This is a genomic window from Micromonospora sp. NPDC000316, assembly GCF_042898885.1.
GTDB lineage: Bacteria > Actinomycetota > Actinomycetes > Mycobacteriales > Micromonosporaceae > Micromonospora.
Window position 1 is genome coordinate 1 of sequence record NZ_JBIAZG010000024.1, and the last position, 41,701, is coordinate 41,701.

Annotated in this window: 40 protein-coding genes and 2 pseudogenes; 29 read left to right on the forward strand and 13 right to left on the reverse strand. The window is 69.6% G+C overall.

Going from position 1 to position 41,701, the window contains the following annotated elements; all coding sequences use genetic code 11:
* Positions 1-448: 448 nt before the first annotated feature.
* Positions 449-688, reverse strand: a complete 240-nt coding sequence (locus ACFY2Q_RS27985) for a GntR family transcriptional regulator (RefSeq protein WP_124773732.1) — start codon at positions 686-688, stop codon at positions 449-451.
* Between the two features lie 424 nt (positions 689-1,112).
* On the opposite strand from ACFY2Q_RS27985, the gene ACFY2Q_RS27990 reads away from it, so the two are divergent.
* The 3 genes from ACFY2Q_RS27990 to ACFY2Q_RS28000 all read left to right on the forward strand — a co-directional run bounded on the left by ACFY2Q_RS27990 (position 1,113) and on the right by ACFY2Q_RS28000 (position 2,876).
* Positions 1,113-1,331 carry a flavin reductase gene (locus ACFY2Q_RS27990; RefSeq protein ID WP_387135347.1) on the forward strand — a complete coding sequence of 73 codons (219 nt, stop codon included), beginning with the start codon at positions 1,113-1,115 and terminating at the stop codon, positions 1,329-1,331.
* Positions 1,328-1,513 carry a hypothetical protein gene (locus ACFY2Q_RS27995; RefSeq protein WP_387135350.1) on the forward strand — a complete coding sequence of 62 codons (186 nt, stop codon included), beginning with the start codon at positions 1,328-1,330 and terminating at the stop codon, positions 1,511-1,513. The genes ACFY2Q_RS27990 and ACFY2Q_RS27995 overlap by 4 nt, the downstream gene beginning before the upstream one ends.
* A 328-nt stretch (positions 1,514-1,841) precedes the next feature.
* A complete protein-coding gene (locus tag ACFY2Q_RS28000; protein ID WP_387135353.1) occupies positions 1,842-2,876 on the forward strand; it encodes a DUF808 domain-containing protein in 1,035 nt (344 codons plus the stop codon).
* 78 nt (positions 2,877-2,954) lie between these two features.
* On the opposite strand, the gene ACFY2Q_RS28005 is transcribed toward ACFY2Q_RS28000, so the two are convergent.
* On the reverse strand, positions 2,955-3,302 hold the full coding sequence (locus ACFY2Q_RS28005) for a pentapeptide repeat-containing protein (RefSeq protein ID WP_387135355.1): 348 nt from the start codon (positions 3,300-3,302) through the stop codon (positions 2,955-2,957).
* 346 nt (positions 3,303-3,648) lie between these two features.
* Positions 3,649-4,383 (reverse strand): hypothetical protein, encoded by a 735-nt coding sequence (locus ACFY2Q_RS28010; protein WP_387135357.1) that lies wholly within the window; start codon positions 4,381-4,383, stop codon positions 3,649-3,651.
* A 79-nt stretch (positions 4,384-4,462) separates the two neighbouring features.
* On the opposite strand from ACFY2Q_RS28010, the pseudogene ACFY2Q_RS28015 reads away from it, so the two are divergent.
* From ACFY2Q_RS28015 to ACFY2Q_RS28040, 6 genes and pseudogenes are all read left to right on the forward strand, one after another.
* Positions 4,463-4,584 (forward strand): annotated as a pseudogene (locus ACFY2Q_RS28015) (NUDIX hydrolase); the annotation flags it as partial.
* A gap of 63 nt (positions 4,585-4,647) precedes the next feature.
* On the forward strand, positions 4,648-5,172 hold the full coding sequence (locus ACFY2Q_RS28020; protein WP_387135441.1) for an SRPBCC family protein: 525 nt from the start codon (positions 4,648-4,650) through the stop codon (positions 5,170-5,172).
* A gap of 160 nt (positions 5,173-5,332) precedes the next feature.
* Positions 5,333-6,184 (forward strand): ATP-grasp domain-containing protein, encoded by an 852-nt coding sequence (locus tag ACFY2Q_RS28025; protein ID WP_387135359.1) that lies wholly within the window; start codon positions 5,333-5,335, stop codon positions 6,182-6,184.
* Between the two features lie 191 nt (positions 6,185-6,375).
* Positions 6,376-6,630 carry a hypothetical protein gene (locus ACFY2Q_RS28030; protein ID WP_387135362.1) on the forward strand — a complete coding sequence of 85 codons (255 nt, stop codon included), beginning with the start codon at positions 6,376-6,378 and terminating at the stop codon, positions 6,628-6,630.
* A 116-nt stretch (positions 6,631-6,746) separates the two neighbouring features.
* Positions 6,747-7,301, forward strand: coding sequence for a dihydrofolate reductase family protein (locus ACFY2Q_RS28035; RefSeq protein WP_387135364.1), 555 nt, complete (start codon positions 6,747-6,749; stop codon positions 7,299-7,301).
* A gap of 61 nt (positions 7,302-7,362) precedes the next feature.
* The gene (locus ACFY2Q_RS28040; RefSeq protein WP_387135367.1) at positions 7,363-7,608 is read left to right on the forward strand and encodes a hypothetical protein; all 246 of its coding nucleotides are present in this window, start codon (positions 7,363-7,365) and stop codon (positions 7,606-7,608) included.
* A gap of 49 nt (positions 7,609-7,657) precedes the next feature.
* On the opposite strand, the gene ACFY2Q_RS28045 is transcribed toward ACFY2Q_RS28040, so the two are convergent.
* The 3 genes and pseudogenes from ACFY2Q_RS28045 to ACFY2Q_RS28055 form a co-directional block, all read right to left on the reverse strand.
* Positions 7,658-8,272, reverse strand: a complete 615-nt coding sequence (locus ACFY2Q_RS28045; protein ID WP_387135370.1) for a DUF1697 domain-containing protein — start codon at positions 8,270-8,272, stop codon at positions 7,658-7,660.
* Between the two features lie 56 nt (positions 8,273-8,328).
* Positions 8,329-8,769 (reverse strand): annotated as a pseudogene (locus tag ACFY2Q_RS28050) (prolyl oligopeptidase family serine peptidase); the annotation flags it as partial.
* A 55-nt stretch (positions 8,770-8,824) separates the two neighbouring features.
* Complete coding sequence (locus ACFY2Q_RS28055; protein ID WP_387135372.1) at positions 8,825-9,772, reverse strand: SDR family NAD(P)-dependent oxidoreductase; 948 nt, start codon at positions 9,770-9,772, stop codon at positions 8,825-8,827.
* A 109-nt stretch (positions 9,773-9,881) separates the two neighbouring features.
* On the opposite strand from ACFY2Q_RS28055, the gene ACFY2Q_RS28060 reads away from it, so the two are divergent.
* From ACFY2Q_RS28060 to ACFY2Q_RS28075, 4 genes are all read left to right on the forward strand, one after another.
* Complete coding sequence (locus tag ACFY2Q_RS28060) at positions 9,882-10,544, forward strand: TetR/AcrR family transcriptional regulator (RefSeq protein ID WP_387135375.1); 663 nt, start codon at positions 9,882-9,884, stop codon at positions 10,542-10,544.
* 84 nt (positions 10,545-10,628) lie between these two features.
* On the forward strand, positions 10,629-10,832 hold the full coding sequence (locus ACFY2Q_RS28065; protein WP_387135377.1) for a helix-hairpin-helix domain-containing protein: 204 nt from the start codon (positions 10,629-10,631) through the stop codon (positions 10,830-10,832).
* Between the two features lie 96 nt (positions 10,833-10,928).
* Positions 10,929-11,363 carry a glutaredoxin domain-containing protein gene (locus ACFY2Q_RS28070; protein ID WP_387135380.1) on the forward strand — a complete coding sequence of 145 codons (435 nt, stop codon included), beginning with the start codon at positions 10,929-10,931 and terminating at the stop codon, positions 11,361-11,363.
* A gap of 295 nt (positions 11,364-11,658) precedes the next feature.
* On the forward strand, positions 11,659-12,948 hold the full coding sequence (locus ACFY2Q_RS28075; protein WP_387135383.1) for a cellulose-binding domain-containing protein: 1,290 nt from the start codon (positions 11,659-11,661) through the stop codon (positions 12,946-12,948).
* Positions 12,949-13,054: 106 nt separating this feature from the next.
* On the opposite strand, the gene ACFY2Q_RS28080 is transcribed toward ACFY2Q_RS28075, so the two are convergent.
* From ACFY2Q_RS28080 to ACFY2Q_RS28095, 4 genes are all read right to left on the reverse strand, one after another.
* Entirely contained in the window at positions 13,055-13,759 is a 705-nt protein-coding gene (locus tag ACFY2Q_RS28080) for a DUF4386 domain-containing protein (protein ID WP_387135385.1), read from the reverse strand.
* A gap of 203 nt (positions 13,760-13,962) precedes the next feature.
* Positions 13,963-15,054: a hypothetical protein gene (locus ACFY2Q_RS28085; RefSeq protein ID WP_387135388.1), complete on the reverse strand. Its 1,092-nt coding sequence runs from the start codon at positions 15,052-15,054 to the stop codon at positions 13,963-13,965.
* Positions 15,055-15,097: 43 nt separating this feature from the next.
* Entirely contained in the window at positions 15,098-16,237 is a 1,140-nt protein-coding gene (locus tag ACFY2Q_RS28090; protein ID WP_387135391.1) for an SPFH domain-containing protein, read from the reverse strand.
* Positions 16,238-16,578: 341 nt separating this feature from the next.
* On the reverse strand, positions 16,579-17,898 hold the full coding sequence (locus tag ACFY2Q_RS28095) for a cellulose binding domain-containing protein (RefSeq protein ID WP_387135393.1): 1,320 nt from the start codon (positions 17,896-17,898) through the stop codon (positions 16,579-16,581).
* A gap of 731 nt (positions 17,899-18,629) precedes the next feature.
* Between ACFY2Q_RS28095 and ACFY2Q_RS28100 the strand changes: the two genes are divergently transcribed.
* From ACFY2Q_RS28100 to ACFY2Q_RS28160, 13 genes are read left to right on the forward strand one after another with little or no spacing between them, the layout of a single operon-like run.
* Complete coding sequence (locus ACFY2Q_RS28100; protein ID WP_387135395.1) at positions 18,630-20,285, forward strand: ABC transporter substrate-binding protein; 1,656 nt, start codon at positions 18,630-18,632, stop codon at positions 20,283-20,285.
* A gap of 15 nt (positions 20,286-20,300) precedes the next feature.
* Complete coding sequence (locus ACFY2Q_RS28105) at positions 20,301-21,311, forward strand: ABC transporter permease (protein WP_387135397.1); 1,011 nt, start codon at positions 20,301-20,303, stop codon at positions 21,309-21,311.
* Positions 21,311-22,198, forward strand: coding sequence for an ABC transporter permease (locus ACFY2Q_RS28110; RefSeq protein ID WP_387135400.1), 888 nt, complete (start codon positions 21,311-21,313; stop codon positions 22,196-22,198). The genes ACFY2Q_RS28105 and ACFY2Q_RS28110 overlap by 1 nt, the downstream gene beginning before the upstream one ends.
* Positions 22,199-22,200: 2 nt before the next feature.
* Positions 22,201-24,237 carry a dipeptide ABC transporter ATP-binding protein gene (locus tag ACFY2Q_RS28115; protein WP_387135444.1) on the forward strand — a complete coding sequence of 679 codons (2,037 nt, stop codon included), beginning with the start codon at positions 22,201-22,203 and terminating at the stop codon, positions 24,235-24,237.
* Positions 24,234-26,285 carry a hydantoinase/oxoprolinase family protein gene (locus ACFY2Q_RS28120; protein WP_387135403.1) on the forward strand — a complete coding sequence of 684 codons (2,052 nt, stop codon included), beginning with the start codon at positions 24,234-24,236 and terminating at the stop codon, positions 26,283-26,285. Before ACFY2Q_RS28115 ends, ACFY2Q_RS28120 begins: the two co-directional genes overlap by 4 nt.
* Positions 26,282-27,970, forward strand: coding sequence for a hydantoinase B/oxoprolinase family protein (locus ACFY2Q_RS28125; protein ID WP_387135406.1), 1,689 nt, complete (start codon positions 26,282-26,284; stop codon positions 27,968-27,970). The genes ACFY2Q_RS28120 and ACFY2Q_RS28125 overlap by 4 nt, the downstream gene beginning before the upstream one ends.
* On the forward strand, positions 27,963-29,633 hold the full coding sequence (locus ACFY2Q_RS28130; protein WP_387135408.1) for a hydantoinase B/oxoprolinase family protein: 1,671 nt from the start codon (positions 27,963-27,965) through the stop codon (positions 29,631-29,633). The genes ACFY2Q_RS28125 and ACFY2Q_RS28130 overlap by 8 nt, the downstream gene beginning before the upstream one ends.
* Complete coding sequence (locus ACFY2Q_RS28135; RefSeq protein WP_387135410.1) at positions 29,630-30,895, forward strand: amidohydrolase family protein; 1,266 nt, start codon at positions 29,630-29,632, stop codon at positions 30,893-30,895. The genes ACFY2Q_RS28130 and ACFY2Q_RS28135 overlap by 4 nt, the downstream gene beginning before the upstream one ends.
* Positions 30,892-31,305 (forward strand): nuclear transport factor 2 family protein, encoded by a 414-nt coding sequence (locus ACFY2Q_RS28140; RefSeq protein ID WP_387135413.1) that lies wholly within the window; start codon positions 30,892-30,894, stop codon positions 31,303-31,305. Before ACFY2Q_RS28135 ends, ACFY2Q_RS28140 begins: the two co-directional genes overlap by 4 nt.
* On the forward strand, positions 31,302-32,306 hold the full coding sequence (locus ACFY2Q_RS28145; RefSeq protein ID WP_387135415.1) for a zinc-binding dehydrogenase: 1,005 nt from the start codon (positions 31,302-31,304) through the stop codon (positions 32,304-32,306). Before ACFY2Q_RS28140 ends, ACFY2Q_RS28145 begins: the two co-directional genes overlap by 4 nt.
* Positions 32,303-32,632: a TIGR04076 family protein gene (locus ACFY2Q_RS28150; RefSeq protein WP_387135418.1), complete on the forward strand. Its 330-nt coding sequence runs from the start codon at positions 32,303-32,305 to the stop codon at positions 32,630-32,632. The genes ACFY2Q_RS28145 and ACFY2Q_RS28150 overlap by 4 nt, the downstream gene beginning before the upstream one ends.
* Positions 32,629-33,627 (forward strand): LLM class flavin-dependent oxidoreductase, encoded by a 999-nt coding sequence (locus ACFY2Q_RS28155; RefSeq protein ID WP_387135420.1) that lies wholly within the window; start codon positions 32,629-32,631, stop codon positions 33,625-33,627. Before ACFY2Q_RS28150 ends, ACFY2Q_RS28155 begins: the two co-directional genes overlap by 4 nt.
* Before the next feature lie 14 nt (positions 33,628-33,641).
* A complete protein-coding gene (locus ACFY2Q_RS28160) occupies positions 33,642-34,736 on the forward strand; it encodes an alpha/beta hydrolase (RefSeq protein ID WP_387135423.1) in 1,095 nt (364 codons plus the stop codon).
* Positions 34,737-34,824: 88 nt separating this feature from the next.
* Here the strand turns inward: ACFY2Q_RS28160 and ACFY2Q_RS28165 are convergent, their stop codons facing one another.
* Both ACFY2Q_RS28165 and ACFY2Q_RS28170 read right to left on the reverse strand, forming a co-directional pair.
* Entirely contained in the window at positions 34,825-35,469 is a 645-nt protein-coding gene (locus tag ACFY2Q_RS28165; protein WP_387135426.1) for a helix-turn-helix domain-containing protein, read from the reverse strand.
* Between the two features lie 225 nt (positions 35,470-35,694).
* Positions 35,695-37,728, reverse strand: coding sequence for a nuclear transport factor 2 family protein (locus tag ACFY2Q_RS28170; RefSeq protein WP_387135429.1), 2,034 nt, complete (start codon positions 37,726-37,728; stop codon positions 35,695-35,697).
* Positions 37,729-38,110: 382 nt separating this feature from the next.
* On the opposite strand from ACFY2Q_RS28170, the gene ACFY2Q_RS28175 reads away from it, so the two are divergent.
* Complete coding sequence (locus tag ACFY2Q_RS28175; RefSeq protein WP_387135431.1) at positions 38,111-39,055, forward strand: acyltransferase domain-containing protein; 945 nt, start codon at positions 38,111-38,113, stop codon at positions 39,053-39,055.
* A gap of 142 nt (positions 39,056-39,197) precedes the next feature.
* The gene (locus ACFY2Q_RS28180) at positions 39,198-39,590 is read left to right on the forward strand and encodes a YybH family protein (protein WP_387135433.1); all 393 of its coding nucleotides are present in this window, start codon (positions 39,198-39,200) and stop codon (positions 39,588-39,590) included.
* A 73-nt stretch (positions 39,591-39,663) separates the two neighbouring features.
* Here ACFY2Q_RS28180 and ACFY2Q_RS28185 read toward each other — a convergent pair whose 3' ends face one another.
* Positions 39,664-39,993 (reverse strand): TraR/DksA family transcriptional regulator, encoded by a 330-nt coding sequence (locus tag ACFY2Q_RS28185; protein ID WP_387135436.1) that lies wholly within the window; start codon positions 39,991-39,993, stop codon positions 39,664-39,666.
* Between the two features lie 833 nt (positions 39,994-40,826).
* Between ACFY2Q_RS28185 and ACFY2Q_RS28190 the strand changes: the two genes are divergently transcribed.
* A partial coding sequence (locus tag ACFY2Q_RS28190; protein WP_387135438.1) for a non-reducing end alpha-L-arabinofuranosidase family hydrolase occupies positions 40,827-41,701 on the forward strand: 875 nt, incomplete at its 3' end.

A 41,701-nucleotide genomic window follows, 5' to 3' on the forward strand; every position in this document is an offset into this window, starting at 1 on the left:
TTCCGGCATCGCCAACCTCCACAACATCATCCTCGCCGGCTGACCACCGAGCCGGCTCCGGGCAACGCCTTCAACCAGTTACGAGACGTCCCTTAGGCGGGGGCGAGGCACGGACGCCAGCGGAATGGCTGTCGACAGCAGCGCTGACAGCAACCGCGCCGGACGGCGGCACGCTGACATAGTCTGCCGTGGACGAGGCACCGAGCGTGCGGCCGTTCTCGGACGAGGGCGGACGCGGTGCGCAGAGCTTGTAAGTGGCGGTGGCAACAGTGCTGGACGCCCGCTGTCGCCGGCTCTGACAGCAATGATCCCGCACAGCGATGTCGAGACGGGCGCGGAGAAGGCGCTGCTACGAGTGCAAATCCACTCGCAGACGAGCGCGGACGCGTGGTGCACAGAGCTTCCAAGCGAGGGATCGCGGTTGCGGCGGCTGGCTCTCCGGAGGGATCTACTCGGCGACGAAGACGCCAACGCCGGGAAGCGTTTCGGTCATCCCTTTGATCCGTAGTACCTGCATGGCGCGGTCGATCACCGGCTCGGTGACCCCGTAGTGCTCGATCAATTCTCGCCGGCTGGGCAGCTTGGAGCCGGGCTGAAACTCGCCGGACTTGATGCGTTCGGCGAGGTCGTCGGCAATCTGCTCGTAGCGGTAACGCGGCGGCACGTGGTTCTCCTCGGTTGGCAACACGAGTAGACCACCTATGTCAGCCCTTGACTACCCAACGGTACCTATGGGAGGTTGCCGAGGAGGTCGATTCCCTCGGTTGGCGCTGTGGGCCGTCCTCGCCGGCGTGGATGTTCGGCGCGTCCCCCGCGTCCGGGCATCCACGCCTCCAGATTGCTGCGGCACGAGGAGGCGGCAGTGCTCCCTTCGACTTGGGCAGCACGGCAGACCATGGCGCGAGCGCGAGCGGGAGCGGCGAGCTAGTGAAGCGAGTCTCGTACGACGAGTACGTGCTGGCGGTGGCGCTGACCCTGGCTCGCCGGCACCGGCCCGTCTGGTCCTGGCGACACTGGCGGCGCGTCTGCCGCTGCGGAGGCGACCTGCCATGCCGAAGCCGCCACCGCATCCCGATCAACCGCGGCCACTGGCCCAGCCAGGACGGCCCGCAATGACCACTCATCACCCGGTCAAGCCGGCCTGGACGTGCGGCGGCTGTGCGGGGGAGTGGCCATGCCAGACCCGGCGCCGAGAGCTGCGAGCCGAGTACGACCGCGCCCCGGTGTCACTGGCCCTCTACCTGGCCGCCCAGCTCGTCGACGCTGCCCAAGACCTGGCCCACGTTCCCGCCGGCCACTTGCATTACCGCTTCCTCGGCTGGACCCGATGAGCATCCTGCGATCCGGTGACGAGAAGTTCCACTACAGCGACGGCTCGCACAGGTGGATCCCGCCGGACCCGGACTACGACCAGGAGGTCTGGGACGAACAGGTCCGCCAACACAAGCAAGGACACCTGAGAAACGAGCGTCCGAAGGTCCGCATCAAGCGCCCGGTCTGGACGACCTGGTAGGGCTCGTCGGTCGGCGGGAGCATTCCGAAGTCGGCCCTGTCCAGGCGGCCGGCGTGCGCCTTCAGGCCGCAAAGACAAAAATCAAGACACCTCGAAGAACATGCATCCGGTCATGGTGAGTCACCACCGGTGATAACCGGTCACCGACACGAACCCACACCTGGCGCCAGGTGATGACCCGGGCGCGGTGGTGGCGGTCGGCCGAGCGCGATAGCCGCTCACCTCGAGCTCTCGCCCGATATACGACCGGGCGGTGGCGTGCCGCGCGCAGGGACCTGAGCGAGAATGGGCCAGTTCGAACTCTGCGCAACTCTGGAAGGACCCTCCCTTGGCCGGTGGACTCGTAGCCCTGCTGGATGACGTGGCGGTGCTGGCCCGGGCCGCTGCCGCGTCGATCGATGACATCGGGGCGGCTGCCGCGAAGGCCGGCGTCAAGGCTGCGGGCGTCGTCGTCGACGATGCTGCCGTCACGCCGCAGTACGTGCGGAGCCTGGCGGCCGAGCGCGAGTTGCCGATTATCAAGCGCATTGCCGTGGGGTCGCTGCGCAACAAGTTCTTCATCGTCCTGCCGGCGGTGCTGCTGCTCAGTCAGTTCGTGCCTTGGCTGCTCACTCCGATCCTCATGCTCGGCGGCGCCTACCTCTGTTATGAAGGCGCGGAAAAGGTGTGGGCCAAGATCGCCCATCACGGTGCCTCCGGCGCGGGCGAGGAGAAGGTGCAGGACGAGACGACACTGGTGTCTGGGGCGGTACGAACCGACCTGATCCTCTCGGCAGAGATCATGGTCATCAGCCTTAACGAGGTGATCGATGAGGCGTTCTGGTCCCGCCTGGCGATCCTGGCTGTCGTCGCCGTCGTCATAACCGTCCTGGTGTACGGCGTGGTGGCCCTGATCGTAAAGATGGACGACGCCGGGCTGCGCCTGTCGCAACGTTCCGGCGCCGTCGCCACGTTCGGCCGCGGTCTGGTGAGGGCGATGCCTGTGGTCCTCAGCGTGCTGACGGTAGTCGGCACCGCGGCGATGCTGTGGGTGGGCGGCCACATCCTGCTGCTAGGCACGAACGAGCTGAACCTGCACTTCCTGTACGAGGCCGTGCACCACGTGGAGGTCGCTGCCCACGACGCCACGGGTGTTCTCGGCGGGCTCGTCGGCTGGCTCGTCAACACGGTGGCCAGTGCGATCCTCGGGCTGATCGTCGGAGCGTTGGTCGTGCTGGTCATGACTCTCACGCTCCACCGCCGCAAATCCAAGCCTGCGGCTGCGACTGCGGCCACGACTCGTGCTGACGGCACCATCCCCGCGCAGCCCAGCCGTGCAGTTCAGCGTCGCGACGCTCCTGCGGACCGAGCGCCGCGCGGTTGACCGCACAAAATCATCGCACTCGAAGGCCGCGCTGGCGTGCGCGGTGGGCGCGCTAGAGGAGCACCGGGTTCCGACACGTCAACCCGAGGCAGTGCCGGAGTCTGAGTGGCCGTGCGGCCATCCAATGACGCGTTCGGCGGTAACGCGTCGAAGGTTGGCCCCGTCCCACCGGGCCCCGGTAACGTCTGTGCGTCCGTACTCCGGATCGTGAGTCCTCACGTAGCTGAACCGCGCGTAGGACAGATCCGCGTCGCGCAGGTCGGCATTCCGCAGGTCGCAGCCCGCGAAGCTGGCACCCCGGAGGGACGCACCCCGGAGGTCGGCGCCACGGAAATCACAGAACTTGAAGGAGTGTCTATCCAGGGTGCGATGCCGAAGATCGCGGCCTACGAACGACTGCCTCGTCGCGCCGGGCAGGATGCTCATCCGCGAACCGTAGCCGACCGCCCATTGCCGAACCACAGGCTTTCCACGCGCTCAGATGCGACGCGTCAAGCGGCGCAGGACGGCCGCCCGCCGCATGTGCGGGAAGACGTTCTGTACGTCTTCAAGGCGGCACTGAACGGGCGGCACGCGCCGCTGCCTGCGCGCGCGTCCGTCGCTTCGCTGGCACTTCGACTCCGGCCACGAAACACGCTCGGCGGCTGGCGCGAGAGCGGTACGAGCCGTCAAGGTCCGCTTGACCTGGCGGGCCGCGCGGCAGCCCGCTCTCCAGGAGGGCGGGTTGACGGCACACGTGATGAGAAGGCCGTTATGCACTCGCCGCGCCGTCTCACCCGGTGATTAGCCGCCAAGCCGTATAGGCAAACCCGATGAGTACCGCGGCCGCCAGCGAGAGCCGGAACATCGACAGAGTTCCCGTCAACTCGCTGCTCAGCGACTCCACGGTGCCGGGCAGTTCCGGTATCGAAGACGGTCGGAAAATCAGCGCGCCGACACGCCCCTCTGGTACGGGTATGGAGTTGCGGACCCGCCGCCCCAGATTTCCGTTGCGGCGCGGCACCCAGACCACGACATCGACGGACCCGGCTGGGACAGCGATGTCGTACGGACCCCAACCTGGCAACCCATACTCGACGTCCTCAACGGCGACGACCGGCGCGGCGTCGTCGGCATAGGAGTCGTCGAGCCACCACTCGGGCTTGAACGGAATGACTCTTAAGACGCCTTGCCCTGACGCAATCGGAACCGTGACGGCGGCAGCCTCCGTCGCAACCAGGTCGCGCACCACGTCCGGGGTGAGCACCTTGTTGCGCACGAAGAACAGCTTCGTGGCTAGGTTCGGCCCCAACACGCCTATAGGCAAGAGCAGTGTGACGACCAGCGCGCCGCCGGCCGCGAGATAGAACCCGATCATGGCCACCAACCGGCCGACAAGCCAGGTGTCACGTAAGTACTCGGCAAGCAGAAGGAGGCCGACCGCCGAACCACCGAGGACGACGACGGCGGCCAGCATGACAATTGCGGTGCTGCCGAGAACCCTCAGATGGCTCCGGACGGCTTCCACACCTCCGACCCTAACGAAGGTCAGCAATGCGGCCCACGACCAGCTCGCTGCCCGGTACGCATCGGACCCGCGCCACCTGGTGAGGCTCGGTGCGGATACTGGGTGGAGGCGGAGATGCAGGCGACGGAGTTGACCCGGTGGACGATCCACGGCGAGCGGGTCGTGGACGACATCCGCCGGGCGCGGCTGAGCATAGTGGATTGCCTGGGGTCCAAGTGCTCATCCTGCTGCGCTCGTAGCGCGACCAGGGCCTACGGTGGCTGCGTGCCGCGCATCGAGCTGACTACGGACGTTCAGGCAGCCCCGGAAACCGTCTTCGACGCTTGCCTCGATGTTGATACGCACACCGAGTCCATGGGAAGTAGTGCCGAACGTGCAGTCGGCGGCATAACGACCGGCCGCTTGAAGGCCGGCGATGCCGTCACGTGGGAGGCCAGGCACTTCGGCCTGCCCTGGCGGATGACCGTTCGGATCACTGGTTACCGGCGGCCGCACAGCTTCACGGACGAGCAGATCAGCGGCCCTTTCGGCCGATGGCACCACGAGCACAGCTTCACGCCGAACCCGGCTGACTCCTCGGCAACCCTCATGCGCGATGTCATCGACTTTTCTGCGCCGATGGGACCCGTCGGTCGCATCATGGCCAGCCTCATCCTGCGGCCGTACCTGCAACGCCTCATCGCACGCCGCAACACCTACCTTGCTGCCACATTGGCAGAGCTTCCTCGCTCAGCATCGAGGGGAGCGCAAGATCCGGACCATGCGCGGAATGATCAAGATTGCCGCTGATGGAGCATCGGGCGTATGTCCTGGTAGGGGATCGGCGCTCCGGGCGAACTCAACTGCCTTCCACGTCGATCACCACAATGACCATCCGGAGATGGTGACAGACCTGGTTCGATCGGAATAAGAGTTCGAGATCGGGGACGGGGGCGGGCAGGATGTGGGCGTGATCCTGTTGGTTCCTGCGGACCCTCTGCGGCCGCGTCGCCCGGATGAGCATTTCGCGGCGGAGGCACGTGCTGCACGTGCTGTCGGGCTGGACGTGGTGGTGGTCGACCACGACGCGTTGGCGCGGGGCGAAGATGCGCGGCGGGCGGTCGCATCAGTCTCGGGCAGTGGTTTGGCTGTATACCGCGGCTGGATGCTGGGTAGCGAGCAGTACGCCAGGTTCGCAGAGGCCTTGGCCGAGCGTGGTGTGGTGTTGAGGACTGATGGTGAGCAGTACCGGCGGGCACATGAGCTGCCTGGCTGGTATGCCGCTCTGGCCGCGGTCACCCCGCGGTCGGTTTGGACCACCGGGTCGGAGCGGGCCGACTTCGACCGCGTGCGTGTGGGACTGGGCGCGGGGCCGGCGGTGTTGCGTGACTACAGCAAGTCCATGAAGCACTACTGGGACGAGGCCGCGTTCATACCGGACCTCGAGGATGGTGCGGCTGCGTGGCGCGTAGCGAGCCGATTCCGGGAGTTGCGCGAGGACGACTTCGCGGGCGGGTTCGTGCTGCGACGCTTCGAGCAGTTCGCTTCCGCCGAAGTGCGCACATGGTGGGTCGACGGCGTCTGCGAACTGATAGGACCGCATCCTGACAGCCCGAACGATTCGGCGCCGGTGGCGGTTGACCTGGACCTGGTCGCGCCGTTGATTGTCGGGCTCGGTCTGCCCTTTGTCGCCGTGGATCTCGCTCTGCGCGCGGACGGTGTGTGGCGGGTCATCGAACTCGGTGACGGGCAGGTTAGCGACCGACCGACCACCATCGAACCGCAGGCGATGATGAACGCCCTGCTTGCTCATGCCCGCTGATCGGCAGGAGCTACCGTGCCCTGACGGGGCATGTTCTCGTGCCGGGCCTGGCTGCGGCCGTACTCCGACAATCGGGCATGCCCGAGCACCCGCATGGCGACTCTGGGGTAAACGTCGACATCGGTCGGCAGCGTGGCACAAGTGCGCCTGGCGCCTTGGACGGTGATCGGCGGTGCGCGGACAATGAGGGTATGAAGCGAGACGTACACCTGATGCGGTTGACTGGGACGCGCGCCACCGGCGCGGTGGCGACGGGCGCGGCGGCTACCGGCGCGCGGGCTGCGGGGGCGGCGTCTCTCGGTGCCCTGGCTGTCGGGGCGCTGGCTGTCGGGGCGCTCGTCATCGGACGGCTCGCCATCCGCCGGGCGGTCGTTCGGGAGTTGCGCGTGGGCCGGTTGGAGATCGACGAACTGGTGGTTCACCGCCGACCGGGCGCCGAGGGATAACCCGCTCCGCAGTCGACGTCAGCAGCATGGCGGGCTCTCAGGCCTTCACGACGGTAGGCGATGTCGTTTACTGATGGTGCGGCCCCGATGCCTTAGCGGCACTAGACTCCCCGGCCATGGGATTGCTCACTTTCAGCTTCAACGTCACTGTGGATGGTTGCGTCGACCACCAGGAGGGGATCGCCGACGACGAGACGCACGCCTTCTATACCCGCTTGCTGAACGAGAGCGGGGCGATGCTGTGGGGTCGCGTCACCTACGAGATGATGGAGAGCTACTGGCCCGCCGTCGCCCGCGGTGACGTGGAGGCGCCGCCGGCCATGCGTGATTGGGCGGTCAAGCTGGAGGCTCAACCCAAGTACGTGGTGTCGTCGACGCGGACGGACTTCCCGTGGACCAACAGCCACCACATCACCGGCGATCTGCGCGAGGGTGTGCAGAAGCTCAAGGACGCGACCCCGGCCGGGGTCCTGGTCGGAAGCGGCAAGCTCGCGACCGAACTCGACCGGCTGGACCTGATCGACGAGTACAGGCTGCTTGTTCATCCCATGATCGCAGGCCACGGTCCGACGTTGTATCAGGGCGGGCTGCCCGCCACCCGCCGACTCGAGCTGCTCTCGGCCGAGCCGCTGAGCAACGGCGTGATGTCCATGCACTACCGCCGCGCGTGATTGCTTCGGTGCGACGGCAAGGGCACAGATCGGTGATACGTGGCAGGTAGATTCTCGCGTCGTGGTCTGTCTACAGACGCCTGAGGTCTTCGAACGCCGTGAGCCGGTTCTGTTCGTCAGCCACGACGCGGACGACGGAGTCTGGCAATTGATAGGAGACACCGACGCGGGCGGCAGCAACGGCAAAATCGGGCACCTGCATCATGCCATCGACGCGGACCCCAGCCTGATCGACGTTCTCGGCCTGCCGCCCGGAGGCAGCGCGGTACGCGCCGGTGTCGGAAAACCGTGGACCGGCGACGTCTAATCCCGTTCGGCCACTGAACGATGCCCGACGGTCCGGCTGGCCGGAGCTGTCACTGCATCATGGCGAGAAGCTTCTCCACTGTGTTCCAGTTGCGGACGGTGGCCGACGGGCCACCCTTGATCTTGCCCAGGGCTTTCATGAGCGAACTGTCCCGCAGACCGCCCGGGCACCAGATGTACATCTCACTGCCGTCCACGGCATACCGCTCCGCACCGAAGTCGGCGGCGGCCAGGTCGTCGTCGATCGGCCGGTCGAGCGGCCGCGCCAGGAACGACACGACGTACTTCGAGCCGTCGTTGGCCACGTCGGCGAGCGGATTCTTCGCCACCACGCGGGCCAGTTCGTCGCGGCTGCGCAGGATCACCTCCACGGGGATCCCGAACCGTTTCTCAATCGCCTGCTCGATCGCAGGGCCCAGCTTGGCCGGCGGCAGGTCGGCGTCCAGCACGACGTTGCCGCTCTGCAGCAGCGTGGCGACGTTGGCGTACCCCTCCTCGGTGAGCAGTGCCCGCAGATCGGCCATGGCGACCCGGCGGGCCTTGCCCACGTTGATGCCACGGAGAAGGACCGCGTAGCGGGCCACGTCACCCCTTTCGCGCCGCCGGTCCGGCACGAGCCATCCGGCTTCCCGGCCCAAACTGCCCGAGCCGGTGGGACGTGTCAAGCAGCCGCCCCGGCAGGGCCCGGGCGAAGTCGAGGCGGTGGCTCGGTGTCGGCGGATCAGCGACGACGGCGGGCCATCCACTGCCAGATGTGGGTGCCGTTGTGGCTCGGGTCGTTGCGGGCCACGTAGATCCAGGACCAGTGCCCGGGGAACTGGTAGCCGTTCCAGACGACGTGGTCGTACAGGGTGATCAGTGATCCCGGGATGAGGTCGTGGGCGTGGACCGTGTTGGTCTCGGCTGGCACTGTGTCGTCGTCGCGCGAGGTGACAAGCCAGGTCGGGGTGCGGATCCCCGCCAACTCCGCGTCGGTGATCAGCGGCGGGCCGCCCTCGCCGAGCGGCTCGACGACGCCGCAGATCGGCACCGACGCGGCGAACAGGTCGGGATAGGCGACTGTCATCTCCAGGGACATGTAGCCGCCGTTGCTGCAACCGGCCACGTAGATCCGGTCGGGGTCGACACGCTTGCGGTGTACGAGGTCCTGGACCGATCTGGAAGTGCCGCCGCCGCCCGGTGGCGCAGGCGGCGGCGTCCAGGTCTGCCGGCGCGGGTTAGCTCGTGATTCTCGATCCGGAGGAGACCGGGTTTCGCGGGGACTGACCGACGGGGAACTTCACCCCGGTGAGGTCTTCGGACACGGCCCACAGCCGCTGCTGGACGGCCACGTCGTGCGACTTCGGGCTGGAGGCGACCAGGCGCGGGTGGCCCTTGAGCTCGCGGCGTCCGCCGGGACCGTAGTACTGGCCGCCGAGTGCGGCCGGATCGGTGGCGGCGCGCAGCGTCGGAAGCGCGCCCATCGCCGGCTTCTGGCCGACCAGCGGCGCGAGCCAGGTCAGCGGAAGACGGAGGGTTGCGGGGGCGTTGCGGGTGAGTTCGGTGCTGGAGATGCCGGGGTGCGCGGCCAGGGCGACAGTGGTGCGGTGCGCGACGAGCCGGCGCTGCAACTCGTAGGTGAACATCAGGTTGGCCAGCTTGGACTGACCGTAGGCGGCGGCTGGGCCGTACGACCGCTCCCACTGGAGGTCGTCGAAGTGGATCGCGGCCCGGATGCGGTGGCCGGTGCTGCTGACTGTCACCACGCGCGAGCCGGGCGCCGGGAGCATCAGGTCCAGCAGAAGCCCGGTGAGCGCGAAGTGGCCGAGGTGGTTGGTGCCGAACTGCATCTCGAAGCCGTCCCGGGTGGTCTGCTTCGGGGTGTACATCACGCCGGCGTTGTTGATCAGCAGGTCGATCCGGTCGAGCCGGGACCGCAGCGCCGCCGCCGCGCTCCGGACGGAGTCGAGCGAGGTCAGGTCCAGCGCCTGCACCGTCACGTCGCCGGACATGCGGGCCGCGGCCTGCTTGCCCTTCTCGACGTTGCGCACGGCGAGCACCACTGACGCGCCGCGCTCGGCGAGCGCCTTGGCGGTCTCGTACCCCAGGCCGGTGTTGGCGCCGGTCACCACTGCCACCCGCCCGCGCTGGTTCGGAATGTTCGCCGTCGTCCACTTTTCGCTCATGTGAAGCTCCCTACTGTCTAACGTACCGGAGGTATCTTGTGCTGTCGACGTTAAAGTACTCTCGGTACGTTGTCAACGTACCGGAGGTACCTAAGTTAGGCTGGCGAGCGTGACATTCCAGCGGGCGCGAACCGAGGAGCAGCGGGAGATCCGCCGACGGGCGATCCTGGACGCGGCGTCGACGATGCTCGACGAGATGCCCGTGGCCGCAGTCACCCTCAACGAGCTCAGCCGCCGGGTAGGCCTGGCGAAGCCGAACGTGCTGCGCTACTTCGAGTCTCGCGAGGCGGTGCTGCTGGAACTGCTTGACCACTTCCTGCGCGAGTGGCTGACGGAACTGGCAGACGAGTTGGCCGACGGCGTCGACGAAGATCTGCCCATGGCCGAGCGGGCGACAGCGGTGGCCGAGATCCTCAGCCGCTCACTCTCCGGCCGCTTGGTGATGTGCGACCTCTTCGGCGCGCAGGGCAGCGTCCTGGAACACAACGTCTCCGTCGAGGTCGTGGCGCGCTACAAGCGCGCCTCCCTGGAGCGCCTGACAACCATGACCGCCCTGATCGAGAAGTACCTGCCGGAGTTGGGCGACAAAGCCGTGCTGTTCAGCCTGCAAACAATGGTCATGGCTGGGGCGCTGTCGGCGTATAGCACACCCCCGCCCAGCCTGCAGGCGGCCTACCAGGCCGAGCCCGACCTGGCCCGCTTCCACCTGGAGCTGGACGACTACCTGCGGCAGGCATTGACCGCGACCCTCCTGGGCGTGCTGCCCCGCTGACCCGCGTCGCACCGGGTCGGCCGAGTCTCGCGGCCGGTCTCGACCCGCAAACGGTCGGCGTTGGCGACGGTCGACGGCGCTACGATGAGCGCCGTGAGTGCTGACCTCGACACCCTGCCGAAGATCGGTGCGCCAGCGACACGGGCCCTCCACGATGCCGGCTATTCGGCGCTTCGCGATCTTGCGGGGGTGCCACGCGCCGAGTTGGCCAAGCTGCATGGCATGGGGCCGAAAGCGCTCGTGATCATTGAGAGCGCGCTGGAGCAGCACAATCTGAGCCTGGGGTAGGGCTCCGTGCAGCGCGAGGTGCCGCGGCGGCACGCGCATCGGGCCGCGGACCTGAGCGACGACAGCGCATCGGCCTGCCGGGTGTAGGTTCCCGGGGTGGTGCGGCGGTGGAGTCTGGCGATCATGATGGCGGCGTGCGGCGTGCTGGTGGCGGCGTCGCAACTGGCCGACGGGTTGCCCGTCGTGGGCGGCGCCGAACTGCTGATCTTCTTGGCGCTGGCGTTGCTGCTGTCGCCGTGGGTCTTCCCCCGCTCGGTGGACGCCGCCGAAGCGCAGCGGGCCAGCGCGGCGGACGGCCGGCCGATCGTGTACTGGCGTCCCGGCTGTCGCTACTGTCTCCGACTCCGGTTCTCCCTCGGCCGGCTCGCCGAGCGGGCGCACTGGGTGGACATCTGGCGTGACCCGGCGGGTGCCGCCGCAGTCCGGGCGGTGGCCGGCGGCAACGAGACCGTGCCCACAGTCGTGCTCGGCGGCCAGGCCGTGGTGAACCCTGACCGGGCCTGGCTCCGCGAGCAGTTCCGCTCGTCCTGAGCACTGCGGACTTCAGCGCCCGCCCGGTGCCGGTGACGACGGGGGACCACCGGGCGACCCCGACTTGATTAGATAGGGGACTGTCAATAGATTGAGGGCGGGCGCCGCCGGGGTCCGGATGACCGGGCCGTCGGCGACTGACAGGTCCACCCCGAGCCGGGCACGTTTGTCGTACGCATCGACAAGTCGCTGCGGCGCACCGTCGCGCCGCGCGCAGGGCGCGTTGACGCGCTGCGTCTGTGCAGGACGCGCCGCCGCGCCCGCCTCCGTCCGCTCGATGGCAGAAGGACCTTCCATGACAATTTTCCGTGCCCGCCCCGCCCCGACCATCGCTGTCGTCGCCGCGCTGGCCGCCGCCGTGACCGTGACCGGAACGGCCCTGCTCACCGGCCCGGCCACCGCCGCCCAGGGCTGCCGGGTCGACTACACGCCCAACCAGTGGCCCGGCGGCTTCACCGCCAACATCAAGGTTCTTCCCGGCGACAGCGCCGTCTCCAGTTGGACCGTCACCTGGACGTACGCCGGGGACGAGCGCGTCACGAACGGCTGGAACGCCACGGTGAGCCAGTCCGGATCGACGGTGACCGCACGCAACATGTCGTACAACGGCAACATCGCGGCCGGTGGCTCCACCGAGTTCGGGGTGCAGGGCACGTTCGGCGCCAGCGGTGGGGCACCGACCGGGTTCAGCCTGAACGGCGTGCCGTGCAACGGCACCGGGCCGACCCCGACCACCGCACCGCCGACCAGCCCACCGCCCACCACGCCCCCGCCCACCAGCCCACCGCCGACGACCCCACCGCCGACCACCCCACCGCCGACGACGCCACCGCCGACCACCCCGCCGCCGACCACCCCGCCGCCGACGACCCCGCCGCCGACCACCCCGCCGCCGGTCGGGTGCGCCGGGGCGGTGCTCTGCGACGGCTTCGAGAACCAGACCGGCTCGACACCGTCGGGCGACTGGACAGTGGTGAGCCCGGACTGTGCCGGCGCCGGCACGGCCACCATCGACACGACCACCACGCACAGCGGCAGCCGGGCAGTACGGATCAACGGCGCCGCCGGCTACTGCAACCACGTCTTCGTCAGGTCCACGAAGAACCTCAGCAGCGTGGGCAGCCTCCGGTACGCGCGAATCTGGGTGCGGCACACCACCGCCCAGCCCACCGAGCACACCACGATGCTGGCGATGACCGACGCCGCCGACGGCAACAAGGACCTGCGGCTGGGCGGCCAGAACGGTGCCCTGCAGTGGAACCGCGCCTCCGACGACGCGACCCTGCCCGAGCAGAGCCCGGCCGGGGTGGCGCAGAGCCTGCCGCTACCCACCAATCGGTGGACCTGTGTGGAGTTCATGGTGGACGGCTCCACAGGTCAACTGCGTACCTGGGTGGACGGCAGCGCCATCACCGGGCTGACCGCCGACGGCGTACCGACGCACGACATCGACGGCCAGTGGTACAACCGCACCTGGCGGCCGCAGCTCACCGACCTGAAGCTGGGCTGGGAGAGCTACGGCGGCGGGGCCGACACCCTCTGGTACGACGACGTCGCGATCGGCTCCAGTCGGATCGGCTGCTGATCGTTCGATCGAGCCGCCCCGGGTCCTGTGGACCGCGCAGAACCCGGGGCGGCTCGGTCACCGAGCGCCCTCAACCATGGCCGGAACGCGTGAGGGCCGTCGACGGTCAGACAGCGGCGTCCTGGACCTGACGAGCGCCCTCGGTGGTCATGCTCGCGGTGAGCGGCGAGGGCCGGAAGCCCTTGACGATCAGGTAGACGCCCAGCGAGAGCTCCCAGATCGCGATGGGGAGGGCCGCGACCGCCGTCACCGGCGACAGTCGGTCCCAGAGGTCGAACAGGATGCCGATGTCGGAGGCGACGAGCAGGGGCGCGCCGGCCAGCCCGAGCAGCGGGAGAATCCGCGGCACGAGGCGTGCCTGGTACAGCAGGGTACCCAGCAGCAGGGCGTTCACGGCCGGCAGGAAGCTCTGGCTGAGCAGGAAGACCGAGTCGTAGAAGGCGACGAGCATCTGGCCGGTGACCAGGGCCTCGGGGCCGGCTTCGGCCCGCCGCAGCGCCACGATCGTCAGGAGGCTCGCGACGCCGATGAAGATGCCGGCGGCTTCGAGGACGCGTGCGCCGACAAAACCCAGCGCTCGGCCTTCCCCCTGCCGTTTGAGCACCGGGTAGAGCGCGATGGCGGTGCCGATGCAGGCGAGGGCGACGATCGTCTCCAGGATCGCGCCGACGACGACAGGCGTTTCCGACGTGGTGCCGACGATGAAGTCCGCGTCGCGCACCGGCGCGTACAGGCCGATGGTGGGGATCGAGACGAAGGTGAGCACGTAGAACACGCCCGCGACCAGAGAGGTCTTCCTCAGCGAGTCCATCGGGGGTTCCTTTCGTCGCTGTCGCTCAGCCAATGGTGGTCCTTCCGCCACCCTCCTGCGGATCCGGGGCGATGGCGAATAGGCCACTCGGGCAATCCTCGCCTCGTCGACGGAATCCGGACGCCCGATGATCACAACTGCGTCATGGCACGGGCCACCGGCACGGATACCGGTGGCCCGTGGGGGAGAGGCAGAGCAGGTCGCTAGCGGCTCATCACGTACGCCACAACGAGCGCCGCGACAAGCGCCAGCGCGGCGAGCACCGCCGCCGCGATCTTCGCCGCGCTGTACGGGCGTTCGCCGATGACCTCGCCGGTCCGGGCGTTGACCAGGACCTGGTACGACTTGCCGGCGTGCAGGTACGCGGCGATCCACACCGGCAGCAGCACCAACTTGTACGCCACGTCCGAGTAGGCGGTGTCCACCGAGGACACCTGCTGCTCGTCGCCGCCGATGTCCGACCGGCAGTCGCCCTCGATGATGGGCGCCATCCGCGCCTTCGCCTCGACGAGGCCGGCCTCGGGCTCGGTGTCGTAGCGCAGCGCGTGATAGCCGGCCAGATAGTCGCCGTGGTACGCGACAGCCTCGGCCAGCGGCCACGGGGCCAGCTCGTCCAGCTGCTTCGCCGGCAGGTGCGCGGTGGCGGGCACCAGCACATCGTCGAAGTCCCGGCGGACGGTCCCGCTCGCCGAGTGCCACCGGGTGTGGCGCACCTGCCGGGTGCGCGTCTCCTGCCTGCCGTCCACAGTCACCGTGTACGTCTCGGTGACGTAGTAGTACTCGCCGCGCTGCCCCTGGTAGTCCGACACGGTCCGCGCGTCGAACGTCCAGTGCGGCAGGTAGGTGCCCTTGAGGGTCTCCGCCTCGCTGACCTTCTTGAGGCTCCCCGGCGCGAACCAGCGGCTGCGGCACCAGGTGCCCAGGGCGGTGCGCACCCCTGCCCGGTCCACAGCGAACGGCAGCACCGCCTCCGGTGCGATCAGCTCACCTGTCACGTTCTCCGCCACGAGTGGCGTGGCGCAGAACTGGCAGCGCTTGGCGATCGCGTCGCTCTCGGTGTGCGCGCCGCAGGCCGGGCAGACGTACGCGTGCGCGGCGACGCTTGCCGCCGGCTTGCGCGGCAGGCTCGCCAACTCGCTGTACGCGTGCTCGCGTACCTCCCGGCCCGCGCCGGCGATCTGTTGCTGATGCCCGCAGTACGGGCAGCTAAGCGTCGCCGCGCCCGGCGCGTACTCCACCCGGGCACCACAGCCCCCACACCCGTAGGTCGGTGGGGATACGGTCGTGTCGCTCATTGCCTTCTCTTCCCTCGCAGCGTTCCGTCGGCCTGCCGTGCGCTCACTGCGGGGGCAGGGGCGGCGGGACGCTCGCCAGCACCGAGGCCAGCTCCGGCACCTGCCCGGCGGGCTGCCACTGCGCCATGCCGGCCTGCCACACGAGCGTGTCCGGGCCCAGCGCGCCCGCGCCGACCTGCTCGGCCAGCCCGCCGAGGTCGTACGGGCCCTGCCGTTGCCCGGCGACGCCGACGTACCACTGGGTCTGGGTCGGCAGCGGCGGCGGCTCGGCGGCGGCCGGCTGCGCGGGGGTCGGCTGCGCGGGGGTCGGTTGCGGCGCGCCCGAGCCGCCCGCCATCGCCCGGGACATCTGCTGGCCCATGGCCATGCCCATGCCGAGCCCAATGCCGGCGCCCGCCTCGCCGCCCGGGTTCTTGGCCGCGGCCTCCATCGCGTTTGCCGCCTGGAACTGGGTGTACCGGCCCAGGTCGCCGACCGCGCCCATGCTGGTCCGCTTGTCCAGGGCCTGCTCCACCTCCGGCGGCACGGAGACGTTCTCGATGACGAACTTGGGGATGGCGATACCGACCTCGGCCAGCTCCGCGGTCAGCACGGTCGCCAAGCGGCGGCCGATCGCGTCCTGGTGCGCCGCCAGGTCCAGCAGCGGCACGCCCGCCGTGGCCAGTGCGTTGCCCAGCCGCCCCACGATGAGCTGCCGCAGGTATTCCTGCACCTCCTCGGTGCGGAACTGCGGATCGGTGCCGACCAGTTCCCGCAGGAGTTGCGACGCGTCCACCACCCGCGCCGCGTACGCGCCGAACGCCCGCACCCGGACCACGCCGAATTCGGCGTCGCGCAGGATCACCGGGTTCTGCGTTCCCCACTTCATGTCGGTGAACTGCCGGGTGTTGACGAAGTACACCTCGGCCTTGAACGGCGAGTTGAAGCCGTACTTCCAGCCCTTGAGAGTGGACAGGATGGGCATGTTCCGGGTTTCCAGCGTGTAGGTGCCGGGCGGGAACGCGTCGGCGATCTGTCCCTCGTTGACGAACACCGCCGTCTGGGACTCGCGGACGACCAACTTGGCGCCCATCTTGATCTCGTTCTGATAGCGCGGGAACCGCCAGACGATCGTGTCTCGGCTGTCGTCCAGCCACTCGATGATATCGACGAACTCGCCCCGGAGTTTGTCCATCAGACTCATTGTGTCCCCTTCCCTGCCGCCGAGGCTCGGCGTCGCGGGCGACGATAGCAACCCCCCGCCACCTGCGAAAAGATTGTCTGCGGGACCATCGGTCGCCGCCGATAACCGCCTCGACCAACGGATGAGGGCATCCGTGACCGAACGCACCAGTCGATTGGTACGGGTGTCTGCCGGAGGTGCAGACGCGACCGGGCGGCAGTGGCCGATCGGTCAGCGGGCGCTGCCGGCACGGCCCGTGTGCCCGACCGGTGACGCGCCTCGTGCAACGCTCCACATCGGACTGGGTGGCCGCGTTGTGGGCCCGGAGCCGGGTGGCTCCGGGCCCACGGTGTCGCAGTCGATCAGGGGCTGGTGCAGGTGAGGTTGCCGGCCGGCGTGGTGCCGTCGCCGGTGGCGGTGAACCCGAAGGTGGTGGAGGCGTTCGGGCCCAACGATCCGTTGTACGGGGCGTTCCGGACGCTTACGGTGCCGGTGGTTCCGGTGTTGACGCCGTTCCAGAGGCTGCTGATGGCCTGGCCGCCGGCCAGGCTCAGACGCGCGGTCCAGCCGTTGAGCGGGCTGGTGCTGGTGTTGGCCACGGTGACCTCAGCCTGGAAACCGCCGGGCCAGGTGTTGACGGTGCGGTAGGTGGCGGAGCAGGCGCCCGGCCCACCGGTCGGCGGCGGGGTGGTCGGTGGGGCGGTGGTGGGCGGCGGAGTGGTGGGCGGGGCGGACGTGGGGGGCGGGGTGGTCGGCGGGGCGGTGGTGGGCGGCGGGGTGGACTCGAACTGGGTGAAGAACCGCCAGATCTCCGCCGAGGTCCACGTCCGGGAGTCGTTCGGGCTGGACGACCCGTCGACAGGGCTGGGGGTGTGGTCTCCGTCGAAGGCTGCCCACTGCACCGGGTACCCGGCCCGGCAGCCCGAGTAGGTGGTGGTGATGTGGGTGAGGCTGCCTCGGCTCGGCTCGCGCGGGCTCTGCGCGGTGCAGCCGTTGTTCCGGACGAACGTGTCCCGCAGCGATCGACCCATCGAGATGTTGAGCACGCTGTCGTAGATGCCGTGGATGCCGAAGTAGGCGACTGGTTGCGTGCCGCCGTTGCATCCGCTCAGGTTGGCCCCGGAAATCACGGTGACCGCGCGGACGATGTTCGGCCGGGCGCAGGCCACCGCGTAACTCATCGCCCCGCCGTAGCTCCAGCCGAGCGCGAAGCGCTGGGTCGTCTCGACGCAGAGGTCGTTCTCGATCTGCCGGGAGATGTCGTCGAAGAGGGTCAGGTCCCGGCCGTTGGTGTTGGCCCAGCCGTTGTCGAGGCCCTGCGGCGCGACGAAGATCGTGCTGTTGTTCGACAGCGGCTGCAGACCGTAGTAGCCGGCCGAGGCGACGTTGTTGGCCGAGCCGTTCAGCCAGTGGAAGCCGAAGACCAGCCGGTAGGGGTGGTTGCGGTCGTACCCGTCCGGGATCCGCAGGATGTAGCTGCGGTTCTGCCCGCCGCTGGAGATGGTGCGCGTCCCGCTGGTTAGCGTGGGCGCCTTGCCGCAGCCGGCGGTTGCCGCGAGCGTGCCGTTCGTCGCGGCCTCCGCCGTGGCGCCGAGCGCGCCGCTCAGCGCCGCGCCTGTCGTCGCCGCGAGGAGAACGGCCGCGGCGGCGATGGTGGAGAGAAGCTGTGCGCGTTTGACCATTGCTTGCCTCCTTGCCCTTGATCGTCTGGGTCGCCGATGCAGGGGCGCCTGTGCGGGCGTGGGGGCTGGGCATGCGGCCGGGTCGGAGTCGCCCGATGGCCGCCCTGCGGTCAGCCTGCATCGGTAGAGCGGCCCGGACTGGTCGCCGACCGGCCAGGCGTCGAGGCGGTGTGCCCGCCGTGTGCCCTGCCGATTGACGGTGCGACTGGGAGCGTGCCCTGCACTCCCGCGCCGAAAGATAGCAGTTTATCGATAACATCTTCAACCGGAGTCTTGCGGAAAACCCGGCCACGTGTGCCCCGCCCGGCGGCGCGGTCCGGTCTGTCGAGGGCCTTCTGGCGGCACCTCTTCCCGCCGCAACTATCGCTCGGGCAGCTGAAAATTCCAGACGTGCGGTGGTCTGGCTGCCCGTGAGCGCTCACAGCAGGACGCGGCGTGCGGCGAATCGCGCCCGTCCGCGGGGTGGCCGGCCAGTGATGAGCATCGACAACAGCCCCCCGGCGGGTTCGTGACGGGTGGGGCCGCTGGTGAACGTGGTACGTAACGAATCTGTGAACCTTCGTGAACGCTGGCTACACGTTAATCCCGCACTTCGAGAAGGGTTTCGGTCAAAGGTGTCGAGAGGGCCTGTGAACGCCGTTCACCCACTTGTTCACTCTCGCTTAATCCTGTAGAACTCGGGGTGGGTCCGCTGGGCGGCCCATCTCCCCCTGGTTCTAGGAGGACTACTAATGGCTCGTTCGCACCGCCCGGGCGCCTCCTCGCCCGCGCTCTCCCGCCGCGGCGTCCTGCAGTTGGGCGGCAGTGTGGCACTCCTTCTCGCGACCGGCGCCTGCGCCGCGGACAGCGGCAGCAAGTCGAAGGACGGCACGTCGGGCGGCACCGCCGCCAAGACGCTGCGCATCGCCGTCTCGAGCTACCTGTCGAGCTGGGACCAGGACTTCGTCGGCTTCGACCTGACCGCGCTCATGCTCTACAAGAACGTCTTCCCGTACCTGATCGACTACGGGGTCACAAGCGCCGGCGACAGCCAGATCTTCGACACCCAGAACATCACCCCCACGTTCGCCGAGTCGTTCCAGCCGGACGCCGGGCAGAAGGTGTGGACGCTCAAGCTGCGTCGCGGCGTGAAGTTCGGCAGCGGCAACGAGATGACGGCCGCCGACGTGAAGTGGTCGAAGGACCGCGCGTTCGCCGCCCAGGCAAACGTGGCGGGCGTCTACCGCACCATCGGCCTGACCGAACCGGACCAGGTGAAGGTCGTCGACGACTACACGGTCGAGTTCCACCAGGCGTTCCCCAGCGCCCTCACCCGGCAGATCCAGGCGATCTCGCTGTACGTCTTCGACTCCGTCGAGGCCAAGAAGCACGCCACCGCCAGCGACCCCTGGGCCAAGGAGTGGTTCGCGAAGAACCCGCCCACCGGCGGCTACTACAACGTCGCGAAGGCCACCCAGGGGCAGGAGATCGAGCTCAGCGCGAACACCGGCTACCCGGGCCCCGACCCGGCCAAGACGCCGACCATCCGGATCTCGGTCGTGCCGGCCGCGTCGAACCAGCGGCTGCAGTTGCAGGCCGGTGACATCGACATCGCCCTCGGCATCAGCCAGCGCGACATCCAGGACCTCAAGAAGGCCCCCGGCATCAAGGTCATCTCGGCCGCCAGCAACCGCCAGGTCGCCATCCAGATGTCGGTCACCACCGCGCCGTTCAACGACGTGAACATCCGTAAGGCCCTCGCGTACGCGGTGCCCTACGAGCAGATCATCAGCAACGTGTACGGCGGCGACGCCCGCGCGGCGAAGAGCACCGTGCCGCTGGACATGCCCGGACACGACGAGAACGGCTACCCGTTCACCCACGACATCGACAAGGCGAAGGCCGCGATGGCCGCCGCCGGTCGTGCGTCGCTGGACTCCGAGTTGGTCTTCGAGTCCGACAACGAGGAGCAGCAGAAGATCGCTGTCCAGGTGCAGGGCGAGGCGGCGAAGGCGGGCATTCGGCTCAAGCTGACCCCGCTGGACCCCGCGACCCTCGGCGAGCGGCGGACGAAGAAGAACATCCCGATCCAGCTCACCTCCGGTCAGCTCTGGGTCGACGACGTGGAATACATGCTGGCCACGAGCTTCGTCAAGGGCGCCAACCTCAACTACTCCAACTACTCCAACCCGGAGATCGAGGAGATCTACGAGAAGTCGCACACCACCGTCGACGAGGCCGCCCGCAACGCGCTCTGGAAGCGGGTTCAGGAAATCCTCGCCGAGGACGTGCCCTGGGTGGTCATCTGCCAGCCCAACTTCAACCTGCCCGTGCGGGAATCCGTCGCCGGCTGGGTGCAGCCGATCGACGGTCTCGCCCGCCTGCGCTACCTGAGCGCGTCGGACTAGGGACGCCACACACCCATGCGCATCTTCCGGTTTGTCGTCAGGCGGCTACTCCAGCTGATCCCCGTTCTGCTCGGAGTAGTCGTCCTGGCGTTCCTCCTGGTCCGGGTGCTGCCGGGCGACCCGGTGCGGAGCATCCTCGGGCCGAACGCCAGCGAGGAGGACGCCGCCGCGGCCCGGGCACGCTTCGGGCTCGACCAGTCCCTGTGGCAACAGTTCCTCGACTATCTCGGCGGGCTCCTCACCGGCGACTTCGGCACCTCGATCCAGAGCGGCGGCTCCGTGGGCGGGGAGATGGCGCTACGGGTCGGGCCCACCCTGCAACTCGTCGTCATCGCCGTGACCATCGCGCTTGTGGTGGCGACCGCGCTCGGCATCTGGTCGGCCCGGAGGGCCAACCGGCTCGGCGACCACAGCGTCCGGGTGTTCGCCCTGGTCGGCAACTCCATCCCCGAGTTCTGGCTCGGCCTCATGCTGGTGCTTGTCGGCTACAGCATCCTCGGCTGGTTCCCCGCACCCAACGGGCGCGTCGACCCGGACACCAACCTGACCCCACTCACCGGCGCCGATCTCCTCGACGCCGCGCTCACCGCCAACGGGCCGGCCTTCGCCTCCGCCGCGGCGTACCTCGTGCTGCCGGTGCTGACCCTTGTCGTCGGCGTGGTCGCCCCGCTGCTGCGCAGCGTCCGGGCCTCCGCGCTGGAGGTGCTGCACTCCGAGTCGTACGCCGCGGCGCAGGCACACGGCCTGCGCGGCCGGACCCTGCACTACGGCTATCTGATGCGGGCGACGTTGGTCCGACTGCCGTCGCTTGCCGCGTTGGTCTTCGGCACCGCGATCGGCTCCACCGTGCTTGTTGAGTACGTGTACTCGTGGCAGGGCTTCGGCCAGTGGGCCCTGCGCGGGCTGCTCTACCGGGACTACCCGGTGGTGCAGGCGTCGGTGCTGGTCATCGCGTTGTGCTACGTGCTGGTGTTCCTCATCGCCGACGTGGTCCACGCGATCCTCGACCCGAGAGTGAGGCTCTGATGGCCGAGCTGCGTACCACAGTGACCGGTGACTCCGCGACGGCGCCGGTGGTCGTCGCCGGCGGTGACCGGGACAGTCGGTTCGCCCGACGCCTGATCATCGCCGGCGCGACGATCCTCTCGGTGGTCGCGCTTGTGGCGCTGCTCGCGCCGCTGCTGAGCCCGTGGGGCGAGACCGAGATCGACCCGGCGAACACGCTCGTCGGCCCGGGGGGCAACCACATCCTCGGCACCGACGGCAACGGCATGGACATCTGGAGCCGGATGCTCTATGCCGCCCGGCTCGACCTGGGAATCGCCCTGGCCGCGGTCGCGCTCGCCGTGGTGGTCGGCACCCTGCTCGGCCTGGTCGCCGGATACTTCGGCGGCTGGCTCGACGACGTGCTGATGCGGGTGGTCGACATCTTCCAGTCGTTCCCAACGTTCATCCTGGCGCTCGCGGTGGCCGCCCTGCTCGGCAACGGCACGATCAACCTCATCATCACGATCGCGGCGGTGAATGCTCCGGCGTACGCCCGGCTGGTCCGCGCCGAGGTGCGGTCGCTGCGCGAACTGCCGTTCGTGGACGCCGCGATCACCTCCGGGGCGTCGTCGGTGGGTGTCCTGTGGCGGCACCTGCTGCCCAACAGCCTCACGCCGGTGCGGGTGATCGCGCCGTTGAACTGTGGCTGGGCGATGCTCACCCTGGCCGGGCTCTCCTTTCTCGGCCTGGGCGTGAGCATCCCCGAGGCCGAGTGGGGAGCCATGATCAGCCTGGGCGCCGCAGACGTGGTCGGTGGACGGTGGTGGACCTCGGTCCCGCCCGGCCTCGCCCTGCTCGTCTGTGTCCTCGGGTTCAGCCTGCTCGGCGAAGGCCTGCAGGACCGCGCTAACGCGAAGCGGCGGTGACCATGCTGTCTATCGAGAACCTTTCCGTGCTCATCCGCCGGCCCGGCCGGCAGGTGGCCGCGCTCAGCGGAGTGAGCTTCACCGTGCGACCCGGCGAGGTCGTCGGCCTGGTCGGGGAGAGCGGCGGCGGCAAGAGCATGGTGGCCCGCGCCATCGTCGGCCTGCTCCCCGGCGGCTCGCACGCCACCGGCCGGGTGCTCTTCGACGGCTCGGACGTGCTGCGCATGGACGACACGGCGCTTGCCGCCCACCGTGGGCGCGGGGTCGCGATCTGCTTCCAGAACCCGCGCGGCGCGCTCAGCCCCACCCGCACCATCGGCAAGCAGCTCGTCGACCGGCTCTCGACCCACCAGGAGATGTCCGGTGGCCAGGCCCGGGAGGCGGCGCGTGAGCTGTTCGAGGCGGTCGGCATCCGCAGCCCGCAGCGGCGGCTCGACGCGTACGCCCACGAACTGTCCGGCGGTATGGCCCAGCGAGTGATGATCTCGCTGGCCACCGGATGTGCCCCCGATCTGCTGATCGCCGACGAGCCGACCACAGGCCTCGACGTGACGCTGACCCGGGAGATCCTGCGGCAGTTCCGGCACGCCGCCGACAACGACGGCCGTGGCGTGCTGCTGATCTCCCACGACCTCGCCTCCATCGCGGAGGTCTGCGACCGGGTGGTGGTGCTCTACGCCGGAACGGTGGTGGAGAGCGGACCGGCCGCGCAGGTGTTGCGGGAGCCCGCACACCCGTACACCAGGGCGCTGCTGCGCTCGGTGCCGGACGTCGGTGGCCGGCCTGTCGTCGCCACCCCGGGTGCCATGCCCCTCCTGACGGAGGCGCCGCACAACTGTCCGTTCGTCACCCGCTGCGCGCACGCCGACGGCACCTGCTCGTCCCGGCGCCCGGCCACCAAGCCGCTCGCCGGTGGCGGCGGCGACTGGTCGCTGGCCTGCTTCCACCCGCAGACCCGGCCGCTCGACGCCGACGCGCCGTCGACGTCGCCCGCGCAGGCGTCAGCCGACGCGGACCCGACCGGCGCGGACGCGAGACCCGCCGTGCTGGAGATCGACGACGCGCACGTCGTCTATCGCAGCCGGTTCGGCTCCGGCGGCCATCACGCGCTGCGTGGCGTCACGCTGCGGCTCGGTCCGGGCGAGACGCTTGGTGTGGTGGGCGAGAGCGGCTGCGGCAAGAGCACGCTCGCCAAGCTCGTCATGGGTCTTGTCGCGCCCACGTCCGGCACTGTCACCGTCACCGGGCAGAGCCTGGTCAAGCAGCCGGGCCCGCCCCGCCCCCGTGGGCAGGCGCTGCGGCGCGCACGTACCCGTGTCCAGCTCGTGTTCCAGGACCCGATCGGCTCGCTGAGCCCGCGCCGCACCGTCGGAGACTCCATCGCCGAGCCCCTGCGGGCCGTGGGCCTGTCCGCGGCGGAACGGAACGCTCGGGTCGCCGCCGTGCTGGACCGCATGGAACTGGACCAAGCGATCCTCCAGCGCTACCCGCACGAGCTGTCCGGCGGCCAGGCGCAACGCATCGGCATCGCCCGTGCCCTCGTCGGTGAGCCGGATCTGATCGTCTTCGACGAGCCGACCTCGGCCCTTGACGTCACGGTGCAGGCGCAGATCCTCGCGGTGATCGCCGACGTCGCCGCCGACGCGGACCGCGCCTCGGTGTTCATCTCCCACGACCTGGCGACCGTGCGGGGCTTCGCCGACCGCGTCGTGGTGCTCTACCTCGGCCGGGTCGTCGAGGAGGGGCCGGTGGACGTCGTCTTCGACAACCCCCGGCACCCGTACACACGGGCGTTGCTGGGCAGCGCACCCCGCCTCGGCGGGACGACCGGATCCGACGGCGAGACCGTTGAACTGATCAAGGACCTCGAAGAAGCCGATGCCGCTACCGGGTGCCCACTCGCCGCCCGGTGCCCGTTCGTCACCGACAGGTGCCGAGCGGAGCAGCAGGAGCTTCAGTCGTACGGCGAGAGCCGGGCCGCCTGCTGGCGGGTTCCCGAGCTCCCCGCCCTCATCGGAAGGCAGGCTGTCACGCCATGACCCGTCGCCCCATCCGGCTCGCCGTCGACATCGGCGGCACCTTCGTGGATGCCATGGAACTCGACACGCGCACCAACCGGGTCCGCTTCCGCAAGGCGGCGACGACCCCGGCCCGACCCGCGGACGGCGTGCTCGCCGCGATCAGCGCGCTCGGCACCGACCTGTCCGAGGTGGAACTGTTCATCCACGGCACCACCCTCGGGCTCAACGCGGTGCTGGAGCGTCGGGGCGGCCGTACCGGCATCATCACCAACGAGGGTTTCCGGGACATCTTCCTGATCGGTCGCGGCAATGTGCCGTCCGACCACATGTACAACTTCCAGTACCAGCGGCCGGAGAGCCTCGTGCAGCGCCGCTTCACGGCAGGCGTGCGGGGTCGCCTCGACTACCGGGGCCGGGTCGTGGAGGAGCTGGACCCGGAGAGCGTCCGGGCCGCCGCCCGCACGCTCGTGGTGGACCAGCAGGTCACCTCGATCGCCATCTGCTTCCTGCACTCGTTCCTCGACCCGAGCCACGAGCGGGAGGCCGCGCGCCTGATCCACGAGGAGTTCCCCGACGTCAGCCTGTCGCTGTCGACGGACATCGTGCGCGAGTACCGCGAGTACGAGCGGACCAGCACCACGGTGCTGGAGGCGTACATCCGGCCGATCTTCGAGCGGTACGTGGACGAGCTGGAGGCCGGGCTGGCCGAACGCGGCTTCGACGGACGCTTCCTGATCATGCGCTCCGGCGGCGGTTCGATGACCAGCTCGGTCGCCAAGACCGCGCCCACCCACACAGTGCTCTCCGGGCCGGCCGGCGGCATCGTCGGCGCCGCCTACATCGCCTCCGAGCTGGGCCGCGACAACGTGCTCACCTTCGACATCGGCGGCACCTCGCTGGACGCCTGCGTGATCGAGCGCGGCAACCCGGTCGCCGCGTACGAGGCGCAGCTGGAGCACTTCCCGCTGCTCATCCCGACGTACGACATCCGTACCATCGGCGCCGGCGGCGGCTCGATCGCCTGGCTGGACCACGGCCTGCTCAAGGTCGGCCCGCAGAGCGCCGGCGCCGTCCCCGGCCCGGTCTGCTACGGCCGGGGCGGCACGAAGCCGACTGTCACCGACGCCGCCGTGGTGCTCGGCTACATGGATCCGGACCGCTTCCTCGCCGGCACCATGGGGCTGCGCGACGCGGAGGCCCGCGCGGCCATCAAGGAGCAGTTGGCCGACCCGCTCGGCCTGACCGTGGAGAACGCGGCGGCAGGCGTGTTCGACGTGCTGCTGGCCCGCACAGTCGGCGCGGTACGGCAGATCACCGTCGAGCGGGGCCACGACCCGCGGCAGTTCGCGTTGCTCGCGTTCGGTGGCGCCGGGCCACTGCTGGCCCCGCTGCTGGCCCGCGAGATGGGCATCGGCGAGGTCATCGTGCCGTTCGCGCCGTCCGGCTTCTCGGCCTGGGGAATGTTGTCGGCCGACATCGTCAACGACTTCAGCCGTACCGTGATGGCCACCCTGGACGACGCGGACCTGGCCGAGCTGGACGACCTGTTCAAGGGCGTCGAGGCCGAGGCCGTCGCGTCACTCGTGGCGCAGGGCGTGCCGGCCGGCGAGGCGGTGCTGGAGCGGCAGTTCGAGCTGCGCTACCTCGGCCAGGAGCACAGCCTGATGGTCACCGTCGGGCGCGATCTGGACCGCGACGCGATCCGCGCCGCGTTCGACGAGACGCACCGCGGCCGCTACGGCCACACCATGGGCAACCCGCTGCAGATCCTCAACCTGCGGGTGCGCGGCATCGGCCGCACCGACCGGCCCGAGCTGGAGACCCTGCCCCGCGGCGACGGCGATCCGTCGCAGGCACTGCTGAACCACCGGGACGCCTACGACTTCGGGCAGCAAGCGGTCGTGCCGTTCGCGGTGTACGACCGATCTGGCCTGGAGCCGGGCGACACGTTCGACGGTCCGGCGCTCATCGACGAGGGCACCTCCACCACAGTGGTGCCCAGCGGTCAGCGGGTCACCGTCGACGACCACGGATACCTGCTCGTCACACTGGAGGAAGCCGCATGACCACGCTGGACGGAGCCCAGGTCGAGGTTGTCCGCAGCTATCTGTTGTCGGCGGCCGAGGAGATGCGGGCCACGCTGATCCGCACCTCCTTCAACCCGGTCATCTACGAGGTGCACGACTTCGGCATGTCGATGTACGACGCCGACCTGCGGCTCGTCGCCGAGGCCACCGGGCTGACGTTCTTCCTCGGCGCCAACGACTTCTCGCTGCGCAAGGGCGTGGAGTACGTCGGCCGGGAGAACCTGCACCGGGGTGACGTGGTGCTGCTCAACTACCCGTACTGGAACGCGGCGCACGCGTACGACGCGACGCTGTTCGCTCCGGTGTTCCGGCCCGACCCGGCCGACGACGAGGCCGACGGCGACCTCGTCGGGTTCCTCTGCGTCCGCGCGCACTGGATGGACCTGGGCGCCAAGGACCCGGGCTACGTGCTCGACTCCACCGACATGCACCAGGAGGGTGTCATCTTCCCGGGCACCAAGGTGGTCTCCCGGGGCAAGCCGGTGCACGAGGTCCACGAATTGATCCGCTTCAACTCGCGGATGCCCGACGCGGTGCTCGGGGACCTGCACGCGCAGATCGCCGCGCTGCGCACCGGCGAGCGCCGGATGCTGGAGATCATCGAGAAGTTCGGCCGGACCACTGTGGACCAGGCGATCGACCGGATCATCGCCGACGGCGAGACCCGCGCCCGCGCGGCTCTGGCGACCCTGCCGCAGGGCACCTGGACCGCCGAGGACTGGGTGGACGACGACGGCATCAGCGACGAGCCGGTCAAGATGCGCGCCACCGTCACCATCGCCGACGGGCGTTTCATCGTGGACTTCGCCGGCTCGGCAGCCGCCACCCGTGGCCCGATCAACATGCCGTTCGGCGCGACCGAGGCGATCTGCAAGGTCGTCCTGAAGTCGCTCACCTCGCGCGACGAGCCGTCGAACGCGGGCACCGTGGCGCCGCTGGAGGTGCGGGCCGAGCCGGGCACCCTGTTCCACGCCGTCTACCCGCAGCCCACGTTCACGCTGTGGACGGGCATCGTCGCGGTGGAGTTGATCCTGAAGGCGTTGGCGCAGGGCATGCCGGACCTGTTGCCGGCCTCCAGCGGCGGTGACGTGCCCGGGTTCATGATGGTCGGCCTGCACCCGGACACCGGAAAGATGTTCGCGGTGAGCAACAACGACCTGGTGGGCTGGGGCGGCACGTCCCAGCACGACGGCATGGACGCCGCCACCCACGTCTCCGGCAGCACCGGCCGGGGCACCCCGATCGAGGTGATGGAAGCCAAGACCGGGATGTTCTTCGAGCGGTGGGAGATCCGGACGGACTCGGGTGGCGCGGGTCGGTTCCGGGGCGGCTGCGGCCTGCGGCGGGACATCCGCTTCGTGACGCCCGGCGAGTTCCTGACGGTGATCAAGAAGACGAAGAGCGCCCCCTGGGCGTTGGCCGGTGGGTTGCAGCCGGAGCCGAACCAGGTGGTGGTGTTCCCGGGCACCGACCGGGAGCACCGGGTCAGCACCAAGCGCACGGCCGTGGCGGTAGGCGACCGGGTGACGTTGTTGACCGCCGGTGGCGGTGGGCACGGCGAGCCGGGCTCCCGGGATCCGGAGGCGGTGCGGCGGGACGTGGCCGAGGGCTACGTCTCACCGGAGGTGGCCCGGGACATCTACGGAGTGGACGTCGATGGGTAGGCCGACGGTCGACGGGGCGACAGTCGAGGTCGTCCGCAGTCACCTCGTCTCGGCCGCCGAGGAGATGCGGGCCGCGCTGGTCCGCACCGCCTTCAACCCGGTCATCTACGAGGTGTACGACTTCGGCATCTCCATCTACGACCGGGAGCTGCGGCTGGTCGCGGAGTCGACGGGGCTGTCCCGCTTCCTCGGCGCCAACGACTATTCGATGCGCAAGGGCGTGGAGTACGTCGGCCGGGAGAACCTGCACCGGGGCGACGTGGTGCTGCTCAACTACCCGTACTGGAACGCGGCGCACACCTACGACGCGACGCTGTTCGCGCCTGTCATGCTCCCCGACAGCGACGAGTTGGTCGGCTTCCTGTGCATCCGCGCGCACTGGATGGACCTGGGCGCCAAGGACCCGGGCTATGTGCTCGACTCCACGGACATGCACCAGGAGGGGATCGTCTTCCCCGGCACGAAGGTGTACGCCGGTGGCGAGCCGGTGCACGAGGTCCACGAGTTGATCCGCTTCAACTCGCGGATGCCGGACCTCGTCATCGGCGACCTCAACGCGCAGATCGCCGCGCTGCGTACCGGCGAGCGTCGGATGATCGAGCTGTTCCAGCAGTTCGGCCCGACAGTTGTCGACGAGGTGATCGAGCGGGTGATCCGGGTCGCCGCCGAGAATGCCCGCGCTGCGGTCGACGCGCTGCCGCAGGGCAGTTGGACCGCCGAGGACTGGCTCGACGACGACGGCGTCACCGACGACCCGATCCTGATGCGGGTCACCGTCACCGTCGCCGACGGTGAGTTCACAGTGGACTTCGCCGGCTCGTCGCCCGCCGTGCCCGGGCCGGTGAACCTGCCGCTGGGCGCCACCATCGCGACCTGCCGGGTCGCGTTCAAGGGCGTCACCACCCCCGGGGAGCAGACCAACGCCGGGCACTTCGCGCCCCTTCGGGTACGCGCCGAGCCCGGGACGCTGTTCCACGCGCGCTATCCCGCCGCCACGTTCACCCAGTGGACCGGCACCGTCGCCCTGGAGTTGATCCTGAAGGCGTTGGCGCAGGGCATGCCGGACCGGTTGGCGGCCTCCAGCGGCGGTGACGTGCCCGGGTTCATGATGGTCGGCACGCACCCGGACACCGGAAAGATGTTCGCGGTCAGCAACAACGACCCCGTCGGGTGGGGTGGGACGCCGGAGCACGACGGCATCGGACCGGCCAACCACATCTGCCAGACCCAGGCGCGCAACACACCCGTCGAGGTGCTGGAGGCGAAGACGGGGATGTTCTTCGACCGGGTGGAGATCCGGACGGACTCCGGTGGCGCCGGTCGGTTCCGGGGTGGCTGTGGGTTGCGACGGGACATCCGGTTCGTGACGCCCGGTGAGTTCCTGACGGTGATCAAGAAGACGAAGAGCGCGCCGTGGGCGTTGGCCGGTGGAGTGCGGCCGGAGCCGAACCAGGTGGTGGTCTTTCCTGGTACCGACCGCGAGCACCGGGTGAGCACGCGGCGTACCGCGGTGGCAGTGGGGGATCGGGTGACGTTGTTGACCGCCGGTGGTGGTGGGCACGGTGACCCGGCCTCCCGGGATCCGGAGGCGGTGCGACGGGACGTGGCCGAGGGCTACGTCTCCGCGCAGACCGCCCGAGACGTATATGGAGTGATCGCGTGAGTGCCGCCTATTCGCCCGAGCCGTCGAGCCTGCTGCTCGGCAACTGCACAGTTCTGGACGCCCGCGTCGTGGACGGCATGGCCCCGATCGCCGATGCCGGTGTGTGGGTCCGTGGCGACCGCATCGCCGCTGTCGGCCCGTACGCGGCCGTTGCCGCCGAGGCGCGAGCCGCCGGCCCTGTGACAAACGTGGACCTCGACGGGGCGTACCTGACCCCCGGCCTGGTGAACATGCACACCCACTTCTCGCTGTCGCTGCCCGGTTCCGGGGGCGACAACGTCAAGGGGATGGGCCCGTACGACCTCGCCCACTACATGGCCGACGGCGCGCGGCGCACGCTGCACTCCGGCGTGACGACGGTGCGCTGCGTGGCGGAGAAGGATCACGCCGACTTCGCGTTGCGGCGGGCCATCAACGCCGGCCGCACCGCGGGTCCCCGCATCTACACCGCCGGTCGGGCACTCGTCTGCACCGGCGGACACGGCCACGAGAGCAACGACACCCTCGAATGCGACGGCCCGGTCGGTTTCCGCCGGGGCGTACGCAGCCAGGTCAAGGCCGGCGCGGACCTCATCAAGGTGATGATCTCGGGCGGCATCGCCGGTGAGCACGAGAGCATCCACACGCCCCAGCTTTTCACCGACGAGATGACCGCGGTGATCGAGACCGCGCACGCGTGGGGCCGCAAGGTCACCGCGCACGCCGGTCCGGCCGAGGTGATCGGCGCGGCCGTCGAGCTCGGACTCGACTGTGTGGAGCACGGCTACCAGCTCACTCCGGAGGTCGCGGCGCGGATGGCCGAACGCGGCACCGCGCTCGTGCCGACGTTGCTGGTGACCCGGTGCAAGGAGTTCTTCGACGAACTCGGCGTGCCGGAGTGGATGCAGTGCCGCTCGCTCGGTGCCGGCCCACGGCATCTGGAGAGCTTCGACATGGCCATCGCCGCTGGTGTGGAGGTGCTGCTCGGCAGCGACATGCCCCCGTTCTGGGAGTTCGAGGGCACCACCGCCTCGATCCGGGAGCTGGAGTACATGTCCGAGCGGATCGGCACGGCGCGGGCGATCCACGCCGGCACGCTCGGTCCGATCCGGTGGCTCGGCGCGGAGTCCGACCTCGGCACTGTCGAGGTCGGCAAGCTGGCCGACCTGATCGCAACGGACGCCGACCCGCTGGCCGACACCTCGGCGTTCCGGGACGTGCGGTGGGTGATGAAGGGCGGGCAGATCGCTCGCGACGACCGAAACCAGGAGGACGCGCGATGACGTTCGCGGAGCCAGGCGCGGCGGCGATCGCCGCAGGCATTGATGACATGTACGACGCATTCCTCGCCGGTGACACCGAGCGGTTCGACACGCACCTGCACGCCGAGGTGACCACCTGGGAGACGCACCTGCCGGGGCCGCTGCGTACCCGTGCCGAGTTGAACGAATACCGCGAGCAGCGCGACACCGCCGGCCAACGGCCGCAGTTGGCGGTGCTCGCCGCGCGGGACAAGCGCATCGACGTCTGGGACGACTTCGGCGTCGCCCGGTACATGCTCGTCTCGCAGGTCGGTGCGGACGACGCGCCGGAGTTCACCCGGGTCACCGACGTGGTGCGCCGGATCGACAGCCGCTGGGTGATCGTGCACCACCACGCCGAGCTGGTACGGGATCCGGTGGGCGCGGCATGATCCGCCGGCTGGTCGCCGAGCGGACCGGTGAGCCGGCGGACGTGCTGTCGGTTGCCGAGCTGCCCGACGACCCGCCGCCCGGCCCCGCCGAGGTACGGCTCGCCGTGCGAACGGTGGGCCTGAACTTCCTGGACGTCCTGCTGTGCCGGGGCGAGTACCCGGTGCGGCCGGACCCGCCGATGACGCCCGGGGTGGAGACGGCCGGCCTGGTCGTCGCCGCCGGTGCCGGGGCCGAGCACCTGCTGGGCCAGGAGGTGCTCGCCTGCCCGACGCTGCCGCGCGGCGCGCTCGGCACGACGGTGACTGTGGACGCCGCGGTGGTAGTGGCGCGGCCGCCCACAGTCGACCCGGTGACGGCGGCGGCGCTGCCCGTCACCTACCAGACCGCGTGGTTCGCACTGGAGCGAGCCGGCCTCACGGCCGGGCAGACGGTGCTTGTACACGCCGGCGCCGGCGGTGTCGGCATCGCCGCCATCCAGCTCGCCGTGGCCCGTGGGGCACGTGTGTTCGCCACCGCCGGCGGCGCGGCCAAGACGGCCGTCTGCCGGGCCCACGGCGCCGAGGTCGCCATCGACTACTCGACTGAGGACTTCGTGGCCGCCGTACGGGAGGCCACCGACGGGCGGGGCGCGGACGTCATCGTGGATCCCGTGGGCGGCGACGTGTTCGCCAGGTCCTGGGAGTGCCTCGCGTTCGAGGGCCGCCTCGTTGCGGTGGGAGCGGCCGGCGGTCCACCGCCACCTGTCGACCCGGTCCGGCTGATGGCGGCGAACGCGACACTTGTCGGCCTCTCCTGGGGCTCCCGGTATCCGTGGCAGCGCGCCTCGGCGGTCGAGGCGGCGTACCAGGAGCTGTTCGACATGTGCGCGTCGGGAGCGGTCCGGCCGCCGGTCAGCCGGATCGTCTCACTGGACGAGGCGCCGGCCGCGCTCACCGAACTGGCCGAACGACGCACCACCGGCAAGATCATCGTACGGATCGACGAGGGGGAGGGACCGTGAGCGACAGCGCCGACGGCGACATGGAGATCTACGACCTGAAGGTGTCCGTCGACCGGATCGAGGGTCGGTCGGTGTGCGGGATGGACGTGGGCGACTACTTCGAACTGACAAACAGCGCGCACCTGCGGCTGCCGGAGGGGAAGCACTTCTGCGTGTACGCGCTCGCGTCGGTGCTGCCCTTCCTCGCCGCGAAGCAGCGTGACCTGGCGGCGGGGGACTGGCTGGCCCAGGACTCCCACTTCATCTGCCCCGACCCGGAGGAGCGACTCGTCATGAAGGTGGAACGGACCTGCCGGCGCACGATGAACTCGGCGGACCTGACATGACGGTCGAGATCGGACTCGGCCTGCAGAGCGACAAGCCGGCCGGCGCCTACGCCCAGCTGGCCCGCGCCGCCGAGTCGCACGGCTTCGACGTGCTCACCGTCTTCGGTGACCTGATGTACCAGCCGCCGATCTTCCCGCTGCTGGAGATGGCACAGGCGACCAGCCGGGTACGCCTCGGCGCGGCCTGCCTGAACCCGTACTCGATGGCGCCGTACGAGATCGCGGGTCAGCTCGCTGCTCTGGACCTGGCGTCGCATGGCCGGGCGTACCTGGGGTTGGCCCGCGGGACCTGGCTGGGCGCGGTCGGGTTGCCGCAGCCGCGACCGCTGACCACTATCGAGGAGGCCGTCGAGGTCGTCTACCGCCTGTTGCGGGGCGACCGCAGCGGCTTCACCGGCCGGGTCTTCTCGCTGGCACCCGACACCGCCCTGCGCTACGCCGTGCACCGGCCCAAGCCGCCGCTGCTGCTCGGCGCGTGGGGCCCGCAGGGCGCGGCGGTCGCCGGCCGGATCGCCGACGAGATCAAGGTGGGCGGCAGCGCCAACCCCGACATGGTGGCGGTGATCCGCGAACGGGTCCGAGTCGGGGCCGAGAAGGCCGGGCGCGACGTCGCCGACATCGGCATCGTGCTGGGCGCCGTGACAGTTGTCGACACCGACGGCGAGGCGGCCCGGGCCAAGGCCCGCACGGAGGTGGCGATGTACCTCGCGGTCGTGGCGGAACTCGACCCGACGGTGGTGCTGCCCGACGGTCTTGTGGAGCGGGTCGGCGCACTTGTCGACGCGGGCGAGGACGAGGCGGCGGGCCGGCTCATCCCGGACGACGTCCTCGACAGGTTCGCCTTCTCCGGCACTCCGGAGCAGGTCGCCGCGCAGGCCCAGGCGCTCATCGACGCAGGGGTCCGCCGGGTCGAGTTCGGCACCCCGCACGGCCTGACCGACGAGCGGGGTGTGGACCTGCTCGGCTCCGCCGTCCTGCCGCTGCTCCGCAGGTGAGTGGGGAGTCCGCCGTGGATGTTCTCGTCGTGGTCGGCCCCGACCTGGTGGCCGACGACGCGCTGCTGGCGTCGCTCACCGCCGCCACCTGTGCCGAACTCGGTGTCACAGGCCGGGTCGTCACCGCCGGCTCGGCCGGCGAGATCCGGTCCGTGCTCGCCGCGGCGGACCCGCCGGCTGTGGTGCTGCCCGGCCCGACACCTGAGGCACGTGCCCTCATCGGTGCCGAGCCGCAGCACGTGGTCTGGTACGACCCGACTGTCGAACCGCCGGTCCCCGGCGCGGTCCACCTGGCGGGGCGGGGACTGTGGGGCGTGGCGTGGGCCATCCGGCACGCCGTCTACCGCCTCCGCTCACCCGCCACCCGGATCGCCTACGGTCCGCACCCGGACCAGTGGGGCGACCTGCGGCTGCCGCCCTCCCCGTCCACCGATGCGGCGCCGGTCGCGGTGCTGCTGCACGGCGGCTTCTGGCGGTCCGCCTGGGGTGCGGACCTGATGGACGCCGTCGCCGTCGATCTGGCCGGGCGGGGGTACGCGTCCTGGAACCTGGAGTACCGACGCCCGGACCGGCACGGTTGGGACGCGACGACGGACGACGTGGCGGCCGGCGTCGCCGCGCTGCGGGACCTCTCCGGTGACCGTCCAGTGGACGCGGAGCGGGTCGTGATCCTGGGCCATTCGGCCGGCGGGCAGCTCGCCGCGCGCCTCGCCGCGGATCTGGCGGCGGCGGAGCGCGCTCCGGTCTCCGTCGCTCTTGTGGTGTCGTTGGCCGGGGTTCTCGACCTCACCGAGGGCGAGCGGCGCAACCTCGGCGACGGCGCGGTCGCCGATGCCCTGGGCGGCTCGCCGACCACAGCCGGGCGGCGGTACGCCGAGAGCGACCCGATGCTCCGGCTGCCCCTGGGAGTGCCGGCCCTCCTCGTGCAGGGGACTGACGACAGCCTGGATCTCGTCGACACCAACCGGCGGTACGCCCGGGCGGCCCGCGACGCGGGGGACGACGTCCAGCACCTCGAACAGCCGGGGGACCACTTCGCGGTGATCGACCCGGACGCGGCCATCTGGCAGGCCACGATGAGCGCCGTGGACCGCCGCGTCGCTCGGTGACGCCCGCACCTACTCGGGTGCTTCACAAAATTGTCCCTGTGTTCACGTGTGTGAACACAGGGACAATTTTCCGCGAGTGGGATTGGCGTCAGAACAGCCGGGGCGTGACGACCGAGACCACTGTCGTCACCGAGTCGGTGTCGTTGTACATCTGGTGCGGCACCGACGACCGCAGGTGCACACTGTCCCCCGGGCGCAGCCGGTGCTCGACGCCCTCGACCTCGTAGAGCAACTCGCCGGAGATGACGTAGGCGAACTCCTCGCCGCTGTGGCCGTACGGGTTCTCCCGCCGCCCGCCGGGGGCGATGTGCACCATCATCGGCTCGAGCACCAGCTCCGGCCCCCGGTCGGAGAGCATGCGGTAGGTCTGCTGCCCGGAGACGTACTGCGTGGTCGCCATCTCTGCCCTGGTCAGGGTGAAGTGCCGGGGCAGCGCCTCGACGGTGCCGTCGGGGGAACTGGTGCCGGCGTCGAAGAAATCCGCGACCGAGTGGTCGAGCGCCTTGGCGACGCTGCCGAGCGCGGTCAGGCCGATGGAGGAGATGCCGCGCTCGACCTGGGACAGGAAGCCGATCGACAACCCGGCGCGGGAGGCCAGGCCGCGCAGGGTGAGCCCGCGCTCCTTGCGGTACAGCCGTATGCGGGCGCCGACCACACCGGCCGGGGTGCTCTCCTCCGTTGGGTCACGAGGGCCGGCCTGCTCCGACGGCGGCTGACTGTTCAGGGACCGCACGAGGACCTCCTGTCGAGGTGGCGGGACGTCCGCCCGGATGTTCGATGGTATCGAACATCCCGACGGGTGCGCGAGGGGCGCACCCGAAACGCTCTTGTCAACCGTGCGGGCGGTGACTCCATTCCTGCCGGCGGTGCACCGACAGAGGCGCCCCTCCCGATCGAACCCTTCGGGAGGGGCGCCTCGTCATCGGCTCAGCGCGAGGGCTGTGCCGTCAGGGCTGAATCAGGCCACTTCCACGCCGTCGACCTGCGGACCGGTCGGCGGCAACTGGTAGCCGTGCCGCGTCATGCTCCAGTCCGGCCGCACCTCACAGGGAGCACAGTCGTACCAGAAGTTGGCCGGCGTGCGACCTGTCACCGGGTTGCGGTAGTGGAACCACATCGGCACGATGTCCGGCCACTGGATGTAACCCGGGCTGCCGCCACGGAAGCCCCTGGACCGCTCGCCGAGCGCGCTGTGCAGGACGTCCGGCGGGAAGATGTTCACGAGGTTGCTCGGCGCCGGATCGGGCAGACTCGGATCGCGCGGGACCGCGCCACCCCAGCCCTGAGCCCCGTTGACCGACTGCCAGTAGAACTCGTCGATGTCCAGGCTCCAGATCCGCCAAATCCCGTCTTCGAGAACGAACTGGTCGTTGTACATCGCGCCGTTGATGTATCCGGCGTTGTTGGTTCCCGTGTTCACGTGCATCAGCCGGGCACGGACCGACGTCGAGCGACCGTCGTGCGAAACGTCGATCACCGGCTGCGGCCGCCAGTGCAGCACGAGGAAGGACTTCATCGTCGGGGGCGTCGTGTTGCCGTACGTCGCGACCACCGAGCCGAGGATCCGCTCACGCGTGCCGTTCCAGCCGGCGAACGGCGACAGCTTGTGGCCGTCTGTGTGGTGCACGGCCGCCATCTCCTGCCAACGGCTGTCGTCGATGTAGTAGCTGTACGCCGCCGAGACGTTCTCGGACCCGTCGTACGCGACCGAACGGGTCAACCTCCGTTGCAGGTCAGCGAGGTCGCGCTTGGGACCCTTCGGGTCACCGGCCGCCTTGCCGGGCTTCGGTGCCGGCGTGCGGCCGGCGACGTCGAGGAATTTCGGCGCCTTTCCGGACGCGACCGGGCCGGTCCCGCCGTCGCCCCAACCGGCGCCGTAGGGCGCGGTGATCAGGGGCGTGAGGTGCATTTCCTTGAGCTTCCACAGCCCGCCCTGCTTCACGAACTGGTTCGTGAAGACGGAGAACTGCCACGACGCGCCGCTCGCGTCGTTGAGCATGCCGACCTCGATGCCGCGCGTGGTCGCCTTGGTGCCGTTCTTGTCGATGTCGACGATCGTGTCGAACAGCGGCCGGTCGTTGAGGATGCCCTGCGTCAGGCCCTCCGGACCCATGCGCTCCATCGCCTGGCGTACGCCGCTGGCGTTGCGGTAGACACCCACGCCGTCGATGGTGACCTTCGCTCCGTTGGCGAAGAGGTCGACCACGTCGGTCCACATGCGGCGGTCCACGTAGTAGCCGTACGAGTGCTGGAGATTGCGTACCGAGTCCTCGTCGTTGAGCGCCTCGATGCGGTCGGCCAGCTCCTTCGCGTTGAACCCGGTCTTGGGCGCCTGCCCGGTCGGGGCGGGGATCGGCACACCGGCGACGTCGGGAGTGAAGTGGTAGGGGACGACCGGCACCGGCTGCCTGTTGATGGTCCGGAAGCCGGTTGCGTAGTCCCCCTCGTAGAGCGGGTAGTAGCGCAGCAGCGAGATCTTCCACTCGCCGTTCTCGAGCACGTACTCGTTCTGGTAGATGCCGCCGTCGATGCGTGCCGCGCCAGCGCCGTCGCCCAGGAAGCGGATGCCGGACCAGCGGCCCTTCGCGGTACGACCGTCGGCCGAGAGGTTGACAAGTGGTTGGTCGATCACTGTGGTGTGGAGCGCGCCAGGTGTGGCGCCGTTCATCGCGCCGGCCTCGGAAGCGAGCCAGCCCTTGATGGCCTGGTGGCCCGTCACGACCTGGTTGCCCCACTGCAGCGTGCCGTTCCCGCTGAACAGTTTCGCCATGTCCGCCCAGTGCCCGAACTGGGCCAGGTGGGCGTAGGAGCGCTGCACGTCCTTGACCTCGCGCAGCGATTCGACCCGCTCGACGTCCCGGGCCAGTGAGTCGATGCTCACCGGGGCGCCTGTGTTCGCCGACGCCTGCGGTGCCCGCACGGCGACGTTCACGCTAACCGTCAGCAACAGCCCTGTCGCTGCTGCCGTCAGCCGTCTTGTCAGAGGTTTCATGGTGGTCACATCCCTATCCGTGCTGACGCGCGGAATCCCGCGCGGTCGAGGTGGGGGGACATTCGGCATCGCCAATCCAGGGACAGAGGGCGATGCTGTGAAACCTACGCGACATGTTCATGCAACGCAACGGACAAATCGTCTAGTGAACATTGCCTCCTGTCAGTGGCACCGTCGAGGGTTCCCGGGGCGGGCCGCTCTTCGCTCGTTTGGCGACCGTATGCCCGGTCAGGGTGGGAGGTGTCAGGTGCTCGGCGAGACTGTCCTCATTGCCGACCCGAACATCTGGTTCGCTTTCCGCACTATCGCCTCGATCCGACCTCTCGTGCGCTCGAGAGGTATGGGACACCCGAGAGGGGCCCCGGCCGGTACGGTCGTCCGCGTGGATCTGCACGACACCGCCGCCCGGCTCGGGGTGCCCATCGAGGACGTCGAGCGCGTGCACCGGCTCGCCGGAGACCATCCGTCGGCGCCGCTACCCGCCAAGGCCGACGCGCCCGCGATCCTCGACCTGCTCGCGGTTCCCCCGGACGACATCGCCGAGATCATGGCGGGTTGGCCCGATCCGGACTCTCCGCTGTGGACTCCCGAGCTGCGCTGGCTGCTCGACCGCTCGACTGCCCTGGTCCGCGCCGACCTCGGCGGTCACGGCTGGCTGGCGCCCGGCCCGGAGTTGCCCCGCGAGAAAGGCCCCGCCTGGCGGCACCTCTACGTGTACGCGTACCTGGCCCTGGTCGACGTCGTCAAGGGCTACCACCGCGAACACGGCGTCGCCGATGCGGTGTCGTGGGTGACCCTCGCGGACCTGGGCCGCAACCTCGCGATCGACCGGCGGATGCGCGGCGAGGGCTGGCCGGTCATGCAGAGCTGGCTGACCCTGCACGCGCGCGGCGCGGTCTACGAGCTGGGCCGGCTGCAACACCACCGTGGCGGCGCCACCATCGACCTGCACATTCCCGAGGCGGGCCCGCTGACCTCGGCGGCGATCGACGCGTCGCTCGACCAGGCGCGTGTGTTCTTTCCGCGCCACTTTCCCGACGAGCATTACACGGAGTTCGCCTGCGGGTCGTGGCTGCTCGACCCGCAACTACTGGAGTACCTGCCCGAGGACTCCAACATCGCCCGATTCCAGCGACGGTTCGAGCTGGAGCCCTACGAGGAGCCGGAGGGGCTCGACGCCGACGTCGAGGTGCTGCGGTTTGTGTTCCGTACCCTGACCACGCCGCTGGACCAACTGCCGCGCGGCACAGTGCTCCAGCGCGCGGCTGTCGACCACCTCCTGGCCGGCCGCCACTGGCGCTGGCGCCGCGGCCGCTTCCCGATCTAGCCACACCGCCGGGAATGCCGGGCGCCAGCAGCGTCAGCAGTTGTCGCCGGGGTGGTCCCTGGCGTCGCCGCAGTCCGCGCTGAGGGCCGCGCCTGAGTCGTTCGGCAGGTGCCGCCGCACGCTGAGTGGCAAGGTGATGTCCATGAACAGGAACGACGTTGCCGAATGGATCGCCGGCTACGAGCGGGTGTGGCGGACGCCGGGCACGGACGAACTGGTCACGCTCTTCACCGAGGACGCGAGCTACCAGCAGGGCCCGTACTGGACGCCCGTCGTCGGCCTGCCGGCGATCGCCCGGATGTGGGAGAAGCAGCGCCAGGGCCCCGACGAGACGTTCCAGATGACCACGGAGATCGTCGCCGTCGACGGTGACACGGCGGTGTCGCGCCAGGAGGTCCGCTACGGCGACCCGGTCAACCAGGAGTACCGCGACCTGTGGGTCATGCGGTTCGCCGACGACGGGCGCTGTCGGTCGTTCGAGGAGTGGCCTTTCTGGCCGGGGCAGCAGCCGGCCAACTCCCCGGACGGATCGTGACCACCGCTCGGCGACCACGCGCCTGCGGGTGGGTGGCTGCCGTGCCGCTCTACGGCACGGCAGCCACCTCGGGTCACCTGTTGTGCTTCTCCTGGCACGGCACGCAGAAGCGCGCGTGCGGCAGAACCTCAAGCCGCTCGGCCGGGATGGGCTTCTGGCACTTCTCGCAGGCGCCGTAGGTGCCCTCGGAGATCCGGCCCAGCGCACCGGTGATGTGCTCGATGTTGCGGCGGGTGGCCGACAGCAACGCCGCTTGGTGGTGCGCCTCGCTGGGGTCGCCGGTGTCCGCGCTGAGTTCGGTCAGTTCTCGCAGCCGTGCCGTCTGCGTGGCGAAGTCTTCGGCCAGGGACGATCGCAGATCAGCCAGCCAACTGCTGTCGACAGGACGGTGGTCGATGCTCATGGTCTGCCCTTCGAAATGGTCTGGGTAAAGAAAAAAGGGCCGAAGCTTCGATAGCTTCGCCCTTGCGGTCGTTTTGGATGCAACGACTCCGCGGGAGGGCCTCGGCCGCTTCGCGCCGGGCTCGACAGCCCCTGTGTGAGCGCGATGTGCGGCGCGCGGACAACCGGCACCCGCATCGACGCCATCCGACGCGTCGCCGTCGCCACGTGGGCAGCGCCGAGTGCCGTCACCTCAGTGACGGTAGGCGTGCGGAACGTGACCAGCGGCATGCATCCACCATAGGGTGATGTCTGCGCTAAAGCCAACGTCCCTGTGCGGCCGGTCAGCGCGACGGCGCGACCCGTGCGGCGCGCTGGCCGTCGAAGGCGGCCGTCACGGCCGTGTTTGGCCGCCGATGCGAGGTTCGTCCGGGGCGGGGCGGCCGAGGGGCACTGCGGTTCCGGTTGATCAAGTCATGTGCGGGTGTCGATGTTAGCGCCCACCACTGGTCAATTCACAGCCGCCCAGCTCCGACCGGCCCTCCGAGGAGGGGAGGGGGTTGCGGCGGTCGGTGAGGTGCGGTCATGCCTGGGGTGGCCGCCCGTGGTGGCCTGATGATTCCGGAACGTTACGACTTGACGAACGGCATGTTATCGCTCACAGTCGATGTCCAAGGACGACGATACCTGTGGCTTACCGGGCGAGCCTGCTTCGTCGATCTCGATTCAGGCGTGCGCCAGGAGATGCAGACGTCTTGTAACCACTCATGTTCTCGACGCATGCGTCCGGCCACGCGTCGCGGTACGCCCACCCTCGGGCAGACCGTTCGGCTCTTGGTCATGTGGAGGAGGATCATGTCTGCCTTTGGTAGGTCACCGTCGATCACGCCGCCGGCGCGGCGGCGCAGATGGTTGCCGCGCTTGCTCACCGCCGGCGTGGCGGCGGTTCTGGTCGCTGGTGCCGGCGCGGCGGTGGTGTCGTCACCCGCCGCCGCGGCGACTGTCGACACCAACGCGTGGTACGTGCTTGTCAACCGCAACAGCGGCAAGGCCCTGGACGTCTACAACCTGGCCACGAACGACGGTGCGCGCATCACGCAGTGGGCGCGCAACAACGGCAACCAGCAGCAGTGGCAGTTCGTGGACTCCGGCGGTGGCTACTACCGGGTGAAGTCGCGGCTGTCCGGCAAGGTGCTGGACGTCTACAACTTCTCGACCGCCAACGGCGGCAACATCGTGCAGTGGAGTGACGGCAACGGCGTCAACCAGCAGTTCCGGCTGGCCGACTCGGACAGCGGCTACATCCGCTTGATCAACCGCAACAGCAACAAGGTGGTGGAGGTGCAGGGCGCCTCGACCGCCGACGGCGGAAACATCGTGCAGTACGACGACTGGAACGGCGCCAACCAGCAGTGGCAGCTCGTCCGCGTCGACGGCGGGGGCAACCCCACCACGCCGCCGCCGACGACCCCACCGCCGGGAGGCACCTGCAACCTTCCGTCGACGTACCGGTGGTCGTCCACGGGTGTGCTGGCGAACCCGAGGTCGGGATGGGCCTCGCTCAAGGACTTCACCGTCGCGCCGTACAACGGGCGGCAGTTGGTCTACGCGACCACGCACGACTTCGGATCGAGCTGGGGTTCGATGAACTTCGGTCTGTTCACGAACTACTCGGAGATGGCGTCGGCGTCGCAGAATGCGATGTCGTCGGCGACTGTGGCGCCGTCGTT

Excerpts from the sequence above, each read along its gene's own strand:
- ACFY2Q_RS27990 (WP_387135347.1), top strand. The coding sequence starts at position 1,113 with ATGACCACTCATCACCCGGTCAAGCCGGCCTGGACGTGCGGCGGCTGT.
- ACFY2Q_RS27995 (WP_387135350.1), top strand. The coding sequence starts at position 1,328 with ATGAGCATCCTGCGATCCGGTGACGAGAAGTTCCACTACAGCGACGGC.
- ACFY2Q_RS28005 (WP_387135355.1), bottom strand. The coding sequence starts at position 3,302 with ATGAGCATCCTGCCCGGCGCGACGAGGCAGTCGTTCGTAGGCCGCGAT.
- ACFY2Q_RS28030 (WP_387135362.1), top strand. The coding sequence starts at position 6,376 with ATGAAGCGAGACGTACACCTGATGCGGTTGACTGGGACGCGCGCCACC.
- ACFY2Q_RS28035 (WP_387135364.1), top strand. The coding sequence starts at position 6,747 with ATGGGATTGCTCACTTTCAGCTTCAACGTCACTGTGGATGGTTGCGTC.
- ACFY2Q_RS28055 (WP_387135372.1), bottom strand. The coding sequence starts at position 9,772 with ATGAGCGAAAAGTGGACGACGGCGAACATTCCGAACCAGCGCGGGCGG.
- ACFY2Q_RS28065 (WP_387135377.1), top strand. The coding sequence starts at position 10,629 with ATGAGCGCCGTGAGTGCTGACCTCGACACCCTGCCGAAGATCGGTGCG.
- ACFY2Q_RS28075 (WP_387135383.1), top strand. The coding sequence starts at position 11,659 with ATGACAATTTTCCGTGCCCGCCCCGCCCCGACCATCGCTGTCGTCGCC.
- ACFY2Q_RS28080 (WP_387135385.1), bottom strand. The coding sequence starts at position 13,759 with ATGGACTCGCTGAGGAAGACCTCTCTGGTCGCGGGCGTGTTCTACGTG.
- ACFY2Q_RS28085 (WP_387135388.1), bottom strand. The coding sequence starts at position 15,054 with ATGAGCGACACGACCGTATCCCCACCGACCTACGGGTGTGGGGGCTGT.
- ACFY2Q_RS28090 (WP_387135391.1), bottom strand. The coding sequence starts at position 16,237 with ATGAGTCTGATGGACAAACTCCGGGGCGAGTTCGTCGATATCATCGAG.
- ACFY2Q_RS28095 (WP_387135393.1), bottom strand. The coding sequence starts at position 17,898 with ATGGTCAAACGCGCACAGCTTCTCTCCACCATCGCCGCCGCGGCCGTT.
- ACFY2Q_RS28100 (WP_387135395.1), top strand. The coding sequence starts at position 18,630 with ATGGCTCGTTCGCACCGCCCGGGCGCCTCCTCGCCCGCGCTCTCCCGC.
- ACFY2Q_RS28105 (WP_387135397.1), top strand. The coding sequence starts at position 20,301 with ATGCGCATCTTCCGGTTTGTCGTCAGGCGGCTACTCCAGCTGATCCCC.
- ACFY2Q_RS28110 (WP_387135400.1), top strand. The coding sequence starts at position 21,311 with ATGGCCGAGCTGCGTACCACAGTGACCGGTGACTCCGCGACGGCGCCG.
- ACFY2Q_RS28115 (WP_387135444.1), top strand. The coding sequence starts at position 22,201 with ATGCTGTCTATCGAGAACCTTTCCGTGCTCATCCGCCGGCCCGGCCGG.
- ACFY2Q_RS28120 (WP_387135403.1), top strand. The coding sequence starts at position 24,234 with ATGACCCGTCGCCCCATCCGGCTCGCCGTCGACATCGGCGGCACCTTC.
- ACFY2Q_RS28125 (WP_387135406.1), top strand. The coding sequence starts at position 26,282 with ATGACCACGCTGGACGGAGCCCAGGTCGAGGTTGTCCGCAGCTATCTG.
- ACFY2Q_RS28130 (WP_387135408.1), top strand. The coding sequence starts at position 27,963 with ATGGGTAGGCCGACGGTCGACGGGGCGACAGTCGAGGTCGTCCGCAGT.
- ACFY2Q_RS28140 (WP_387135413.1), top strand. The coding sequence starts at position 30,892 with ATGACGTTCGCGGAGCCAGGCGCGGCGGCGATCGCCGCAGGCATTGAT.
- ACFY2Q_RS28145 (WP_387135415.1), top strand. The coding sequence starts at position 31,302 with ATGATCCGCCGGCTGGTCGCCGAGCGGACCGGTGAGCCGGCGGACGTG.
- ACFY2Q_RS28155 (WP_387135420.1), top strand. The coding sequence starts at position 32,629 with ATGACGGTCGAGATCGGACTCGGCCTGCAGAGCGACAAGCCGGCCGGC.
- ACFY2Q_RS28170 (WP_387135429.1), bottom strand. The coding sequence starts at position 37,728 with ATGAAACCTCTGACAAGACGGCTGACGGCAGCAGCGACAGGGCTGTTG.
- ACFY2Q_RS28180 (WP_387135433.1), top strand. The coding sequence starts at position 39,198 with ATGAACAGGAACGACGTTGCCGAATGGATCGCCGGCTACGAGCGGGTG.
- ACFY2Q_RS28185 (WP_387135436.1), bottom strand. The coding sequence starts at position 39,993 with ATGAGCATCGACCACCGTCCTGTCGACAGCAGTTGGCTGGCTGATCTG.